Genomic DNA, 57,671 nt, shown 5'->3' on the forward strand with positions numbered 1-57,671 from the left:
AGTCCTTTTTTCGAGTCCTGAATCAACGTATTAAACTCTGCTTTCAGTTCGCGTTGTTTCTCTGCTAAACTTTGTTGCTCTTTTTCTGTAGAATTCATAGATTCCTCCTTAAATTCGGCTTTCAGTATGTATAACGATTGATGGGACTCAAATTATACGGATTAGTTAAAAAAAACGGAATAAATGACCAGAGCGAGCACAATCCGATAGATTGCGAATGGGATCAGTTTGATTTTACCGATGACGCTCAGGAAAAATTGAATCGATAGCAAGGCGAAAATGAACGCACTTACGAAACCGACGATAAAGAACGGCAATGCGTCCATCGTGAAGTACTGCCAGTTTTTCACCAAGGATAAGAGACTTGCTCCAGCCATGATTGGCACCGCCATGATAAAGGTAAAATCAGCGGCAGCCCTGTGGCTCATACCGACAAGTACTCCGCCTGAAATCGTCGAGCCTGAGCGCGAAAAACCGGGCCATAACGAAAAGCACTGGATTAGCCCCACTGTAAAAGCTTGCTTGTACGTAATTTGGTCGACCGTCTCTGTGGTCGTGCTCTTCCCTCCCGACCAATCTGCAAAAATCATCAGAAATGCTCCGAGGACAAGTCCGATCAATACCGTTTCTGTGGAAAACAAATGCTCATCTATGAAGTCTTCGAAAAGAACCCCTAAAACACCTGCCGGAAGTAATCCTACGATAACCTGGGACAGTTTCAAACGTTCTCCCTTAGGCGCACTGTTTGTCTCCTTTTTCAATCCGATTAGATTCAGCAGTCTTTTCCAGAAGACGACTACGACGGCAAGGATCGATCCTAGCTGGATGACGACTTTGAACGTGTTCGCGACGTATTTGGTGAGAAAATCTTTCGACTGCAGCCACATGTCATCCACAATGATCATGTGCCCTGTCGATGAAATCGGCGCAAACTCTGTCAGCCCTTCTACCATCCCTAACAACAATGCTTTTAAGAAAAGTATAAGATCCATTCTTAATCCCCTGTCCCCGATCTCAATTTTTCTAGCTATCCTACTCTATTTTTCTATCAAAGGAAATATGATTTTTCACAGTTTGAGAATGCGTTCACAAACAACATGTTTGTCTGGGAGGTCTTTGAAGGAGTATAATTCTGTCGTTAGTAGAAGATCGATTGCACTTTGCAATTCAACATATACACATCTTAGAAAGGATGCTGCTCCATGTCATCTCAATCGTATAGTAGAGTGTTGATTGCAGCCTTGTTGTTAGCGGGATCCTTTATTACGATCCTGAATCAAACATTGATGATCACTGCCATACCTCCGATCATGGAAGAAATGAACATCACTGCGAATACCGGGCAGTGGTTGACGACTGTCTTCATGCTGGTCAACGGCATCATGATACCCGTCAGCGCTTTCTTGATCGAACGTTTCACAACGAGACAATTGTTCATGGCAGCAATGGGGATTTTCACTGTAGGAACGGTCATCGGTGGAGTGGCCCCCAACTTCAGTTTTTTACTATTAGGAAGGATCGTCCAATCCGCCGGTGCTGGTGTGATGCTGCCATTGATGCAAACCGTATTCCTGATGATCTTCCCGGTCAATAAGCGTGGCGCTGCAATGGGGTATATCGGACTGGTCATCTCGTTTGCACCAGCCATCGGTCCTGCTTTATCGGGGTGGGTCACAGCCAATTACAGCTGGCGCTTATTGTTCTGGCTCATCTTACCGCTCGCGATCATGATCATCATCGTTGCGCATTTCATTTTGAAAAACGTAACAGAGCTGTCTTATCCGAAAGTCGATCCTGTTTCGATCATCCTTTCTTCTATCGGATTCGGGGGACTGCTTTACGGATTCACGAGTGCAGGTAATTACGGATGGGATAGTGCGAGAACGATCGTCGTTCTGGTCATCGGAATCGTAGCGTTATCCATCTTCACTGTACGACAATTACGCATGCACCATCCGATGCTTGAGTTCAGAGTGTTTAAATATAAGACGTTTACCATAACGACGGTCATTGCGATGATCCTTTTCCTTGGACTGATTGGTGCGGAAACGCTGATCCCCCTTTATATGCAAAACATGAGGGATTTTACCGCATTTGAGTCAGGCCTAGTTCTTTTACCGGGGGCGGTCATAACCGGATTTATGTCCCCGATTACAGGTCGGATATTCGACCGGATCGGCGCGCGGTTGTTATCGATTGTAGGCTTGACCATCATAACGGGTGCCACATTGGCTTTTTCCTTTCTCGATACGACAACGACCATCTGGACCCTTACCATTCTGTACGCAATCCGGATGTTCGGGCTGTCCATGGTGATGATGCCGGTTACGACAGCCGGACTGAATCAGTTGCCACGGCATTTGATCCCACATGGTACCGCAATGAGCAATACGATGCGGCAGATTGCAGCATCTGTCGGGACGGCGATTCTGGTCACTGTCATGACCTCGACGGCACTATCTGCGCAACAACAGCCGTCAATTCCTAGCCCGGATATCCATGGTGTGAATGTTGCCTTCATGGTGATTACCATCCTGTCATTCATCGGCTTGATCTTGTCCTTCTTCGTCAAGAAAACTTCACCGGAAGAGGATGAGGATATCCGGTCAACGGAACAACAACCGAATGAGGAACATGTTGAAAAAGTAGGAAATGCATGATTGAGTTGGGAGGACTTCGTTCGAGGTCCTCTCTTTTTTACATTTCACTGACCTTTGTCTGTTTCACCCGACGGTTTGGGACCTCGTCATCGTTTTTAAAAAATCCTGGTAGAACAGGTTGTAATTCAATTGAATCGCTATACGGATTGGGTTTCCTTTTTGCGGTTCAGGAGGATTGCGGAAATCGGCAATCGTTTGTCCCTTTGAAGGTCCAGAAGTCTGAACATCCACGGTTTTCGTTACATATTGACATACATTGGGATTCGTCAGCCCCATTAATGTAAGCACATCATGAAGAGCTGCACCTGGGATGCCTGGATGCAATTTCTGATAAGCGTTGATATAGTAACGGATGATTTTCGGAGTAAGCTCCCGGTAAACATTTCTTGCATTCTGCTGTATGAGTGCGGCCATGGCATCCGTCACATATGCATAATTCGTCACGTTGAGTGGAAACAGTGTTGTGTTCTTTGCTTTGTGAAGGATATTTCGAGCGGCAATCGGATCGCCATGAATGTTTGCTTCCGCCAGAGGTGTTACGTTTCCAGGTACGAAGAAAGCCCCTCCCATCAGGTAAAAAGAAGAGACATTCTCCATGATATCCGGTTCTAAAATCAGCGCCATCGATAATGAAGAGTTCCTCCCAAGATTGACGACTGTGAGGTCACCTTCGAACTGATTCACGATTTCAAAGATCTCCTCATAGGAGTTGAATTCAGGAGGAATTGACTCATTTGGCTGGATTGGTCCTAATCCTTCAGGTCCGTGAATCTCAGGATAGAAAACCGTGAAATCACCGTTCAACGGTCCTTCTGCCCCTCGTATGACGGGTACGTCTTGAACACCGCTAATTTCCAGAAGGTACCGAACATTTCGGACGGCTTGTTGCTTTTCGATGTTTCCATAACAAGCTACAACTCCGACTAAATTGATATCTGGATGTAAGATGGCATAAATCAGCGCTAATGAATCATCAATTCCAGGATCCCCGAACAACAACACATTTTTCACAGGATCACCCCCATGAATAGCAATCTACTCCACACTACTATATTCCATATATTGGTATACAAATACTTCATTATATTATTCCAGAAGAATCTCTATACTTTTATATCATCTAAAATCATAAGGTGTACTAAATGGCAGGTGATGGAGAATGAAAAAAGTACTGCTTTTTGCGGATTTTGGAATTGATGATACGATTGCCCTCATTTATATGTTATTTAACCCTGGAATCGAGATCTTGGGAATTGTTGCTGATTATGGGAACGTTTCTAGAGAGAAAGTGTTGAGGAATGTGAATTATATCAAATATCTCTCGGGACATGGAGATATTCCGGTTTTTGAAGGGGCAACCAGTCCATTGACTGGTATTCCACTCGTTTATTATCCTGAAGTCCATGGGAAAGAAGGTTTGGGACCAATCACCACCCCAATTATCGATTACCCTGTTCATCCACTAAATGATGTAAAGAAGATTATTAGAGAACACATTGATGATCTTACGGTTGTGAATATCGGAAGACTCTCTTCCTTGGCTACTGCTTTCATTTTTGAAGTAGAACTGATGAAACAGATCAAGGAGTATGTCATCATGGGCGGGACATTCTTTTTTCCTGGTAATGTGACATCCGTTGCGGAAGCGAATTTTTACGGTGATCCTTATGCAGCTAACCTTGTCATGCTAAATGCAAAGAACATGACGATCTTCCCATTGAATGTAACTACCTACGCCATCCTTCCCCCTGCTCAAGTGAACCAGATCAATACGTTTCATGCTTCGACTAAAGATCCTCTAGGTCTCGTCATCAAACCACTGCTCGATTTTTACTACCAATTTTATCTTGGAAAAAATCCTGGCATAACAGGAAGCCCTTTGCATGACGTCCTTCCGATTTGGTACTTATTAAACAAAAACAAAGTGAAGACAGTTAACTTACCAGTCAAAATCGTAGTAGCTCCTGGAGAAGCTTTCGGTCAGAGTATCGTGGACTTGCGCTACGAAACCTCTCCGGATTTCAACAAGCATCAGATCGCGGTCTCATTCGACTACCCAAGTTTCCTGAAGGACATCCCTTCTACCTTCATGCAAAAAAGAGTCCACTAAGTTGAACTAGCACAGGACATTCGCGTTTCTCATAGGTTAAGGTTGATGAATTGTAAAAGGAGAATGCGAATGTTCTATCACATCAAGGAACTCCAATATGATGCAAAGCCTGAACGTCCAGACCCGATCTTCGCCAAACAACTCCAAGAGATATTGGGCGGACAATATGGTGAAATTTCCGTCATGATGCAATACTTATTCCAGGGTTTCAACGGTAGAGCGGACAAAAAATACCGGGACCTTTGTCTTGATATGGGAACGGAGGAAATGGCTCACGTGGAGATGCTCGCAACCATGATCGCCCGGTTGTTGGATAACGCTCCAGTTAAAGATCAAGAAGCGGCATACAAGAGCAATCCGGTAGTAGCTGCTGCGATGGGCGGCATGAATCCTCAGCATGCAATCGTGAGCGGTTTGGGAGCGATGCCAGTCGACAGTGTCGGAAACCGGTGGACGGCATCCTATATCGGGGCGAGCGGAAATTTGATGGCGGACTTCAGAGCGAACTTGACTGCGGAGTCACAAGGACGATTACAAGCTGTGAGACTTTACGAAATGGCGACTGATCAAGGTGTCAAAGATACATTATCGTTCATGATAGCACGTGACACTGCACATCAAAACCAATGGTACGCCGCGCTTTACGAACTCGAACAACGGGAGAATGATATCGTTGTGCCCTCCACTTTCCCGAGGAAACTCGAAAAGCAGGAAGTCTCCTACACCCTTTACAACCTTTCAGAAGGTGAAGAAAGTAAGAAAGGTCGATGGGCGAGCGGTCCAAGTATGGATGGAAAAGGACAATTCAAATACTCACAACCTGTTTCGTATGGCCCGGCACCGAGCCTTACCCCAGCACCGAAGTATATCCATGATACGATGATTCCCCCTATCAAATCGTAAAAAAGAGTGAGGAGCTGACCGAGGTGACGATTTGGAACGTCATCTTTGTTGGGTCCTCATTTTATGTTACAGGGAGTAGGTCTATCATCCTAATTGATGTAATACATGCTCAGAATGACCAGAAAATGCTCTGAAATGAACAGAATATCCTCCAGAATGAACAGAATACACCCTGAAGTGAACAGAATATCCCTCAGAATGAACAGAATACACCCTGAAATGCCGAGAAACCATCAAAATAGACTGAACCGAAGCTCCAATCGCTTCAGTCCAGTCTCTTCAATCACACTTTACACGTTTACAAGTTGTCGTTTCCAATGACGGTGAGCCGCGACAGCATCAATGAATTTGTCTGCGAATACATTAACGTCATCCTCCATGACGACTCCAATTTGATCTTTATAAGTTTCAATCAACTCTTTCCCTTCATGGGTTGCACCAATCGGTTTGAAATGGCTGAAGGCTTCTTCAGCGAAATTGTATGCATGTTGTTCGAACTCTTTATCGATGTTCTTTCCTCCCACGACATAGATCGCATCAAACAGGACGGAATCAGCGGTCAAGAATGTGTGGTCGACTTCGAGCGTTTTGTCGTCCGAGCCATTCAACGTCCCCAGCTTACTGCTGATGATTTCCGGCATCGCACCTTCCGCTTTGAACTCCCGAAGAATATGCGTCACATCCACACCGTTAAATCCATCACCGACAATCACTCCGATTTTACGTGACTTTGCTGTTTTTGTCGTCTTTTCCATGCTTAACGCTGGCGAAGATTTCGTATAATCGATTTCTCCGCCTTCCGGCCGGTCTACACCGATGTTGTCAGCTACTTCCGTTACTAGTTCTGAGCTGACTTTCGCAAACATGTTGACGACTTGCTGCTGGACGGATTTACTTTCCACTTTTCCAAGCTCGAAGCTGAACGCCTTCTTGATGTGATCCTTCTCCACTTCACTCATACTGTTCCAGAAAAGCTTCGCTTGTGAGAAGAAGTCCTCGAAGCTTTCACTTCTCGCACGGATTTTATGACCTTCCACTTTTTCCTGATAATGCTTGTATCCGCCCTCTTCTTCGCTTGCTGGGCTCGGTGTGTTATCAGCTAACGAGTTTTTGTGATAGCTGACTTGACCCGTATTGATCGTCTGGCGGTGCATACCATCACGTTGGTTGTTGTGGAACGGGCAGACAGGCTTGTTGACCGGAATCTCGTGGAAATTCGGTCCTCCGAGTCGGGAAATTTGCGTATCCGTGTAAGAGAACAAACGGCCTTGCAACAATGGATCATTGGAAAAGTCGATTCCTGGTACGACGTGACCCGGGTGGAACGCCACCTGCTCATTTTCAGCAAACACGTTATCCACATTTCGGTTGAGCGTCATTTTACCGATGATTTTGACCGGTACCTCTTCTTCCGGCCACAGTTTCGTCGGATCAAGGACATCGAAATCGTATTTGAATTCGTCTTCTTCAGCAATAATTTGAACGCCTAATTCGTATTCGGGATAGTCACCGTTTTCAATGGACTCGTAAAGGTCTGCACGATGGAAGTCCGGATTTTTACCAGAGATTTTCTGTGCTTCGTCCCAGACGAGACCGTGTGTCCCAAGAATCGGTTTCCAGTGGAATTTGACGAAGTGGGCTTTCCCTTCTTCATTTACGAATCGGAATGTGTGGACGCCGAATCCTTCCATCATACGGAGACTTCTTGGAATGGCGCGGTCGGACATTGTCCACATGACCATGTGTGCGGACTCCTGGTTGTTCGCGACGAAATCCCAGAACGTATCATGAGCGGATGCAGCTTGTGGCATGCCATGGTGTGGTTCTGCTTTGACCGCATGGACAAGGTCAGGGAACTTGACTGCATCCTGGATGAAAAAGACTGGTATGTTGTTTCCGACTAGGTCGAAATTCCCTTCTTGCGTGTAAAATTTCGTTGCAAATCCACGTGCGTCACGTGCTGTATCAAATGAACCTTTGGACCCTGCGACTGTGGAAAAACGGACGAATACCGGGGTTTTCACAGATGGGTCAGCAAGGAAGTTCGCTTTCGTATATTCTTTCATGGACTCATATACTTCGAATTCGCCGTGAGCTGAGAATCCACGGGCATGGACGATTCGCTCTGGAATACGCTCATGGTCGAAGTGCGTCATTTTTTCACGGAAATGGAAGTCCTCCATCAATGTCGGTCCACGTACCCCTGCTTTGAGGGAATGTTCATCGTTGGAGACCTTTAAACCTTGGTTGGTGGTCAGATGTTTATCTTTATCATCGACACGATGTTGTTCGAGCTGTTCGTCTTTCTTGTTTTGAAACTCTTTACGATCATCACTCATGAAGAAGTCCTCCTTTATACATCCAGAAAAATTATGTAATCAACATTACATACATGTGCGATTCCCTCTTAAAAGTTGCGGCAAACGGTTTTTAGCTAATTGTACTATTTTTACTATTTAGGATCAGGTATTTCCTGATTTTTTCCATCCAAGCCGGATGTATTTCGTCTTTACTTGTAAAGGAATGTTTATGGGATGGTGGTCATTTGTTTAAAGCAATTTCGAGTAGTTTTGTACGATTCATTGCCGTTATAGTGGGGATTGTTGCGATTTCTTCTTTTCTAGGGATGACGATGTACGGGTTTGACTTCAGTTTATCAACCTACCTGGGTTATTTGAAAAATACCATCGTATCACTCTTAAATCCAGGTGAAATGAAGGTCTATAAAGATATTTACAGCTTCAAGTTTGGACAGGATTTCTACAACTGGAGTGATAAAAAGTATGCGGTGTTCCCAGTGTTCTGGGAGTATTATTTCTACTCCATGAAGATTTTCCTGGTGTCATTGATCGTTTCAATGATCGGTGGTCTTCTTTTGACGTATGTGACCTCGTTCTTTTCGAAAAGGACAGTGGGCAAGATTGCAAAAGTACTCTCCTTATTAGAAGCATTACCAGACATCTTCGTTATTTTTGTGGTGCAATTTTTCATCATCTGGTTTTTCAAGAAAACAGAAATACTCCTGTTTCCGATTGCAGGTGGATTTGAAGAGGTGTACTTCGTGCCGATCCTCGTTCTGTCGCTCTTACCGACCCTGTTCTTTTTCAAAGTGTCGTTGTTCATGACGATGGAAGAGAATGAACAATTGTACGTGGAGTTTGCGACGAGTAAAGGGCTGCAGGCCAACAGGCTTTTCCTCCGACACATTTTCCGAAATGCGATTATCGGAATCATGAGCCATTCGAAAGCGATCATCTGGATCATGCTGTCGAACCTGATCATCTTGGAAAGGCTTTTCAATATCAGTGGTCTCACGAAGTACATACTGACTTACAATCAGACCGATGTAATTGCACTTAGCCTGATTCTCTTTTACATACCCGTGTTCCTGATCCTGTTGGCGATCAAGCTCGTCATCCATCGTTCGACTGGAAAAGAGGTGGTCATATGACGTTGATGTTCCGTTTATTGAGAAATCCGATGTTCATGATTGGTTCACTGTTTATCTTTGGATTGTTCATGGCTAGTGTTGGGTATTATTTCTTTACGAATGATCATATTCCATACGTGAGGCTGCTTTATGATAAAAGTGGCGAACTCTTGAAGCATCCATATGGACCGTTGGATCATTTTCCAATGGGAACGGATCACTTTGGGAGGGATATTTTCACTCTCATGTTAATCGGGACAAAATATACACTTGGGATCGCCTTTGTCGTTGCCTTCCTAAGACTGTTTTTCTCTTCTGTAATCGGTGTGTTGCTCGGGATGTATGTACCGAAATGGAAAAAGTGGATTGCATCGGTTGTGGATGCAACGAACTATTTTCCAGCAACACTGCTTGCTTACTTCATCTTAGTTTGGGTGATGCTTTATGAAAGACGGTTTGGTGGCGAAAATCCTCAATTCTTCGATAATTACTTGTTGTTCGTCACCGTTTTTACTGCCATTGCAATTCCGACGATTTCCGTCCTAGTAATGAATGAGACAGACCGAATTATGAAAAAGGAATTCATTGAAGGCGTTAAGGTGCTAGGTGCAGGTAAATGGCAATTGGTCCGGAAACACTTGATGCCTTACCTGGTCCCTCAATTCTTCATGATTTATTTGCGAGAGCTGATTCAGGTCTTGCTGTTGCTTGCCCACCTTGGGTTGCTGAGGATTTTCTTCGGAGGGTTTGATGTGGAGAAAGACATGTATTGGGTGAATAGGGAATATTCCTTGTCCAATGAATGGTCTGGATTGCTCGGTTTTTGGTGGGAGTTCATCTGGGCTGGTCATCCGTGGATTACTGGTATTCCAGTGCTCTTTTTCACAGTGACGATTTTAGCGGCAAAGATGACCCTTATGGGGTTTGAGCAGGAGTATGGTCATGTCGTGAAAGCTCCTAAGGTGAAGAGAAAGCCTCTAGATCGGACTAACAAGGTTCCCACGAAAAAAGATTTCAAACCGATTACGGTTCATTTTGATCGGAAGAAAAGCGTGAATGAATAGAAAAACGGCAAGGGCATTCATCCCTTGCCGTTCTTTTATAGTTGGTAGAGGCTTTTCAGGTCGTTCGTTATGTAGGCTACAATCTTTTCCCTGCAATCCGGGGCTGATTCTATTAAGGCTGGCAGGAAGTACAAGGACTTAAGGAAAGTCGTGATGTTCCTACGCATATGAAAATATTCGTTGGACCAGCCATGCTCCTTCTTGTCTTGAAGTTCCGTCCAAATCGAATCCACCCATTTTTCCAATAAGGATGGGTCCATTCCTCTTTGGAACATGTAGTGGATGACCATGAGCAAACGCTCGTCCTCTTCATTCGTGTAGACGCCGTTTTCGCGAAGGATGCAGTGTTTAAGAGTATCCAACGCTTTCGGATAAAAGCTTTCCTTTTTTACAGCCGGATGTTGGACAGCAACGGCGAGTAGGTCAGCTCCGTGCGCTACTGCATGTGCCCACCCTTTTTCCTCCTCAAATCCTCTGAGGTCTTGTTCTTCTAACAGGTAGCGGACAGCATTTTCGCAAGCTTCTACCGCTTTTGCTTCTGAAAGGAACCGCCCTTTCACGTCTTCATTTAAAATGAGTGCAACGACGAGAGCTGAAAAAGACCTCGTGAAGACAGCGTCGGTCTCTTTATCACCTATACGATAAAAAAGGTGGTCGTCATCCATACAGATGTCGAGGATGTCTGCCATGAAAGGCGTTGTCAGGTGTTGTTCTGTGATGAGCTTGGCGAAGTTGGTGTAAATGAGATGATCCCTTAACTCTGGATCTTGATCACCGATGGAAGCCAGCATTCTTTGGACGAGATCCACTTTGTCCATTCTGTCGATTTCATTATCTGTCATCTCTTTCAATTCTTTCAACTGTTCCGTTAGCATGGTTTCAATTACTCCCTTCTCTTTCTTCCTTCTTCCACAATCGATACATGATTTCCTCCACAATTGAAACACTAACTACGTAGCAAGATTTGTATAGGAGGAAAAGAGATGAATAATCCAATGAACCAAGGTGGCGGCCAACAACCACAAGGGATGCAGCAACAAGGCATGCAGCCGCAACAACCTAGAATGAATCAGTTCGGTGCTCCCCAAGGCGGGGCGATGCCTCCACAAGGGAATGCACAACCTGGATTCCAGCCGAACCCTGCACCGACGCCAGCGAACATGAATCATGGCGGGCACGAGATGTTCGATAGTCACGAGGTTCTCGCTTCGATCATCAGTGTGTTGGATCAATATTTGATTTACGATCAGTACATCAAGGACCAAGAGCTTCGCACGATTTTATATCGTCAGCACGCTTTCATCAACGACCTTTACAATACAATCGTTGAAGCGTTCTCGACGGGCGAGAAGCCGTCCCACTCTACACGCGTCTATAAGATGCATCAGAACAACAATACGGTTTACGGACTCACACCGGGGCAACCGAAAAAGCCGTTCACTTCTGCAAACCAAGTGAACGACCAGGGCGTATCTGGATATATGCTCGGATTGCTGAAATCGACTGGAAGTTTGTTTGCGATGACAGCTCTTGAAATGACGAACCCGGTGTTGCGCCGCGTCATTGCTGACAGCGTACCGAATTTTATCGAGATGGCGTATGAAATCTTCTTGTATCAAAATAAGCGTCACTACTATCAAGTACCACAACTTGCGCAACAAGACATGAACCAAATGCTGAGCAGCTTCGCACCATCACAACAACCCCCGCAGTTCAGACAGTAAAAATAGGAAAAAAGAAGTCGAGTCCACGTGGACTTGACTTTTTCCTTATTGGTGAAGGTCAGGTACTTGAATATAAGCCGGTTTCAGAAATTATAATCCAGATTCGGAAGTTATAATCCAAAATCCGAAATTATAATCCAAACTCGGTAATTATAATCCAAATCCAGAATTTATAATCCAAAACGAGCGGATCTCCAATCAAAACGGCAACTGCTCCACTCGATATTCAATACCTAGCTCATCGAACCAGTCGTTCAGCCCGGTCCAGAGTGCTTCACATAGTTCATACACTTCGGCTCGGTCTCTCATATCCCCACTCATTACTTTACGCGCCAATGCTTCGTATCCTACCGGCTTCGCTTCTATCCGTAGCGATTCTTCAAAGGTCTCGGCACGAGTCGTGTAATACTGCTTGTTCGCTAGGCCAATCAGCTTTGCTGTTTGCCACGCGAAATCCCGTGCTCCGACGGGTATGTAGTCGAGATTTCCGCTCTCATAATTGTTCCTCATTTTTCCCATCGTCTCATACGGTTCCCAAATCATGAACTCCCTCATCACGTCGCGTATTGCAGTATCTGACACGGACATCGGCCGCTTCTTCACTTCTTCAAAAAAGCCGTCCCGATCGTAAACCGGCTTGATCTGAACAAAAGATCCCGCCTTCACCGGCCAGTTGTCACTCACTTCGGAAGCCCGTTCCAACAGCTCGGAGCGTTGCGACGTGTAGAGCTCCATCTTGAACTTTCCATATATGAATTCATGTCCCTCAATCTCGTAGCCATCTTCAGAAACGATGTGCATCTCGATATCGGAATATACACCTTCTTTTTCAAATCCGATAGAGCCGTAAACGCCAACTGCTACAACCTTGTCTCCATGCAGTTGAAGCATGCGATCCTTCACGTACTCGATCATTTCGAACTTCTCTTCTCTCGTTGACGGTGCTGGAAAAGACAACATCGTACTCCCCCTCTTTTTCTGATCAAAACCTATTTCGCGGAAACCCGACATATCCCTGCCCGAACGGCCAACTAGTCCTTTCTTAACAAGACGGACTATGCCCGGTATATCTTTGGTAGTAGCGGTCTGTAGTGCTAACAAATAAACCCTATAGACTGTTGTCAGTATTTGTAGCATGAAGGGGAGGGAACGCCGATATACTGGCGAAAAAGGCTAGTAATGCTAATTAAATGGGGAGGAACTATACGTGAAGAAAACAGGAATCCTTACCGCGCTGAGCGTCAGTTTGCTGGCCGGTCAAGTTCTCATAGGTTCCGGTGGAAACGCTGAGACGACCGCTGGACCGAACGTAGAGAACATCTTACATGAACATGATCATTCAGAACATTACGATGTACGGAATGTCCTCAATCAGGTCGTGCCGACGAACCTGCAGCTCGATGCTGCGAACGCACTGATCCAGGAAGTCGGTGCCGGTACGAAGATTAAGTGGAACAGCTTGTTCGGAACACCTTCTACCATTGTAAAAGAGAAAGGATACCTCACAGGGGCATCCAACAAGAATGCGGAAACCGTAGCGCGCGACTGGTTGAAAGACAACGCTGCCCTTTTCGGGTTATCTGCTTCTGAAATCGACTCGTTGAAAGTAATCCGGGACTACGCGATGAAAGACACAGGGCTTCATCCGGTGACGTTCCAACAGACGTTTGACGGCATCGAGTCCGTGTACGGTGGAAGAATCATCGTTGCGGTCAACAAGGAAGGGAAAATTTTATCCGTAACAGGAAATTCAAGCCGCTCGAAGTCGCTTAAAGGGGATTTCGTCTTATCTTCAACGGACGCTTTGAATAAAGCGATCGACCTTGAAGCGAAGAGCTTGCAATATACACCTAAATTGACAGGAACCGAAAAAGGCTGGGACGTATTTGACGGTGGCGACGTGCTTCCATCGAAACAACGCGTGAAGAAAGCGACGTTCATTACGAAGGATGGCGTCCGACCGGCATACCGCGTCCTCTTTATTGAAGAGCTGAACGAAGGCTATGAAATGGTCATCGACGCGGAAACAGGTGAAGAGCTTTACAAGCGTTCACTCGTCGACTATCTGACAGACCCTGAAGGATTGATCTTCGAAAACTATCCTGGTGCCAAACAAGGCGGAACGCAGGTCGTGAAATCGTTCAAAGGTGACCCGAATGCCTCCCCTTACGGATGGTTGACGCCAGGTACGAACTTAGGTGTGACGACGTTCGGTAACAATGCGAACTCTTACGCGAACTGGAGTAACTTCCTCGTGCCAGCGGACGAAGCGGTACGCCCTGTCGCTCCGACTGGTAAGTTCAAATACAACTTCAACAATGCATGGCAAGAGACCCAAGGTGCGACAGTGCCTCCTTCATACGCAGAGGATGTCCACAGTGCAACGACCAACCTCTTTTACCATCACAATCTGTTCCATGATTACTTCTATAATCTTGGATGGACAGAGCCGGCAGGAAACATGCAGGTATCCAATTTCGGTAAAGGCGGTCTAGAAGGCGACCCGATTCTAGGACTTGTCCAAGCAGGTGCTGTTTCTGGTGGCGCTCCTACTTATACTGGTCGTGACAATGCCTACATGCTGACGTTGCCGGATGGCATTCCAGCATGGAGCGGAATGTTCCTTTGGGAGCCGATTCCTGGCGCGTTTGAAGGCGAATATGCAGATGGTGACTATGATGCAGGAATCATCTATCATGAATACTCCCATGCCCTTTCCAACCGTTATGTAGCAGGTGGAGAAGCACTTGGTAGCCATCAATCCGGTTCCATGGGCGAAGGTTGGGGTGATTGGTTCGGTATGCATTACCTCATTAAGAATGGTAAGGAAGAGAAGCCAGTTGTCGGTGCTTATGTAACAGGCAACGAAGAGCGCGGGATCCGAAGTTATTCACTAGATGAAGCGCCTTACAACTATGGTGATGTCGGTTATGACGTCGGCGGACCGGAAGTTCACTCGGACGGAGATATCTGGGCTGCGATTTTATGGCATGTTAGAGAGAACCTCATTGCTACGTATGGTAAAAGTGAAGGCGAATCCATTGCGGAACATCTTGTGATGGATGCGATGCCGATTTCTGTTCCGGATCCATCGATGGAAGATATGAGAACAGCAATCATCGCGGCTGACTTCGAACGCTATGACGGTGCACACTATGACGCACTCTGGACAGCATTCGCTCAACGTGGTCTTGGTGCTGACGCGTTCTCGAACGGCGGAGATGACACGGATCCGATTCCTGGATTCAACCATCCGGATGGTCAGCATAACGGCCAGCTCGTCGGTAAGGTCATCAACAGCGCGACGAACAAGCCGATTGAAGACGCTCGCATTATGATTGGTGAATTTGAAGCACGTACGACTCCGGTTTCTACAACTACTGACAGTGGTGGTTTTGCAACGTACATGGTCGAAGGTACGTATGACATAACGATTCAAGCACGCGGTTACGGTTCTCGCACGATTCGTGACGTGAAGATTGAGCCAGGTAAGAAGAACAAGCTGAAGTTCAAGCTTGAGCCGAACGTCGCTTCTTCCTTCAACGGCGCTTCCATCAAAAGCGTTTCTGGTGAGTCCGACAGCAACCCGGTCAAGTTCACGATTGACGATACAGAAGCAAGTGTTTATGCGACTGATACACAAGAGAACGGATTCAAAGGATCTGAGTTCGTTGTCGATCTAGCTGGAGATAAAGCTGTTGATGTTTCTCATATCCAGGTAAGTGCGATGAAGGATGTTTCGAAGTCCCGTTTCGCTACATTGAAAAACTTCAGCGTCCAAGTATCTGAAGACGGTGAGAACTGGACGACGGTCGTACGTGAGAAGTTTGAGGAAGCGAAGCCACGTCCAACAGTCGCTGACTTGCACTATCGCGGATATGACCTGGCTGAGCCTGTGAAAGCGAAGTACTTGAAGTTCATCGCTCACGATGCGCAAGACAACTCTAAAGGTTACGTCCAAGTAGCAGATATCCAAGCATTTGCGAATAAAAAAGCGAAGGTCGAGCCAGTGTTGATTGAGCCAGAAGAGCCGTTTGTAGCAGAAGGTTCAGTAACAGCTGGTAATGCTGGAACAGGTATCGGAAGTTTGGCTGGCGTACCAGCAACTCTCGCAGTGACAGAGAACGAATTCGTCACGACGCAAAATCCTGAGCCTGCATCCCAGGGGGCAGATGGATATGTCGTCACTCTCCCTGAGCAATATGGAGATGGCATTCACAACTTCACGTTGGAAGGTGCAGAGAGCGCAGCAGATTACGATTATGATGTGTACTTCTACAACAAGAACTTTGAGTTGATCGGTGGCGTAGCAACTTCTGGGGCGAACGAATCAGGCGTCATTCCAGGTGGAACGAAATACGTCTACGTCGGTCTCTATACAGGCGCGAACGTACCATTCACCCTAACAGCAACAAGCCCATACTAAAAAAATGGATAAGGAAAAGAGGCGCAGTGATGCGCCTCTTTTTACTTAATATATAAGTGCTTTAAGGGGGATGGCCGATTTCGGATACTGCATGCAGATTGTTTCTCTTAAAAGGTTCTATCAGCCACATTTTTCTTCTTATGGAAATGTTAAAATGGTACTAATATACATTTTTCCGAATGGGGTGAAGGGAAATGAGAAGTGTATCGAGAGTGCCGATGAAGACCATTGACCCAGAAGATATGTATCGACAGATTGTTGAATACACATATGAAACGACCGTCATCCATGCAGACCTAAGAGTTTTATACATAAATCAGTTCGGTGCAGATTTCTTAAAAGCACCAAAAGATGAAATCATCGGAGCGAATGTGCTCGATATTTTTAGAGAAGGACATGATCAAGAGCTCATAGAAGACCGGATTCGGCTAAACCAGGAAGAAAACATCATCGGGGAACTCATTGATATTCAGATTTTCAAATGCGATGGTACGCTTGTAGATGTTGAACTATACTGCCACCCTGTTATGTTCGGCGAACAATTTGCAATCCATTCCACCCTCCGTGATATCACATCTCGAAAAAAGGCTGAAAAACAACTTGAAAAAATTTCAACTGAAGTTGTGGAAATATCCTCTCCCATCGTGCCGGTCTCTGAAGGCATTGCCATCATTCCGTTGATCGGTTATTTCGATCAAGAAAAGGTAGATCACCTATTAGATTTCATACCTCATAAGCTTGCAAAGCATCAACTCAAATATCTCATCATCGACTTCTCCGGAATTTATCAAATGAACAAGGACGTAGTAGCATTTCTGTTCAAAATCAATTCCATTTTGCGATTGCTCGGAATCTATCCTGTTTTGACAGGGATCAGACCAGAACTAGCCCATAAAGCCGTACAACTGGGAGAAGATATGTCCAAAATCCGGACAATCCGCAATGTAAAAGAAGCACTCAGCCAGTTACGCGTGTGATAGATTCAACTCCATATCCGCTTTAAGCTCATGTCTTCGTCTAACGAAAGATGATAGACATCCGGATTGCTCAGGTCCTTCCATTTTTCAAAGCCGTTAACGTTATCAAAATGCTGAAGAATCAAGGACATCAGGTTGCCATGAGTGACGATGACGGCATCTTTGTTATCGCTCTTTAGTTCATTAATGACCGCCATCGCTCGGTCCGTTGCCTCCTGACTAGACTCTCCACCCTCAAATTTAAGATGCATGTCTTCGTATGTTCTTGCTAAATTGACCATCCAATTTTCCATTGGTTGTGTACTTAGTGTCCGCTCAGCAAGTCGATCATCGAGTTCCATTTCGATGCCAAGCTGATCTGCAGTAGGTTGAATGGATTGCTGCGCACGTGTGAAAGGACTCGACACGATCCGTTCAACCTTTTTATTGGTGAAAAAGTCCGGCAATTCCTCTGCCTGTTTGAAACCTTCTTCCGTAAGCGGTGCCTCTGGCGGTTGCCCCTCTGCCTTACAATGCCGCACGATGTAGAGATTCATAATCGTTTGCCCCTTTCATAAACCAGCTTTTCTAAAGCATCTGTTAATTTTGTTCGTAATTTTTCATGTAGATTTTCATGATATAAGTATTGATCCTCAGTCCAGCTTTCACTCGGATAAAGCCATACAGGCTTCACTCTCCGCTCTTCTGTTTCCCAGTCGTATCTCGGAAAAATGTGTGCATGTAGGTATGTATCTGTGTTTCCATAAATGGAATAATTGATTCGGAGAGGACTGCAAACTTTTTGAATGGCATCTCCAATCAAACTCATATCTAGTAGGTAATCGCTTCTTTCTTCTAAAGTTAATGAATTGAGCGAGTCTACCTTTCTGTTTGGCAGGAGCACACAATAACCTGGTAGAAACTGAGTATCCCCTATTACCGCAAAACCACTTTTCATTTTTGCAAGTACCATGGGATTCTCCCCTTGTTTGGCAGCTTGTATTCGATCCTTTTTCCAGTCCATCATTCATTTCCCTCCTATCAAACTCGCAAGTCATCTACCTTTCATTTTACAGCAACCACCTTCTATTGAAAAAGCACAACAAAAACTCAGCCCTGGTGTCAGGGCTGAGTCTCATAAATCTAAACTTTATTTATGATAAGCGTTGTAGTAACGGGAGATTGCGACTGCGAAGTCTCCTCGTTTCACTGTTTCGTTCGGTGCGAAGGTTGCGTGTACTGTCGGCTCATGATCATATGGTCCTTGTGTCACATCGAACTTGGCGTTCAAGATGTTCAAGTCCAGTGCAAGCTGTACATACCCTTTCAACTCAGCCGGGATGTCCGCCTGGTCTTCAATCAACAAGCGCTCGTCACCGTATTGCACAGTAACATCACCTTCATGCGTTTGAGCTTGTTCTTGCAAGCCTAAGCTTTGGACAAGAGAGTATGCAACTTCCGCTTTCGAAATGGTTCCGTCCGGGTTGAACGTTCCATCAGCTGCTGGCTTCATGACCGCATCCGTCTGATACGTTTCCCCTTTGAAAGCTGCTCCAAGAGCTGCAACAGAAGCTACGAAAGGTAAATCTGCTGCTTTTACATCTGAAAAAGTCGCTCCAGACTGCTGACGGACTTCCGCACCCATCACTAAGTATTTCGCCATATCTTTACGCAACAGGTTTGCGTCAGGCTTGTATGTGCCATCTGCAAAACCGTCTATCAATCGTTCACTGACAGCCGTCTTGATTGCCGCTGCTGCTGGATGGCCTTCAATATCGCTCAAGCCTGTAAATCCACTGACCGATTTGAACGTAAGCGTTCCTTTGACATTCTCCGGTGCACCTGCTCCGTTCGGGTTCTCTTCAGCTCCACGCAAGCCACGGATCTCCGCTTTCCACGTCCCTGCCATTGGTGCGTTCACTGATACCGTGCGATCGGTATAAAGCGTGAACAACAGGCTGATGCCTGAGCTGTATTCGGTTCCGTCTGGTGCAATCAATACGAGGTTAATCGGGTTCCCTGTCTCTTCAAGGATTCCTTTGCCGTTCACTTTTGCCACCAAGCTCGATAATCCTTCTTCCACTGTGAACTCGTGCTGGTTGTCAGATACAAGCGTTGCAGGATTGTAGTCGACCGAAAATTCTTCACGGTCTGCGCTGGAATCGACTGAACTGTTGAAATCCTGGTTCAAGTTCGTCGTTGCGCCGTATTGCGTACCGAACATCGCTGTGTCCACAGCGTTATACGCGTTCACATAACCTGCTCCGACTTCCCAAGGCTCATAGCCAGGCATGTTCGTCGCTGTATCTTGTAAAATCGTCTTGATTTCATCCGGCGTCAAGTTCGGATTCGCTTCAAGCATCAATGCGACGATTCCGGCAACGTGTGGTGTTGCCATTGATGTACCGCTCATCAACGTGTAATAAGGTAAGTAAGCTGTTTCGATCTCTTCAGCATCTGCATCCAACGATAGAGATGAAACTGGTGCAATGACACGAGTTGAAATGATGTCAACGCCTGGTGCTGTAACCGTCGGGCGGTCGACCCATGTCCACTCTTTTCCGTCCATCGTGAATGTTCCGCCGACACCTTTCGTTCCGCGAGAGGAGAAGTCAGCGAGTGAGCCGTCCTTCACGCCAGCTGCGACTGAAATGACCCATGGTGCTTTTGCATATGGATTGTGCGTGTCTTCACCTGGTCCTTCATTTCCTGCTGCGAAAAGAGTTGTGATGCCTTGGTCGTAAGCTTCCTTACTTGCTACGTTCACCGGATGGTTCGGATCGAAATCACCTGAAGATCCCCAGGAGTTCGTGATCAGTCCGATGTTGTACTTTTCCTTATGCGTGATCGCGTAGTCGAATCCACCGATACCATCGAGGACGAACAATGCGCCCCCTGTTCCGTAACCGATCATGTCAGCGCCTGGTGCTGCGCCTTCATACTTGCCGCCAGACATGGCACCGGTTCCACCGACTGTTCCAGCTACGTGAGTACCGTGTCCTGAGTTTGTATCCGTATTCGGTACGTCTTCGGTGTATGTGATGGGAATGACACCAGAGACGATGCTGTTCAAGTTCGTGCTTCCGAGTACGTTTTGCACGAGATTTTTACCTAGCTCATGATCTTTATGCGTTCCGTCGACTCCGCTGTCGTTGACGACGACTCCGACACCTTTACCGGATACTGGCATGCCGCCGTTTTCCTTCGTCATCTTCGCGTCTGTACGTGCTTTGTCAACGCCTGTGAGTAGTGTAGAGTCTGCGTTGAAATACTTTACTTTTTCATTCAAGTAGAGGGATCTGACTTCCGGACTCGATGCTAGTGCATCCACCTGGGATTTCGTTGCAAGAACGCCAGCGATCGGCAATGCGTTCATCGAGACCCCCTTCTTCACCCCTACGTCTTTTAATAGATCCAGTTGAGCCGCCGTAGGTTTTCCATCCCCTTTGAAGGTGACGATGACCTGGACAGCGCCCGTCGTATTCGCTAATTTTTCAGTGAGCAATGGATCAATGCTTGCTTCAGATTGTGCATTCGCGATCGGCACACTTGTAAAAAGAAGCGGCACGATGAGCGCAATTGCCATCAATACAGAAAAAATCTTCTTCATGATCGTAAATCCTCCCCGTCAGAATATTGTAAAAGTTCTCTAACTCTATTATCCGTGTTGGCGGGGAATCTGACTATTACGCGAACGGAGTATTCTTTTTTGCATTTGTACTATAGCAGGGTCGTACAAAAGTTATAAAGGGACCTATTTTTATATAAAAACCAATATTATTCAGTAAAAAAACCGGGGCCATTCAGGCTCCCGGTTCGTCTTATGCTTATTGAACTTGGGTTGATACGCCGCGGTAAAAACGTAGTTGTGCGACCTTCAAGCCATTGTTGTCATATTCCCAATAGTAATCTTCGAACTGTTCATTGAACAGGTTATAGCGTTCAGGTTCGCCATCCCCATCCGTATCCGTATAGATATAGAAAAGCTCACCGGAAGCATTCGTCCAAGGGCTCTGACCAGCTGTACGCGTAACAACCAATTTGTCATCCGAGCAGTACGTTTCACCTGTGTCTGCATCAGTTCCACATGTATTTATGCTCGCTTCCCCACCTGGTTTACCTAGCGCACGTACATAAACCGTGTATTCGGTCGTTCCATCATTGTTCGGGTCAGGATTCGGAAGCTGGAATTCCGCATCGTCTTCATCCGTTCCGTTAGCATCCAATACTTTGAAGTCGCCTTCACGGAGCCAGATGTTCGACTCACCATACAATGGTACAAAAATTCGCGTTCCATCATTATTGTTCATCGGTGCTTTCTTATCCTTTGGAACACCTATGATCTTCAAATTGTAGAAATCGCCTTTCGGAAGTTCACTTGTCGTTTCGGCATATGATTGAACAGCAAATCCAGAGACTAGCAAAGCAACTGTCATGATTAAGCTCATTATCGTTTTCATTAAGTATCTCCCTTTTGCATTAAGTATGGTTGTAATGGCCATTACGGAAATGATCGTACCATATAGATCTGAAAAAGTTCTCCAGTTCCATCTACGACCAATAATCCATGCAAAAGGTATAAGGTTCTATCAGTTTCTTCCAGTTCATCATCCTTTTGGAACTGAACGAAAATAGCGTTAAAGACGGATTTCCTTTTCCTTTCTTAGTTGTTCCCATGACAGAATAGTTTTTTCATGAAGGTTTCATACTACGTTCAATACCGGAAAAGGGTGAGCTTATGGAACTCGATTGGATTTGGAAAGCAGTCATCATCGTCCTCGGAGGCACTTTGATACTGAAGATTGCAGGAAGGAAGTCGATTTCGCAATTGACGTTGGCTCAGACGGTCATCATGGTCGGAATCGGGCCTTTACTCATGCGACCGATCGGTAATCAAAGCATCTGGGTCACCCTAGGTATTGGGAGCACTCTTATTCTGACACTGATTTTACTGGAGTACGCTCAGATGAAATTTGATGCAATCGAAAAGTTGATTACCGGGAAGTCGATTGTATTGGTTGAAGATGGTGTTCTGAACGAGAAACATTTGAAAAAGCTCCGGTTCACAGTCGATCAGCTGGAGATGAAATTACGACAGCAGAATGTCGCGCGATTGAGTGATTTGAAGTGGGCGACGCTCGAACCGAACGGGCAGATTGGATATGAATTGAAGCCGGAAGCTCAACCTGTCACGATGAAAGATTTCGAGTTGTTGAAGAAAGACCTAGAACAGATCCTTCAAACTTTGAACCCGGGTGTGGTGGAGCAAACTCAGCAACCTGAGTCGGAGGATGACCTCTTTTCAGAAGTATCAAGGAAATCGAAAAACGAACCACCCGAACATCTACAATAGGAAAACGGCCCGTGCCATAGACACGAGCCGCTCTTTTTAACTTATGGCAATGGGACAAGCTGATTCTGGACCGCATAGATGACGGCCTGGGATCGGCTTTTCACGTTGATTTTTTTGAAAATCTTGCTGACGTGGATCTTCACCGTCTTATCGCTGATAAAAAGACGTTCGCCGATTTCTTTGTTGCTCAAGCCTTCGACCAGACAGAGCAGCACTTCCTTCTCCCGCTCGGTCAGCTCGTTTTTATCCGCAGATTCATTCTTCTGATTATAAAACCCTAACAGCTTTTTCGTCAGGGAAGGGTCGATGACGGACTCCCCTTTGGCGACTGTCCGGATCGCTTCCACGACCTGGACAGATGGTGCATCCTTCAGCAAGTATCCGTCTGCACCCTCCCGAATGGCAGCCATGAAATACTCATCCATACTATGCATCGTCAGAATCAGAACTTTGATTTCCGGATAGTCCCTCTTCAAGATGGCTGTCAGTTCCACCCCATTTTTATCAGGCAAATTGATATCGAGCAATACGACATCCGGGTTCATACCTTCAATGGATTCCAGTGCTTCGTTTCCACTGACGGCTTCCCCTACCACATTGATATCATCTTCCATTTCAAAAATATTCGACAATCCGTCCCTTAAGACTGCGTGATCATCCACTAACATGACGTTGATCATCGCCCATTCCTCCTTCCATCCCTAGCTTTGGCACAGTCAGGTTGATCTCTGTACCTTTCCCTTCTTTACTATCGATTTGTAACACCGCTTCAATTTTCTCTGCTTGTTCGTTCATGCTCAGGATGCCGAAGTGCGGATCATTCTTCGCCTTGATCATCGCATCGAGCAATGAAAATCCTACCCCATTATCGGAAACTCTCAATAGAACATGTTCTTTCTGATAGCTGAGCAGCACATCCACTTTGGAGGCTTGCGCGTGCTTGACGATGTTCTGAACACTTTCCTGGAAAATATCGAACATCACTTTTTCGACCATCGAGCTCAGGTACACTGGCCGTCCGCGTTCTTCAAACGTTATATTGAGTCCGGATTCTTTCTTGATGACGTCGATCCGTTTCGTGACCGCTTGCTTCAAGCCGACGCGTTCCGTTTCGTATGGTCGGAGTGCGTAAATGGACTCGCGGATCTCCTTCAGACTGAGGCGGAGCTTGTCCAGACTGTCGGTCACAAGCTTGTGAGCTTCCGGCGGCTTTTGGTAAAACTTCCGGTCCGCCGTCTCCAGTTTCATGACCGCCCCGGCAAGTGATTGCGCAACACCGTCGTGGATTTCACGTGCAATCCGGTTCCGCTCCTCAAGCACCGTCCTCTTTTCTTGTTCTGAGATGAGGCTTCTCGTCTTGATGACCACGGCGAGCTGATTCGCGAGTGTCGCCACAGACTGGATCTCTTCCGGTCGGAAACTGTTGCTTCGGCTTTTCGCGACGGCAAACACGCCGAGCATGTTGTCTTCGAGTATGATCGGTGCGTAAATGATCGAGCGCAATCCGTTGTGGAAGCAGGTCGGTGTGACACCAGGGTCTTTTCTTCGGTCATGGATAATGGTCAGTTCTTTGATGTGCTCGAGCTGACTAAGTTCGTCTCGGTCCTGACACGATTCCTTCTTGACCTGTCCATGTTGGAAACGAACCTTCCAGTTCCCATTTTCATTGACCCATAAAATACTAGCGTCGGCATCGACGAAACTGTTCAAGCTTGATCGGATGGATTCGATCCACTGTTTCGATGGCAGCCACCGGTTCAATTCTGTCGAGATGTGGAATAAAGCGTTCAAGCGATTCCGTTCCGTCTCCAGCCGTACGATGATTGAACTGAGCAAGGCGAGTCCGACGAGCGGCGAGAAGAAGAAGAAATACGCGAAAACATCTATGACTCCCCGGTTCTGATTCCCTAAGTAGAACATGATCCCAAGGTAAATGACGGAGATGAATGCACTGATCGACTCTGTGGTCAGCTTCTTTTTCCAAATGGCAAATGTATAAGGTTGCGGACGGATCAGCAGAACGATGTCGACCATGATGTTATTGACGATATAAAACAACGCTGTCGTGACGAGCATCGGAATGATCATCCACGGAACCAGCGCATCCCCGAGGATGAGTCTGGCAATCGCTTCACCTAATATGAAACTTAGCACTAACAGCGCTGGGTTGAAAAACAGGATCCTCAGCGGTCTTCTCTGGACAAAATTGACGATGAAGACGACGAGTCCGTAAATGAAGACCAGCCAGGGCAATCCGTAGACAAGATAGATCGTGAATACGATCGGATAGCTGAGTGAACTGTGCCCTTTCCAAACCGCCATCGGGAAAAATTCGGTTATGAACAGGAAGAGTATGAATAATAGCAAGACGACGGCGTTTTCAGGTATGGAAAGATTGAAGGTGGCAATCAGGATAGATACCCACCCAGCAATGGATATGAATGATAAATACAAGTTCGATAGTTTATCTTTTTTCTGAAGTTGTGTCTCTTGTCCCATGTCTCCCTCCCCATTCTATCGAAATTTTCTGTTAATAATAGTTTACCTTGAAACGTCGAATTAATAAAGAACTCTTATTTTCCAAGTAAAAAAGACAAAATTAAAGCCGGAACTGGTCGAATGGAAAGCCACTAACCAATTCCGGCACGTCTCCTACCGTATATGTAGGATGCGTTTGTCTTCCATTATGGCAAACATATTGCCCTGAACCAATTCCCCTAAAGATATATTTCCCTTAGTACATTGGTTGTACAGCATCGGAAAAATAACGGGAAGGATATTTTATTCATATCATAAATACATATGAAATGAGGACATTTTGTGAGGTGATGAAGTGACGGACCATCGGAAAAATGACCATGATGCAGATGAAGTGTGTGAACAACCTTTTTGCGCGCAGACGAAGGATGTCGCACCTGCTTTTACCGCAGAAGCCTATTTGAATACAGAAAAGAAGATCGTTGAAGTCGCACTCGAAGATTACCAGGGGAAATGGGTGGTCTTGTTCTTCTATGGCAGTGATTTTACATTCGTCTGACCAACCGAGTTGGCGGCGGTCGCTGCCCTTTACCCTCAATTGCAGGATTTGAATGTTGAAGTGTTAGGTATCAGTACGGATAGTGTGTATGCGCATAAGGTGTTTACAGAGGTTTCACCGATGGCGTCTAAAGTGCAATATCCATTGGTGAGTGATCGGACGCAGGAAATAAGCCGGCGTTACCGGGTGTTGAACGAAAGTGCAGGCGCTGCTTTCCGGGCGACGATCATCATTGATCCGGAAGGTAAGATCGTTTCCAAGCTCGTCAATCCACTGGAAGTCGGACGGAATGTGTTTGAGATCCTTCGACTCGTGCAGGCGATCCAGTACGGGGAAAAAACAGGAGAAGGCGTTCCGGCGAACTGGTTGCCTGGGCAACCGGGAATCAAGATGAACGCAAGGAGCATCGGAAGGATATAGGATGGCGTTTCAGATGAATTCGGGAGACCGGATTCATCTTTTTATATGTGGGAGTATTAGAGGGTGAGGCGGATGAATAGACTGTGGTAAGAACATAGACAAGTTGTCGAGGTGATGAATGTGGGTGTGTTTTTCAGTTACATATTGCTCGGGCTGTCCTTGTCCGCTCCGATCGGACCGATCAATGCGGCCCAGGTGGACAAAGGGATCAAGTTCGGGTTCCTGCACGCATGGGTCGTCGGCGTCGGTGCGATGGTGGCCGATCTCATCTTCATGATGCTCATCTATTTCGGTCTCGTTCAATTCATGGACTTGCCATTCGTGAAAACGTTTTTGTGGTCGTTCGGCTGTTTTGTGTTGATCTACACAGGTGTCGAAGGGATTCTCGGTTCGAAACAGGACCCGACGGATGGCGGACTCGTGCGGGAAAGTCCGATGAAGTCGTTTCGGACGGGCTTTTTCATGGCGTTGTCGAACCCGTTGAACATCTTGTTCTGGCTCGGGATCTACGGTTCAGTTCTTGCGAAGACCGCCGATTCCTTTGAGAATTATCAATTGTTCATCTACAGTTCTGGGATTTTTGTCGGAATCCTCATCTGGGATTTCGTGATGGCGAGTGTCGCGAGTGGATTCCGGAAGCATTTGAATACGCGCTACCTTCAAGGAATTTCAATCGTGGCTGGACTCTTCTTGATTGCATTCGGCTTTTACTTCGGCTACCAAGCGCTTAGTTTGCTGCTTTAAAGTGCCGGTCAGTGCCAGGTGCCGATTTGGAACCGTTGGTACGACTGACTTCTTAATCGGTACCTGACACCATTTTCAACCCCTTGATATGACTGGCTTCGTGATCGGTGCCAGGCACTGCAGCGGGTATTGCTCCGTTTGCGGTGCCTGGCACTTTCTGTTGTGGGACATTCACCCATCTGCGCCTCACCTAATAGTATGTGTTGTAGCTAGGAGGGATGTAGATGGCTGAGCTTTACACAAAAAGTTGGCTTGAGGAAAATCTAGCATCGATCGAGGATTGGCAGCATGATGCCTTCAAGCATTTCGGCAACATGATTGCGGATAAAGGGAACACCTATCCTTGTATCCCGGGGCGTCAGGGGTTCCTATCAGATAATCTCCGTTTCGGATTCACATCGGATCCTCGGGAGGAAGGTTCTATTGAAGACTTGGCTTTATTGTTGAAATCATACGGTGAAATTTCAAGAGATACAGGGAAATATGCTTCCCTCGTCGTCTTTTTCGAAACATCTGAAGCGCTGAAGGAAAACTATGAAGTGGCGGAATTCGAATCGCTTTTCTGGTCGGTGCTCAACCGGGTCAGTGCGATCGACGAAATCGAGTGGCCGGAGGACATACCGACCGATCCATCCCATCATGAATGGGAATTCTGCTTCCACGGGGAGCCGTATTTCGCTTTCTGTGCGACACCTGCCCACATTTTCAGGAAAAGCCGAAGCTTTCCTTGTTTCATGATGGCTTTCCAGCCCCGCTGGGTGTTCGATGAAATCAACGACTCAACCATATTTGGCCGTAAAATGAAAAAGGCAATCCGTAAACGGCTCGCCGATTATGATGAGCTGCCGATCCATCCCGACCTGAAATGGTACGGTCAGACTGACAACCACGAATGGAAGCAATACTTTTTAAGCGACGATGAGTCCAGTCCCTCCAAGTGTCCTTACACATACGTAAAAAACAAGCTCAAGAAGCTCCGTCGTTAGTGCGTGCACCTTTTACATGGCGATAGAAAGCCGTGCCCCCAATGATCAACAGGAACAGCAGGCTCACATAAAAGCCGGGTCTGCTCGTTCCATCCAATAATGTCCCACTCACCGCAAGCAGAATCAGAATCGCCCCGACATACATCTTGATCTGATCCCACATGTTCTTCTTCATCAATTTCCAGAACGACAACAGAATGAGGAACCACGTGTACAGAAGCATGAGCCCGGCAGCCGTTGTGATGTACTCATAGATTTTACCTGGGAAAATCAACGAGATGATTATGGACGCGCCTAAACCGCCAGCCGTCAAGGCTAGTGCTGGCAGCGGGACGCTCAGTCGACCTTTTTTCGCGAATAAACAAGGTGCATCTCCGTCCTTCGCCAACGTAACGATCATTGTCGTGACGGCAAAAAGCGCCGCTACCATGGTCGAAAATCCAGCGATGATGAGCATGCCATTGAAAATGTGCGGCACAAACGGCAGATTGTAATCGTTCAGTGCGGTCATGAACGGACTTTCATCCTTCGTGACGTCCTTCCATGAAACGAGCAACAGGACGAGCCCGATTGCAACGACATACATGATCGAAAGCACGATCAACATCAACCGACCTGACTTCGGTGCGTCGTTTTTATCCTTCAGCTCAGTCGCCATCAGCCCCATCACTTCAATGCCTCCGAATGTGTAAAAAGCATAGATGAGCGCTGCCCACAGACCAAGCGTTCCTTTTTCAAAAAAAACGTCCAAAACGCCACGTTCCGTCTTTCCACCTGTTACATCCAAAACGCCGAAAAGCGCGAGCAATCCGATGATGATGAACATGACGATCGCAGCGACTTTAATGATGCCGAAGAGGTTCTCCACACGCTCGAAATCGTCGACTCCCATTAAGATGATCGCAAGGCCGATTACGGCATAGATCGTGGCAAGGAGCCATAGCGGCATCCCAGGAAACCAGAACTGGGTGAAGATGGCGAGTGCGGTCAATTGACTCCCCATGATCAATGTCTCGGACGTCCAGAACACCCAGCCCGTGCCGAAGCCGGTTTCCTTGCCGAATGCTTTTTTCGCAAAGGTCCGGAACGATCCTTTTTCCGGATATTCGACCGTCATACGTGCCATTGCATCGAACACGATATACGTTCCGATCGCTGCTAAAATGAACGCGATGATCACGGCTGGTCCGCTTTTATCTATCGCAATGGAACTACCGAGGAAAAACCCTGTCCCGATGATGCATCCGACACCGATCAACGACAGCTTCCACCACGTGAGCTCCGGATGTTGCTCCTTCTTCTTCAACCGACTTCCTCCTCTCCAAACCTTTTCTATAGTTTGAGAAGAAGAAATTCCCTTTATGTATGTCTTTTTGTCGGATGAGATGGGGCTGAGGTGGAAAGGCTATAACAAGATCACTAATGAAATGGAGAGGAACTTCATGTTGAACATTACGCCGAGCTGTTGGTCTGAGACGGATACGTTGAAAACCGTCGTCCTCTGTCCTCCTGCCGTGTTGGACGTGCCGGATCAGCAGACTGCGACAGATGTCCTCTGGGAAAAACCGGTCATTCAGAACAAAGCAATTCACAACCATAACGAGCTATGTCACGCGTTGGAAGAGGCAGGCGTGGAGGTCATCAATTACTCAAAATACTTGTCCATCGATGATTTCAAGGTGAATGAACAGCTGATCAACCGGGTGTTCGTGCGCGATCTCGCTTGTGTATTCGGAAAAACCGTCATCCCTGGTGAGCCAGGGATCACAATGCGAAAGCCTGAGTACATCCATGCCCATAACCTGTTCGAACAATGGATGGGAGAACAATTTGATCTGGAAGGGAACAACGGTATGAAAGGCATGGAGTTCGGGGATGTGCTCGTGTTGAACCGAAATGCCGTGCTTGTGAATGTCGGGTTGCGAACGAGCATCTTAAGCATTGAAAAATTGAAGGGGAAGATTTTCGAAGCTGGATTCTCTGAAATCGGGGTGATTGACTTACCTCGCCGCGCCGATACGTTACATACTGATATGAACCTAAATGTTGCGGGCCCTGACTTGATATTGTCGAAGTGCTTTGTGCGGTTCATGCCTGTTTTGGTGCTTACGGAAAAAGAGCATCGCTATGAGATGTTCCACACATTCGTGAAGCACCATGGGTTTGATATCCATTGGACGTCAAAAGTGACCGATACGGTAGCGGATATCAACTTCCTGAACCTCGATCCGGAGACGATCCTCATCAGTAAACAACGACGGAAGAGCATTTTCCGCGATCATCCTAAGCTGAAAAAGCTCAATTACATTGAAATAGACGTCTCTGAGCTCGAAAAAGGCGGAGGCGGCATCCGTTGCATGACTTTGCCGCTGAAACGGGGGTAAATTGAGGGGGTTATGCTCAGCTTTTAAGAGTGGTCTTGCCAAAATTGGGTGATGTTTCTCGAAAATGGAGTGAGGTCTTGCCAAAATCCGAGATGGTCTCTCGAAAATAGAGCTTCATCTCTCGAATTTGCTCACCTGTTCAGCCAAACCAGTCTTTCTTACTATCAAAAAAACGAAGGGACTGTCGTCATGACAGTCCCTCTCCTTATTCAAATCGCTTTTTCTGTTTTTTCATCGTCCAAAGGCGTCACCGCGTCATGGATGAGTTGATCGAGTTCAGTGGCATGGCGGACCTTTTCTTCATCCGTCCAACCGAGCTCCTCTGCCATCCGTTCGATCACAGCTGACTTCCACTTCGTCACCCAGTGGATGTCGAAGAACATGGCACCTGTGCGACGGATGAAGAAATCCACCGGTTTCGCAACCATTTCCTCTTCTATTCCGTACATCAGCATCGCTGCAACCTCATTCGGTAACGATGGATCCCCATCGCTTTCTTTCATCATTTCATACACACGGTCGATGTTCGAGCCATACCGCTGCACCATCACTTTCGCGACCGCTTCGTCCAGTCCGAGCTCTTCCACCCCTTGCTTCACTTTCTTTTCCATGAACGCCGGGAACTGCTTGGAACCGCCGACTTCACCACCTGATATCGGCATATGCTTCGTTTTACAACCTGGATAAGTGCCGCCGTGACCCTCTTCCTTCAACTGCTCGCCGACCAGATTGACGATGCTTTCTGCCATTTTACGATACCCGGTCAGCTTCCCGCCAGCAATCGTAATCAAGCCTGAGTTCGAAATGAAAATTTCATCTTTCCGTGAAATTTCCGATGGATCCTTACCTTCCTCATGGATAAGCGGGCGCAATCCAGCCCAGCTCGACTCTACGTCCCCCGGCTTCACATCCAGTTCTGGGAACATGAAGTGGATGGAATTCAGAATGTAATCCCGGTCATCTACAGTCATCCGAGGATGGGCGATGTCCGATTCATATGTCGTGTCGGTCGTCCCGACGTACGTCTTGCCTTCACGAGGAATCGCAAACACCATCCGGCCGTCATCGGTATCGTAATAAACCGCCTGATTCAATGGGAATTTGCTTTGATCGAAAACGAGATGGACACCTTTCGTCAGATGCAACGTTTTCCCTTTTTTCGAGCGATCCTGCTCGCGCAGCTCATCGACCCATGGTCCCGCCGCATTAACGATCTTTTTCGCCCGTACCTGGTACGTTTCGCCTTTCAGCTCATCGCGAACGACCGCACCGACCGCTTTTCCATTCTCATAAATGAAGTCGACGACCTTGGCGTAATTCACCGCATTCACTCCGTGCTCGACTGCTTTTTTCAGGACCTCGATTGTCAGGCGCGCATCATCAGTCCGATATTCTACGTAGTAACCGCCGCCTTTCAAGCCGTCTTTTTTCAAAGTCGGAACGCGTTCCAGCGTCTCTTCCCGGCTGAGCATCGAGCGTCGTTCTTTTCTTTTTACACCGGCTAAAAAGTCATATACCCGTAAGCCGATGGACGTACTGAACCGTCCGAATGTCCCCTCTTTAAAAATAGGCAACACCATCCATTCTGGCGTCGTTACGTGAGGTCCGTTCTCATAGACGATCGCACGCTCTTTCCCGACTTCCGCCACCATCTTCACTTCAAATTGCTTCAGATAGCGAAGTCCACCGTGCACGAGTTTCGTCGATCGGCTCGACGTTCCGGCAGCGAAGTCCTGCATTTCGACAAGTGCGGTCTTCATTCCCCGGCTCGATGCATCGAGCGAAATCCCAGCTCCTGTAATGCCTCCACCGATCACCAGTACATCGTATTCTTCTGTTTGCATATGTTCTAAACGATCCGTTCGTTGTTTACCTGAAAAAGTTCCACTCATGATCTCTCTCCTCCTATATAGAAAACTTACCCGAAAATGGCTTCTGCTTATACTTTATTCGGAGCAAAAAAAAGAGACCACAACTGGAACCTATAAGCTGCGCGCTTATAAGTCCGTTGCGGTCTCTCCGTTTCTCCGACGCATGTATTAACTTGTCTTCATCTTACCACACGTTTTCTTTATTTGAAAGCCATTGTTGCGTTGACCGCTTTTTTCCAGCCCTCGTATAGGGATTCGCGGTCCTGTTCGCTCATCTCATTATTAAAGGTACGGTCCACTTTCCACTGTTTCGCGATTTCGTCGCGGTTCTCCCAATAGCCGACCGCGAGTCCAGCAAGATAAGCGGCACCGAGCGCTGTCGTTTCGTTCACGACCGGACGTTCAACCGGTACACCGAGCACGTCACTTTGGAATTGAGAAAGGAAGTTGTTCTTCACTGCGCCTCCATCGACCCGTAACGTTTTCAGTGAGATGCCTGAATCTGCTTCCATCGCGGTCAGAACGTCCTTCGTCTGATAGGCGAGTGATTCTAGTGTCGCACGGACGAAGTGTTCTTTCGACGTTCCACGCGTCAATCCGAATACCGCGCCTCGCACATCACTGTCCCAATATGGCGTACCAAGTCCTACGAAGGCAGGGACAACATAAACGCCTTCTGTCGACTCGACGCGTTCAGCGTATTTCTCACTGTCTGCGGCATCAGCGAACATTCGGAGCCCATCACGTAACCATTGAATCGCAGATCCGGCGACAAAAATACTGCCTTCAAGGGCATACTCGACTTTTCCGTCGATGCCCCAAGCAATCGTCGTGAGCAGGCCGTGCTCTGAGGTGACTGCTTTTTCCCCGGTATTCATGAGCATGAAGCAGCCTGTTCCGTACGTGTTCTTCGCCATACCTTTTTCATAGCACGCTTGTCCGAACAGCGCGGCTTGCTGGTCACCTGCAACGCCTCCGATCGGTATGGAATGCCCGAAGAAATGGTGCTCGACCGTGTGTCCGTAAACTTCTGACGATGGTTTCACTTCCGGCAGCATCGTTTTCGGTACGCCGAGGATATCTAGCAGTTCTTCGTCCCAATCGAGCTCATGGATGTTGTACATCAACGTACGGGATGCGTTCGAATAGTCTGTGACATGTGCTTTTCCACCTGTCAGTTTCCAGATGAGCCACGTGTCGATCGTACCGAACAAGAGGTCACCCGCTTCTGCTTTTTCACGAGCGCCTTCTACGTTGTCGAGGATCCATTTCACTTTTGTCCCGGAAAAATAAGCGTCGATCAAGAGGCCTGTCTTCTCACGGAACTTGTCGTTATGGCCTTGCTCTTTCAATTCTTCACAAATGCCTGCGGTCTGACGGGATTGCCAGACGATCGCATTGTAGATCGGTTTTTCTGTGTTTTTATCCCAGACGACCGTCGTTTCACGTTGGTTCGTGATACCGATACCGGCAATCTGTTCCGGTTTTATATCGGAATGGGACAACACCTGTGCGATGACCGACAAAATCGATCCCCAAATTTCGTTCGCATTGTGCTCAACCCAACCGGATTTCGGGAAATGCTGAGTGAATTCTTTTTGTGCAGTCTCGACGATTTCCCCTTCTTTATTGAATAGGATCGCGCGTGAGCTTGTCGTTCCTTGGTCTAATGATAAGATGTACTTTTCCATATTTCCACTCTCCCTTAAAACATTTATTGGTTCGATAATCCAAGCTTGGACACTTTCTTCTTCTCTTTGGCCGGCACTTCCTTCTCACTCGTCACATAAGCGACAACGAGTACACCGAGGACAAGCGCTCCGACCACCCAGAATGCTAATGTATCTGTACCCGTAAAGAACTTTTGGTAAAAGAGGGCACCGAACACACCGCCAAGTACCGGTCCGACTACAGGAATCCAGGAGTAGCCCCAATCCGATGACGCTTTCCCTGGAATCGGCAAGATGAAATGTGCGATACGCGGACCGAGGTCACGTGCCGGGTTGATCGCATACCCTGTCGTACCTCCGAGAGACATTCCGATCGCTACGATGAGGAATCCGACGATCAGTGGATTCAAGCCTTCTGTAAACTCGTTTGCACCGATTGCAAGCAGACCGAGCAACAGGACGAACGTTCCGATGACCTCACTGAGCAGGTTCGAGAATGTATGGCGGATTGCCGGGTCTGTTGAGAAAACCGCCCGTTTCAAGCCAGGGTCCTCCGTCTCTCTCCAGTGCGGCAAGTAGTGGAAATAGACGATGATGGCACCGATGAACGCACCGATCATCTGCGCTGTGATGTACATCGGCACTTTCGCCCAAGGGAATTCTCCGATGGATGCGAGTCCGAGCGTGACCGCCGGATTGATGTGCGCCCCGCTGATTCCACCGACAGCGTAAACCGCGACGGCAACCGCAAGACCCCATCCCATCGTAATGACGATCCATCCGGAATCTTGTGCCTTTGTTTTATTTAATACGACGCCTCCAACGACGCCTCCTCCTAAGATGATAAGAATCATCGTACCCATGATTTCTGCCATGAATTCTGACATTGTTCCTTCCTCCGATCACTTTTTTATAGTGTAAACCCTTTCATTTCTGACAGAGAATAATGCGTTCGGAACACAAAAAATCCACACGAATCGCCTCATCTGAAATGAGGGATAAGTGTGGATCTCCGTTTCTCCGTCACATGTTATTAACTTGCCTATCAAGTTACATGATTCGGAAAGCGCTGTCAAGGACAATTTTACAAATCCTTAACATAATGTTTCCACAGTTCACCCCTCGATGTCGTCACTGCTCTGGCACCTGCGCCTAAAGCCTGTTCGACATCCTCTATGGTCCGGATCAAGCCTCCAGCAAAAATCGGGATTCCGGTATGCTCATGTACTTCTTGAATGATGTTGGGCATGAGCCCTGGTAAAACTTCAATGTAATCCGGCTTCGTCTTCTCGAGCAGTGTATAGCTTTTGTTCAGTGCGCTCGAGTCAAGCAGGAACAGCCTCTGAATCGCAAGGACTCCTTTCTTTTTCGCCGTTAAAATGACATTCGTACGGGTGGAGATCAATCCGTCCGCCTTGATGTCCTGGCAAAGGAATTCGGCTGCATAATCGTCGTTGCTCAGCCCATGGATGAGATCGACGTGAATGAGCATCTTCTTATCGTGACGCTTCGCCATCTGCACGATGCTCTTCAGCTGACTGACATGGCTGTCGAGCAATACGAGATATTCATATGGGCTCTTCAGCAATTTCTCAAAGTCCTTCATATTTCGGACTGCAGGTAGTATCTTCTGTTGGATCGGCATGTTTCACCATCCTTCTTTCTTCAGAGTCGTGAAGACTCTACTTTCGCATAGTTCATTTATGGACGCAAAGCGAATAATCAAACTAATAATAGCCCGCGTGACAAGGGTTGAAACCTCTTTTCCATAAAATAGAACCAACATACTATTCGGTCTTCCCTCCTACGTTTAGGAGGGTCGAATTTTGGGAAGTGGGTAAGAAGGCCCTCCCCCATCCACTTCAATCATTGTAAAAAATGAGGGATAATGAACCGTGGATGACTTTTACAAAGACTCCCATAACCGTTATGAGCATGTACTAAATGTTTGTCAGTCGGTCATTACAAACGAACTAAAGATTCAAAAGAAATTCCCCGATGTTCAGCGTATTTCGAGATTGACAGGTTATACCGAAGAGAGGATTTTGGAATCTCTTGAGTTTGGAAAAGGAGACGATCAAAACGACCGGTTCCATTATTCAAAGAGACGTTACTTACGACACTAAATGGTGGCGGGAGGGGCTTGTTTTTTCCAGTATTTGCATTTTGGTGTTTGGTAGTTGGGATAGTAAGTAAGTCCCGATTTATAAAACGTTTGTCCGAATTTATAAGACTAAGCTGTGTTTTTGTGAAACACAACTGCTTTTTTCTAAAACCGAAGCTCGATTTTCGAAAACCGAAGCCATTTTTTCTAAAACACCGCTTCTCCTTGGCTGGAACGCTTCCAGGCAAGCCTCAAAAACCCATAAGGAAGCACCAGTCTCAATGGACTGGTGCTTTTTCCTATTGATCCAAATGGATGTATTCGCCAGGTCCGAGCGGCAGACCGAGCCAATACCAGACGGCGAAAAGAAGCATCCAGAAGATTGCAAAACCGATCGAGTAAGGCAGCAGGACGGAGATGAGCGTCCCGACGCCCATCTTAGGGTCGTACTTTTTCGCAAAGGTGAGCAGGATGGCAAAGTACGCTAGCATCGGTGTCACCGCGTTCGTAATCGAGTCACCAATCCGGTACGCCATCTGCGTGAATGCCGGGCTGTAGTCCATGAACATGAACATCGGTACGAACACCGGACCGAGCAAAGCCCACTTGGCAGATGAACTCGCGATGAGCAAGTTGATGAGCGCACAGAACAGGATGAACGCCAGGAGTAGCGGCAAACCTGTCATGCCCGATTCCTTCAAGAAATCCGCCCCTTTGATGGCAATGATCGTTCCGAGATTGCTCCAGTTGAAGTACGTAATCATCTGCGCTGCGATGAACGCTAGCACGATGTAATACCCCATGCCGGACATCGCCTTCGTCAAATGCTCTGCCACGTCCTTATCGGATTTGATCACCTTCGCACCGATTCCATAAAGCAACGCCGGTATGAAAAAGAAGAACAACATGATCGGCACGATGCCATTCATGAATGGGGAGTCCTCGATGAGCGACCCCGTCTCGGCGTTCCGGAACAAACCGCCTTCTGGAATCGTCAGAACACACAATAAAGCGATATAGGCGAAAACTCCGATACCAGCCCAGGTAAGCCCTCTTCGCTCGCTTTTTTTCAGTTTCGTTTCCGTGTCCACTTGCGCGTTCAGCGTATACGTACCGAGACGGGGCTCGACGATTTTCGAACAGACGAACACCGCCACTGGCACAAGGACGAAGGTCGAAGCGATCAGGAAGTAGTAGTTCATCGCTGGATTGGCTTTGTAACTTTTATCAACGATATGGGCACTCGATTCGGTAAAACCGGCGAGCAACACATCCAGCATGCTAAGGATCAAGTTCGCACTGAATCCCCCTGCCACTGAAGCGTAGCCGAGTGCGAGACCTGCGATCGGATGCCGACCCATCGTCATGAAAACGAACGCCGCGATTGGCGGTAGTACGATAAGTGCCGCGTCGGCTGCCGCATTTCCGAAAATTCCGATGACGACGATGATCGGCAGGATCAACGTTTTCGGTGAAGCGAGTACGACCTTCCGCATGAAAGCCGATACGAGCCCCGTCGATTCCGCGAGTCCGACACCGAGCATGACGACGAGTACGAGACCGAGCGGCGGGAAGGCCATGAAGTTGTTCACCATCTCGGTGAGGATCTTCACGATCCCTTTTCCGTCGATCAAGTTGACGGCGTTGACAGTTTCATTCGTTGCCGGATTGACGGCACTCCAGTTCAGCTTGCTTGCCACGTAGGATGCAAACAAGATGATTCCGGTGAAAATAACAAACAGCGTCAATACATCCGGCAGTTTGTTGCCGTAACGTTCAATCCAATCGAGGAATTTGTTGAAAATTCCTCTCCTTTTGGAATGTGCCTGTTTGTTTTCGAGTTTGTGCTGTGGAACGCTCATCATAACCACTCCCTGCTGAAAATGTCTGAATTTTTCGTATTATTGTACAGATACGTTCGCAGGAAGACAACTTGGTGTGAGCGTCGTGCTAGAATCGGGTGCTAGTTCTTTTAAGCTAAAAATGATTGTAGGAAAGGGCTGTCATTTCCAGATTGATGATGAGAACTTCCTAGATTGTGGTTGTCCGCTCATGATGCCCAGAAGGCCCAGAAACACGGCAATCTATCAGTTTATGCTAGAAGTTTAGGAATCAGAACGATTTGTGATAGAAAAAGTGAAAAACGGTATGGATGTACTAGTTTTTGAGAGCTTTGCGAGGGGTGATTTTGAGCGATCATGCATGAAATGCGGTCGATTTTAGAAAAATGGTGCTTCGTTTTAGAAAAACAGCGGGGTGTTTTAGAAAAATCAGGCACAGTTTTAGAAAATCTGTGCTCCGTCTTAGAAAAAACCACTCCGGTTTTAGAATTCAGTAAAATCTACCTACACAATTCCAATATGGATGAGGATGACGAAACGTCATCCTCTACATCTTTAAAATGCTTTTTTCGGTTTAAGAAGCACGGCAGCATAAATCGCAACGAGCAGTAGAAGCAGCACCAAAAAGCCGTTTTCGAACCCGATGTGCTCGATCGCGTAGCCGAAAGCTGGGAACCCGACCATGATCACGAAGCTTTCCACCAAACTGATCAACGAGAAAAAGGTGGAGCGCACATCGCTGCTCAACATGTTCTGGATGAAGTTCGAGAAAACTGGCTCGAATAGCGTCACCAGTTGCGCGAGTGCAAGGAAAGACAACACGATTCCGTGGCGCGGTGACACGATGAACAACACGAAAAAGAGCAGGTAGAACGCATAGCCGTATTTGACGATTGAGAAGAACGCCCACCTTTGCTCCAAACGGTATGCTAGCTTTGCCATCACTACACCCAACAATCCATCCACTGTAAAAATGACGCCGATGACAAACGAGGAGTATCCGAGCCTCGTAAAGTATTCCTGACCGTAAAATGTCAAGATGACGAGCACTGTGCTGACAGCGATGAACAGGACAATCGGCACACGTACCGGTGGATTCTCCTTCCAAACGATAAGACCACTTACAAACTGGTCCCGCCACGTTTGCAGAATCCCCTTCCGTTCGACCACCCTCATCTCCCGCTCAGGTTCGTGAAGTAGTAACACTGGAATCAACGCGAGCACCTGCATGACGATCATACCGCCATACACCCACTCCCAGCTGACTTCTGCCATCAAGCCTCCAGCGAGTTTCGCAAAACTGAGGGACAATAAGGCAAGTGCGGTCATGTTGCCGAACACTCTCGTGTAGTCCTTCTCACGGTTCACTTCCCTCAACGTATCATATGCGAGCGCTTGTTGCGCGCCCGAATGGAAGGTCAACCCTACTCCAAGCGACACGAACGCCAAACCGAAAAGGGTCAACGAATCACTGATCAACATGAATCCGGCATAGCCGATGCTCAACACGCTCCCTATGAGGATGCTGATTTTTCGCCCATAAAGGTCGGCAATCATACCGGTCGGAAGTTCGAATAAGACGATGCTCAAGTGCAGAATTGCCTCAATGATGCCGATTTCACCGAGCGACAAGCCTGAATCACTCAAGTAGATGACCCAGAGTGCGCGGTCAAAGAAAAGCTGACCGAAGAAAATGTATAAATAAATCATATTGATATTGCGATTACGAAACATATAAATCCTCCTAAACACAAAAAACCACAGGCAAATAAGCTTTACCTGTGGTTGGATGCTCCTGTTTTTTCAAAATGAAAAGAGAAAAGGCAGTCCCTTTTCTCTTCCAAATAAAATCCGATGAAAGGTAACTTATTCAATGTTGATGAAAGGGTTATGGAATTTGCCTAAAAAAGGACACACTGGTTCCGTTGAAGCGCAAAATCCCAAAAATGGTACTCATGAACGCGATAAAACGTTTCATGCAGTCCATACCCATTTCAAACATTGTGTCACCCTCCTTTTCCATTCAAGTTAATTCCATCGTAATCGAGTCAGCTTTCAATATCAATCTTTTTTAATAAAAACGTGATCGGGATGAGGATGGCTTAAAAAATCATGGTGGGAAATCGTCCATCCGTATGCTCCTGCAAAACGGAAGATCATCACATCACCTGCACGCAGCTGCTGAACGTGTTCTTTCCGGACGAGCACGTCATTCGGCGTACATAGTTCACCCGCAACCGTTACAACATCACCCATAATCCCCGGCCGTTCGAACGGGTAACGCCAATCCTCAACCGGATACACCTCGAATGGATGGCTAATCTTCCATGCGGCCGGGAGGCGTAAATGGTGCGACCCGCCTCGCAATACTGCAAAGTGCTCACCATGATTCGTTTTCACATCCAACACTTCCGCCAGATAAGATCCGCATTCTGCTGTCATGTATCGTCCAATCTCCAAGAACAGCGTGAGGTTTTCTTTTTCATAATAGTGGTGGAAACGATGTAAACCTTCTGCAAGCACCGACCAGTCAAAAGGCTGTTCCGGGTCCCAGTAATTGATGCCGATTCCGCCGCCGACATTGATGATGGGAGCATCCAACTTAAATTCTTCACGCCAGTACAAGGACTTTTCAATGCACAACTGGATGAATTTCAGATGTGCTTCTGCGTCCAGGTTGTTGGACATCGCATGGAAGTGAAACCCTTTGATGTCGATGTGTTCACAACCGAGCGCTTTTGTAATCAACGCCGGTATGTCTCGCTCATCCACTCCGAATTGTGTCGGAACACCCGACATGCGGATGTGGCTTTCGGAAACGTTCGTGCTCAGGTTCACTCGAATCAATACCGGTATGCGGACATCCATTTGTTCAGCGATATACGCCATCCGGTTCAATTCATGAAAGCTTTCTACATTCAAGTACTCTACGTTCGTCTGAAGCGCCGCACGGATCTCCTGATCTTTTTTTCCAGGTCCGCCAAAGAGCATCGGTTTTTCAGTCAACGTTCCGAGTTTCGTCATCTCGCCTTGCGAAGCGACTTCAAACCCGTCGATGATCGGTTCCAGCGTTTCGAGTATCGGCCGCTCGGGGTTGGCTTTTACCGCATAATACAACCGGCAAAACGGCGGTAAGCTCTGCTTGATTGTTTCCGCATGCTCCTTCAGGCGATCGAGGTCATAGACATACGCACAAATTGGCTCTTCGTTTCCTCGTGTGTGTAATTTATTTTCCAAATATCGTTGTACTGCATTCTTTTCGATTGTCAGCATGTGCTCTTCCTCCAACTTAAGTGTTCCATAAATCTGGTCGTTTCCAAACGATGAGTAAGGTGACAGCGAAGCATCCGAACCCCATGAACAACCCTGCCGTCATCGCTCCGAATTGTGCAGCAATGACACCGATCAATAGCGCGCCTAGTGGAATGTATGCCCTGTCCATTAATGCGATGCTCAACACCCTTCCACGTAATGCATCCGCCACTTGCATCTGAAGGGTGATCCGGCTTGTCGTACGGTACAACTGACTTGTAAAGCCGACCACCAACATGAGAACGATCGATAAAAAGTAGCTTGCGCTGAACAGGATGAAGCATCCGAGAAACAGCCCAAAGCCGAGGGCGGAGAAAATCAGGATCTTCCCCTGATGACTCGGTGGTTTTACCGATAGGACCAATGTTGCGATGATTGCTCCGACAGAGGATGCAGAAAGCAGCAGGCCAAAGCCATCCGGCCCCATCCCCATCAGTTCCTCGACGAACAAGGGGAGCATCGTCGTATAAGGGAATCCGAAAACCATCGGTGCGACAGCCATCAACAGAATCGATACGATCAAGCGGTTTTCTTTTATATACTGGAAGGTTTCTTTCAAATCCGACTTGTCCGATTTGACCGAGCGTTCAATCGGCACTCGCTTTTCTTCCTCCACACTGATGCCATTCAAGGATGCCATGATGACCAATGTCCCTAATCCGATCAGGACGAAGAGAATCGGTGCCTCCATTTTCAACAACATCCAGCCCGCTAACGCTGGTCCAACCATTCGCGCTACATTGATGACCATGGTTTGCAGTGAGATGGCATTCGGAAGTTGATCAGCTTCCACAAGATCAGACAAGAACGCGTTCCGGACAGGCACCTCGACCGTCATGAAGAGCGACCTGGCAAACACCAGCACATAAAGCCATACTATTGAAAAATCAGCATAGACCATGTACGCGAGAAAGAGCGTGCTTGCAAAAATTCCGGCGTAGCTAAACATGAGCACTTTTTTACGACTGTACCGATCGGCAAGGACACCAGCTTGCAGCCCGCACAACAAAATCGGAAGCAGCCGGCACGCGTTCAAAATACCGAGTGCAACGGGGGATTGCGTCCATTGATAGACAAGCCAGTTCAACAAGGTCAGGTCCATCCAATCGGTCGTACGTACGACGAAACTGCCAAACAGAAAATGGCGGAATGATTGGACTCTCAACGCAAATGAACGATTGGCTTGGATGAATCCAGGCAGTTTCTCAATCATCGGACGGATCCGCACAATGTAGCGGATTGGCTACCTCACTATAGCTATAGCCTTTTCCGTTCTCCAATCGCATTTTCGTCAAAGACTTATGTTTGACGATCGGCTGGTAAAGGAACGCTTCATCCTGAGAGATGTTTTCAGCGAGCCCTTTTTCAGCCGCTAAAGAACGGAGTGTCGTTGCGCAAACCTTTTTCACCCGTTTCCAGAACTCTTCCTCACGGATGCCAGAATATTGGACGAGCATGCGGATGATTTCACCGAGATGGTTTTGGAACACTGTGTAATAAAGCTTATTGTGCATTTCGTTCACGTCATTGGTAACGGAAATGGATCCAGGTGTGAACGAGATGTCCATCCCTTGATGATTCAAGCGTTCTCTGTAGATGCGAGAGCCTCCCCAATCTCGGAAAAAGAAACGGGACAATCGACCATTCTTGAAAACAGGGATGCTGTTCTGCAAGTGCCCTTCGAGCGCGATGCCGTACTTCACCATCAAAGTGAGATAACCCGGGATGACGGTCGTGATGTAGTCTTCAAAAAACGGGAAGGCTGCCCGGTTTTTCGTCAAATTGTTCTCTTCCGCATACTGGTTGATCAGCTCAGATAGGATCGTCTTCCCGGTGATCGGTGATGTCGCATATAATGCAGGTCCGGCAATGGCAAGTTCCTCGTCCTGAAGTTGATCCTCGATGCTTTCCCGCATGAGCATCGTCAAATTCCGGCTTTTCAACTCTTCATCAGATTTAAAGGCTGCACCCGCCACTTCATTCAACGGAATAAAGTTCGTTAGGTGTACCTCTTTTTCCATAAGGGATGTCATCATTTCTGTAAAAAGGGTCGAGTTCAGTGCCGTCTGAGTCGAGATGGATCGGACCGTCGAAGTCATCTGGCTGTTGACCGCAAGCTTCAACGCAGGCTTCGTGCGATCCTTCGGATATACGGTTCGGAACGAAGAAGTCGCTTCTGCTTTTAACGTGACGTTTTCAATCAAAATGATCTTACCTGTTTCCAGCTCGTCTCGGTATATGGTTTGAATCGCATTCTCATACTGCCATTCATGGACAGGGATGACGTCGAATTGTTCAGGATCGTATCCGCGTTCTGTTAATTCAATGAGACACTGTTCCAATTCCTCCGGGTAAAAATCGTCTAACAATCGCTTCGTCTCAGGAGTTGTCGAGACCACCCATTCACGCTCGACTGCCACAAACCGGACGTCGAAAGCTTGATGGAATTCCGGTGAATAGCGGAACACATCGTTCTCCGATAGACCGATTTTCGTCTTCGCACCTGGATGAAGATGATGCCCCTCCAAAACGAGCTGCTCAAAGAACAGGCTCGGTGAAAAGGATGCATCGGTCTCTCTTTTCTTCGAGAGATAATCCATTGTGCTTTCTGAACCCAGATGGCGAGCTTCTTCCTGTACTTCATCCTTCCACACATCATCAAACATGTACGCGAGCGTCAAGTTGGCAGCCCCGTTATCCAATTCCGAGATGAACGCGTCAAGATTCTCCGGTTTCTCTTCACCCTCATAAATCACCTTCAACAAATCAGAGGCAACAGAAATCGTCGTCATCTCTTCTGAACTGATGTGCAGGATGTCATCGGTCGTTTCGATCCGGTGATACGCAAACTCATTTTTAATCGGGAATACAAGGACCGAATGTTGAAGTTGAGCGATTTTATACGTCATCCCTTCAAGAAACGGATACCGCTCGATCTTATTATAAAAATGGTCGGGTAACTCCTTTTCGCCATTCATTGTGATCACAAGGGCCGAACCGATCTTTCTCAGATTGATGGCTTGTGAATATAAGCCGTTGATGTCTTCCCGGAGGATGGCGGAAGCTAATTTATGTAGAATACCCTTCCTCCCTCTCTCCAGATTTCCGAAATAGTGGGCAACATAGGCGGGTTTCTGTTTCATGACGTACTTGACACAATTGACTTCCTCTTCTAGCATGGACTCCTTGCTTGTCTTTTGTACGGCTGGCTTCTGAATCAATTGAATCGTCATTTTGGGAACACCTCATTTTTTATCAATAAAGGATTGGCAACGTCAACGTATGCATTCTCTGTGAATTTGTCTGTGAGTCTCATTTGGACGAGTGCTTTCATGCTCGATTTGTCCGATAAAATGTATGCTTCATCTCGGAGATTGTCCTTTGGAATGGAAGCATCCCTTTTCAGTGCTGCAAATACTTCCTCCACGACATTCCGGACAGGAGCCCACAAGCTGTATTCATCGAGCTCTAAGTTCCTTGCTAATGGAACGATGATTTCCCCTAGATGGTTATGGATGATCGCATGGAAGAAGATATCGAGCAGTTCTTCTCGCTTCGATGTCATGAGATTCGTGCTGTTGTTCAAGTCCTCTAATGCCATGTAAGTATTCAACCTGGATTCCATGATCCGGATGCCACCGTTATCCCGGACGATGACCCGTTTCGGCATTCCATCGCGGAATACGGCAACACAGTTCTGCATGTGGACTTCCATACTGATTCCATATTTCGTCATGAGCCCGATGACACCAGGCAGTAGTACACTCGCATATTGTTCCATATAATCCACGGCCGCTTCTGTAAGGCTAAGGTCCTTTCGTTTCGCCTGTTGCCTGATGAGCTCTTCCATCATGAGTTGTCCGGATACAGGAGACTCTGCAATCAATGCCGCTGCCGGTAGAGCTACTTCCCCTTCGGATAAGGTTTTCTCAGGATTTTCTCGTAAAATGGAAGCCATATTTTTCTGCAGGAAATACTTCTCACCTGCGTCAATGTCCTTCTTCGGTTCGAAGTGGATGCCTGCATCTTCACGCATGAAGCTTAACGTGTTTGCGATGAACGGATCTTCCGTTTGGATTTTCTGGAGCACGGATGAAATTTTCGGTCCGTTATAAGTAGATGCAGCAGACACCGTCCTAACTGCACTCGTCATCTGAACGTTCATCGCAGTCTTGATATGGTGATTGAGCTTACTTTTTAACGGTGCCAGCGATCGGAATGAAACGAGTGCTGCCGTTTCAATAGACACATGATCAAGCGGAATGATCACATCGTTTTGAATTTCCTCCTGATAATGTCGGTGAATTGTATTCTCGAGCTGCCACGGATGCACCGGTATCAGTTCATACTCCTCTTTGTTCAGTTGCTTTTTCGTAAGGGTGTTTTGGAAGGCTTGCTCCACTTTCGGATATTCTTCCATTAAAATTTGCGTCACGGAGCTCTCGATGTGAGTCAGTCGACAATACGCTTTATGGACGGCGACGGGAATGACGTTCGGCTGTCCTTCCCATTCAGGTGCATATTTCGTGATGTCTTCAGGCGATAATCCTAAACGCGTACGGGAGCATGGATGAATCGTATGTCCCTGGATGACCCATTGTTCAAAAAACCTAAGCGGACTGAAGTACGGGTCTTGTTCTGCCTTTTTCAACACATAGTCGAACGTATCATCGGCTTCCAGTTTTTTCGCTTCAGTACGGTCTTGCTTTTTACGGCATTCCGCAATTGTCAGTGCAAGCGCGAAATTGTATGTGCTGTTGGTGATTTCCTTACTAAACTGTTCCATGTTGTCGAAGGTGAGAGTGAGTCCATTGACAATCATCAACATCAACAGTTGATCCGGACTTATGAGATCGCTCTTGTTCCCTTTTCGATCGGTATAGGTGATGTGACCACCGATATCGATCTGTCCAAGGATATACTTTTTCTCAATCGGAACTTCGATTTGTTCCTCTTCACTTAATCGAATGATCGCTGTGTGTTCAGTCCAGCTGGATTTAACGATTTTTTCTCGTAAAATCGCTTGAATCAGCTGACGAAGAACCATCTTTTCTGCGGTCTTGATGTTTTCTCGGTATCGTTCTACAAGATGTGGGTATTCTTTATGCAGGTGTTGTTCAATTGCTCTATCATAGGTGTCTGAATCTAGTTGATTGTTCAGCATTGTCGCTTCCAATCACGATCCCTCCCAGGCTATATTGAATGTTATATGTGTTAGTGAAAATGATTATCAATTACGCAATACCCATATTAATTGATATTGATTCTCAATGTCAATTCGAAATTCCAAATACGATTCCTTTGGTCCAGTTATTGATCATTTCATTGCCTGAATTAGGATAAAACGGTACATCGAGGGGGCTTTTGGCCTATCTAAGTGAAGGCTTAACATAATGAAAAAAGGCTGCCATGGAGGCAGCCTTCCTTTTTACAATTAATGATCGTGGTTGTGGGACATTTTGTCTTGAAGTGCATCCGAGAGGTCCGTTGCAGGAACTTCAATCATGTCAATACTGATGTCCGCTTTCAGATCCAACGTGTTTGCAGGTGATTCATCCGGGAAGGTGACTTTCAGGATGTCCAACCCTCTCGTTGGGTCATACGCGTACACATAGTTCGTATGTTCACCATTTGCCTTACCTTCTTCATCACGGTCAGGGACCCATTGTGCTCCCCAAGTTTCTTGTATTCCAGTGAACCAGTAACCGATTTGCTTGATGTCGGACGGATCTCTTACGTCCAAAATCCTAACGCCTTGTTGATAATAACCGATCGAGACGAATCCTTCCTCATGATAGGATGAATAGTGAGCTGAACAGATGAAGCCAGCCTTCGTATTCGTATCGGTTCCTAAAATCTTCGAGTTCCATGTATCGAGCGGTTCGATCGTCCCCGATCCTGGCTCGACGTTCGTCTGTCCTTCAAACTCGTCCAAGTTTTGCAAGTGCCAAGTTTGGAAAGATCCTTCGTCATCACAAGTACCTGGGTGCAGGTAATCTTCTTCTGTCACCATGACAACTTCTCCAGCGCGGATCTGATCAGCGGTCCTTTCTGTGCTTTCACCTGTTTCCATCTCAGCTGGAGCCCGATTTTCGAATTGATCGCCGTTCGGTCTCAGCGTGTTGTGATGGATGAAATTGTTCCACGATGTTCCGTTCAGTCCTCTTTCATCCGTCGAGTTCAGTACGACCGGGTTCAACGGATCGGAGATGTCATACGCGACCGTTCCTGCAAGTCCTGTGTGCCAGGCAATTCCTGTAGAATCGATGTCCCAATCGTGTCCGACAGCGTCAACTGAGCTTGGGAACACCTTTTCTTCAAAAGCGTTTGCCGGATCTTCCAGATTAATGATTGAAAATGCCGGATTACCATTCTCATCCTCACTTCCGGAAGTGTAAGCGTACGTACATTCATCATTTGCACATGTGACGGTGTGTGTCCGGGTCGTTGTTTTCACACGGGATGCAACGTATGGATTTTCCGGGTCTGAAACATCCACGACTGCAACCTCTGTTCCGGTAGAAATGCTTTTATCGTCATAGGTGGGTGTGACGCCGGCTGGATCATAGCCGATTAAAACGAATTTCGTGCCGTTTTCCCGTTCCCCGAAGGTCATATCCTCATTTTCAAAATGAGCTTCCGGGAGTTCTCCTTTCAGCATTGGCTTTGTAGGGTCTGTGATATCATACACTGCGATGCCAGAAAGCGTATTGGCATACATGTAAGGCTCCATTTTGGAAAAAGCAGCGGAAATGATCGACAAGTGGGGCATATTGTTCACAAGCTGCACGTTGTCACTAGAAATGACTGGAACATTCGCTTCCCCCTCCAAATTGACATGCGTCGCGTCTACTGAGGAAATACCACTTCCGAGTATCAGCATGACGGCTGCAAACAGGGTGATCGCTCTTTTCATCTCGATGTCCTCCCTTTTCGTAATACACTACGGTTTCCATAAGGAGAAGCAGAGTTCCTACGTACAAAAGTTTAAAATCACCCTACTACTTGTTGTCTAATTTGATTTGTGAAAACAGGTCGAAATTCACGCACAAAAAGAAGAGGTGCAGTCGAAACCTCTTCTTTCTATCCTTCATTTTGGTTTTTTCTTAATTTGGAGGATAGAAAGGGTCTCTTTCTATCCTTCATTTTTGGCTTTTATAGTTTTGAGGGATCGAATACGTCTCTTTCTATCCTTCATTTTACCTTTTCCATAATTTCAAGGATAGAACGGCCTATTCCCCGGTCGTACTGATCTCTTCCTGCAAGATTCGGTTCTGATTGGCGAGCTCCAAGAACAACTCGATGTCCTGATTGTTTTTCAGCGTAATGACTTGCTTCTCACCTTCGTATTCAGCTAATTTCCACAGGATATCCACTCGTTTTTCAACTGGAAACTCCCATACATATCGTAAAAACGCCGCGTCCAAACGCTCTGTACAACCTTCCCCCATGTCCGGGCGGCTCTTTCCGTGGAACATGAGCCTCCTTTTAATGACCCTATAAAAGCATTTCGACCTCGGTATGTCTAGAAAAACGATCGTATCCGCGGCGTCCAAACGAATATCCATCGTCGAACCGAAATTGCCGTCGATGATCCATTGATCCTTCTGAACAAGCTCCAGTTGAATTCTACGAATCTCTTCTCTCGAAGACTCTACCCACCCAGGCTTCCAATAAAGCCGGTCCAAGTGATAGACTTCGATACCGGAAACAACGCTTAGCCTCCGGGATAATGTTGATTTACCAGCGCCTGGTGAGCCGATAATGGCAATTTTCTTCATAGGCAGAGCCTCCTTATGTTCATCCTATACAAAGTGTATTACAAGAAGTCTAGAAGAATCCTAATTTACCATTTTTAATCATGGATCAACATCTAATGGAATTTAATGTTAGTATAAGGGTAAGAAAACTGCAAATGCGATTCCTCCTGAAAGGAGCATGTTTCATGGGTTGGTTTTTCATTTATTTAGGCGGTCTCCTTGCTTTTGCCGGTATAATTGATTGGAGAAGAAGACGCAACAATAACAAAGGTGAACGTCCCATCAATTCGCACGCAAAACAAGGTGAAAGCACGAATTATGTAATGGGTGACAACGAGTACATGAACGGAGGAAGTTAAGCTGAGCGACGAACTTCGTCGGTCAGTTTTTCCTTTAAGATTTGACATAAAAGGAGTTTAACAGCAATGGAATTTACAGTGGATCAACACTACTTCTATGAAGCGATTTCCGATATTCGAAAAGGGATTTCCATATCAAGCATGATTCCAGCCACAGCAGGTTTTTGTTTAGTGGCAAAAGATAACGGTCTGACTATAATCGGGACAGACTTGGACTTGTTCATCCAGAGGGATATCCCTGCAGTGGTTGACGGGCAAACGATCGTTGAAATTACAGAGCCAGGCGAAGTCCATGTCCCGAGCAGACATTTCAGTGAAATCGTCAAGCGAATGCCTGCCAAGGTCTCAATCCAAGTAGACGACCATCGCTTTGTAAAAATCCAATCCGGTTCCATCGTGACAAGGTTGAATCAATTGAAAGTCGATGAGTTCCCTCCATTCCCGAAAGCGAACACGGATATGCGTTTGATGTTGAATCGGGATGATTTTGCGGAAATGATTCAACATACGCTCTTTGCGGTTGCAAAAAATGAGACAAGACCTGCATTGACGGGATTGCACATGGAGTTTCACGATCAAAAGCTTTCATGTGTAGCAACCAATTCAATCCGTCTAGCCATGCAATCATTACCGGTTGAAGCGGATTATGAGTTTTCGTGTATCGTGCCGAGCTCGACCTTGAAGGAGTTTATGAAGCTTCGCTCGTCGTTCTCAAAAGAAGTGGAACTTTCCATCAGTGAAAACCATGTCCTTTTCCAATCGGATCAAATCAAGCTGTATTCAAGATTGATCGAAGGAGCTTATCCAAGTACAACAGGATTGATTCCTACAGATATGAAAACTGAAATCATCATGGATACGGAACAGATGCTTGAAGGAATTGATCGATCCTATTTCCTGGCGAGCGATCAAAAGAATAACAATGTGAACCTTGCCATCAGTGAAGAGGGTCAACTGCAGATTTCTTCCACCTCATCAGAAGTGGGACAAATCAAGGAAACACAGGAAATCAAGGAAATCATCGGGGAGCCATCATTGGAAATCTCGTTTGATGGTCAGTTAATGATTGATGCACTGAAAACGTTGAAAGACGACCAGGTCTCCATCAGTTTCAACGGCTCGATGCGCCCGATCCTCATCAAGCCGGCAACCGAAGAAGATGACCAGGTTCACCTTATCTCCCCAGTGCGTTCATAAGTTTGTATAGTAGAGGCTGACTTTGGTCAGCTTCTTTTTTATGGAATTGATCTATCATTTCTGATTTTGATCTATAATTTCTCATATTTATGGGAAAACCGGAAATCTGATCTATAATTTCTCATTTTTATCGGAAATAGAACGTTTTTTATGGGAAATACATCAGATCCTGTGGTTACATCTTAAAACAAAACCGTTTTAACCACTTTCATGCCTCATTATGCATAATTTCACTCCCAACGCTCATCAAAAACAGTAAAAATCGATTATCAATTGACACGCAACCATTTAGTTGCATATAATACAAACATGGACAACGTATTTAAAGCACTGGCCGATGCCAGTCGGAGAAAATTGATGGATTCACTCTACATAAAGAATGGACAGACATTGAGTGAACTCTGTAAACACCTTGAGATGTCGAGGCAAGCTGTTACGAAGCACTTGAAACTACTAGAAGAGGCGAACCTCGTCACTGTCGTTTGGAAAGGACGCAGCAAACAGCACTATCTGAACACTGCTCCCATCAGTGAAATCTATGATCGTTGGATTGGAAAATACTACCGACATCGCTTAGAGGCACTAAATGAGCTGAAATCTAAATTAGAGGAGGAATAGGATGAGTAACCGCACGTTCGTATACTCGACGTACATCGCTTCTACCCCTGAAAAAGTGTGGGAAGCACTGACTTCCGGGGATTTTACGGAACAATACTTCTTTGGACACCGCGTCTCTTCGGATTGGAAAGAAGGTTCTGAAGTTACTTTTTTGAGGGACAAGGGTGGTGTGGATATAGAAGGTAAGGTGTTAAAGAGTGAGCCATATCAACGGTTGACATACACCTGGAGTTCACCGGAAGATCCTACCGAGCGAGATGAAACGACGGTCGTCACTTTCGACTTGAAACAAATGGAGGACACTGTAAAACTGACAGTGATCCACGAGAACCTCGTCGACTCAGACTTCGTAGAAGATATGGACACCTTCCAGGGCGTCAACAACGGATGGCCAGCCATTCTCAGCAACCTGAAAACACTTCTGGAATCCGGCAAAACGTTACCCGCTGTAAAAGTTTAATCAGAACAAGGCTACTGGCATTTCGCCGGTAGCCTTTCCTTATATATTGAAGTATTGAAGAATCAGAATGACTGTTCCAACAATTGTTTTAACGTATCCAGGTCTTGCTGTACTTGAGAAATGTCCTGGTTGAACTGCTCTTCTGACATCATCGGCTGCTGGAAAACCGTTAAGGTCACTTCACAGCCTGTACCGTTAGGAAACACACGCATCGGCACCATGATCGACTCTTCTGGCGAAGGTGTAACAAAGTGATCAAGAATGCCGAAAACATTGTGATCGACGAAACGAAAATTCATTGGACCATCCCCACCATCAACAATCCACTGGTCATTTATCTTTTTAACAGATTTGAAGAACGACCATTGAGGCAGATTTTCCGGGTTAGAAATGTACGCGTACGCTTTATTCACACTGCAATCAATGGAAATGGATAATGTTTCGGCATTGACTAGAGACATCTCGTCCCATCCTTTCGCATCCTATTTGTACACCATTATAAAACTTTATCACTCTCTTGGATGCCAGCTTCTTTCAACGCTTTCTCAAGGCTATCGAATCTTGCGATGAAAGCGACTTTACCATCTTTCACTTTCAGGACTGAGGCAGCATTCGCTTCACCTGCTGTCCTGCCTTCTTGTCCACTCCATTTCGCGTGTTGCTCATAAACCAGTACGCCTTTTCTGCCATAGATGGAGAGCGTTTCGAGTTTCAGGCCTGTTCGCTCCAGCCAATCGACCAACAGTCCTTTTCCGAAACCGGAGCCTCTCGGACCTGAAATCTCAATGGTTGGAGATGTGATTTCCAATAAGGCTTCAATTTCTAGCGCATTGCATGCATCCAGCCACTGATCGGCAATGATGATTTCTTCTTCAATGTATTTGTCTTCTTCCTCTTCCTTTTCTTTGAGGAAAGTCGCCATCTCTTCATCAAATGAATAATTGAACGTAATCGAAAAGGCATCCGATTGTGTCGACTCTACATCAAAAACGCCTTCGATCCCTTTCAAATCTCCTGTGCCTGATTGTGGAATCACTTTTTGCGTGGACGAGAGAACTCCGTTTTCAAAGGTTCCGTTATGTTCAATGACAAAACTGCCGATCCGCTCTCCGATATTGCCCGTAAATCGCTCCAGGCCATATACCGTTGCAGCGGTTTCTGTAAAATAACATTTCAATTCTTCCAGTATACCTTCTCCACGCAGGTCACCTTCATAACTCATTTCAAAATGACTTTTTGTCAGTTTAGGTCCACCTTTAATGTCACTGTAAGGGATTTCGCTCCCTCGTTTTATTTTTATGATAGATGATGCTTGTCCTTCCATAACCAACTACCTCCCCTTTATAAATGAAAAAATCATTCGATAACGACACACGATAAGAGGTAAAATCAATTCTCTGTTTTCCCCTCCCTATAGTCATTCGGAGGAAACAACAGCATTTCGGCATAACATTGGTATTTTTTTCGAAAACTTCATCGTTCTATTTGCTTATTCGATTTCTGAACGGATATTCCTTTAGAGTTCGGTAAAAATAGACGCTCAAGCCGGTACTATAAAAAAAAGTGTGACCCTCATGAGGGTCACACTCTAGGTATTTATCCTGCACAACAGGAGAGCTTAGATACGTCTTTATCAAACGATAGGCTTGCAAGCTTGATTCCTTCTGCCATGGTCAAATAAGGAACCATTGTTTCTTTGAGATCCTCTGCTGTCAGTTTGAATTTGACCGCTAGAGTTGCAGCGTAAATGATTTCACCTGCATTTTCTGCGACCACTTGTACACCAAGAATTTGTTTGGAATTCTCTTCTACCACAATTTTGAACAACCCTTGGGTTTCGTGATTGGCTAATGCTCTTGGAACAGCATCCAACGGTAACGTCGAAGTCGCAACCCTATACCCTTCCTGAATTGCTTCTTCCTCTGTGAGTCCCACTTTTGCTATCGATGGATTCGTAAATGTGACTGCTGGTACTGTTTTTAAATCCACTTTTTCTTTTTCCTTTTGTAGGATGTTCTTTGCAACAAGACCGCCCTCATAGGCAGCAACATAAACGAATTGCGGGCCAAGAATAACATCTCCAGCTGCAAAAATATGTGGCACATTGGTTTGGAGATATTCATTGATTCGTACTTCGCCGTTTTCCCCCGTTTCGACTCCCGCCTGTTTAAGTTGGAGTGCACTTGTATTCGGTTTTCTTCCTGCTGCTACAATCACCTCATCCACTTTAAGCTGTTTTTCTTCTCCGTTTCGTGTGTAATGTATGATTTTTATGCCCTTATCCTCATCGACTTTGTGATAGGTTACGCCTTTTTCAAACTGAATGCCTTTGTTACTCAAAATATCTCCTACAACGTCGGAAATTTCAGGATCGTACTCTTTCATCAGGCGTTCACCTCGCTGGAGAAGCGTAACTTCAGCCCCAAGGTTGTGAAACATTTCTCCAAGCTCCATTCCTACATATCCAGCTCCGATTACAGCAATCCGTTTCGGTATTTCCGATAATTCAAGCGCTTTTGTACTCGTCAAATAATCTACGTCCTTCAGTCCAGGAATCTCTGGAATAGATGGTGAGGCTCCTGTTGCAATCAAAAAATGTTCTGATGAGTAGGTATGGTCCGCTACAGAAATCGTGTTTTGACCCATGAATTTGGCTTCACCTTGCAGTAAATCAATGCCATATTCCTTGATCAGATCTTCGTACTTTTCTTTCCTGAGTCGTCCCACCAATTCATCTTTCTGTTTTTTCAGTTGAGCAAAGTCGGGGGCTTCAGCTTTCGTGGACAGTCCATTGAATGGCTGATTGTTGGCCAAACGTTGGATGTCTCCCGCTCTGAGCATCGTTTTCGATGGTACACATCCAATATTGACGCATGTTCCGCCGATTGTCCCCTTCTCTACCATCGCTACTTTCGCTCCTCCTTCAACTGCCTTGATCGCTGCTGAGAAAGAAGCTGCCCCAGATCCGATTACAATCAAATCATACATCGATTATCCACTCCTTTTTCGATATTTATCGTAGGCGTAAATCGTCAAACCAATGAATACAAAAAGCGCTGGTATCAACACATAGTCGAGGTAACCTGTGAATGCCCCCAGGCCAATCGCCCCAAACAGGATGACCAAAATCGGTGTCGCACAACAAATGAGCGTCAATACCGTTCCAATGATCGCCCCTGTTAATAACCTTTTCTCTTTTTTCATCAACTCAACCCTCTATTCTTCTGTCAGCCGTTCAATTACTGGACAAGTATATAAATCATCATTTTCTTCACACCGTTCATTCAAATCTTCTAATATCTTTTTCATTCGCACGAGATCCGAAATTTTCCGTTCAATCTCAATGATCTTTTCTGCTGTAAAATCAGCCATGTTTTGACAACGTTGATCATCTTGATCGACGACCCCGAGCAGTTGATCCACTTCCTGCAAGGTAAACCCAAGCTCTTGTGCCTTGCGGATGAATGTAAGCCGTTGTAAGGCACTTTCAGGATAGACCCGATAACCGGACTCATTCCTCGGTGGTTCATGCAAAATCCCAATTCGTTCATAGTAACGGATCGTCTCTTTATTCACTCCAGATAATTTTGCTAACTCACCCGTTCGAAACGCCATTTCGATCACCTCTTTATCAATCATAAACCCTGTACCATACTACAGGGTCAATCAAAAGATACCGATTTTATACTTGGAAAATCAATTTTTACGATAAAATGAAAAAGATGAAAAGACTTGAAACTTATCATTCTTCTGAGTGCTCTAATGGGTGATGGGAGGTTGAACATGACACATACAAAGCTTGTGAAAAAAGCGATCAAAGGAAACGAGGAAGCCTTTGAAACACTCATTCGAGAGCAACACGAAAAGCTTTATCGGACTGCTTTCCTCTATGTTCGAAATAAAGATGATGCACTCGACATCGTTCAAGATACGGTATGCAAGGCTTACATGTCCATTGGTCAATTGAAGCAGCCTGAATACTTCAGTACATGGCTTACAAAGATCTTGATCCGGACTGCTTACGATTTATTGAAAAAGAAAAAGAAGGTTGTTTTGAATGGTGACGACTTTTTAACCATGGTTCGCGATCAGAAAAGTCCAAAGACGGAAGATCGTCTGGACCTAGCCGAGGCAATTGGTCATTTAAGCATTCCATATCAGACAGCTATCATTCTATTTTATTACCATGATCAGTCGATCCAAACGATTGCAGAAACGATGGACAAACCTGAAGGCACGATTAAAACGTATCTGCATCGTGCTAAGCAAGAATTGAAGAAACAGTTGGAGGGGGCGAATATTTATGAACAAAGATTGGTTTGAAAAAGAGACAGAAAAAATCGAGGTCTCGAAAGATGATGTATTCCAAGCGATTTCAAATGGCATGAAGGATGGACGTCGATTGAAGAAAAGGAAAAAAGCGTTCAAGCTTAGCGCGGTGTTTTCCTCAGCCGCCGCTTCACTCGTGCTCGCATCTGGCTTTCTGTTCGCCCCAATGAACCATGCACTTGCTCAGGTCCCTTTACTTGGCTCAATTTACGAGCATCTATCGGTCGGAAGTGAACTGTTCGCAAGCGATCTCGTAACAGAATTAGATGAAAAAGCGACAAGTAAAGGTGTCGATGTGACGATTACGAACGCTTACTATGATGGGAATGTCATTGGAGTCACGTTCGAAGCAAAAGGCGACAAACTGACGATTGAAAACATGGACCTCGGTAATCGACCAGCTGCTGGATACAGTTATCATATATTCGATGGGAAAGACCGAAATCAATGGTCAGCCAGTTCGACTCAGTTAAAAGAAACGAATGACGGTACGTTCATAGGAGCCATTGAATTTTACAACGATAAAAAAGAGCTGCCAGAAGAATTCACATTGCCTCTCACCTTCACCCATATGGCCGATGTGTTCGGAAAATGGAAGTTCGAAGTGCCTGTGAAACAAATCCCGGCTGAAAAACTAGAAGTCGCTGGCACATCCACATTTGAAGACGGTGCCTATGAACTATCTGTTAATACGATTACAAAAGGTAAAGCGACGACATTGATTGAGTATCAGGTGAAAAAGCCGAAGGATGGAAAGTTAGACTACATGAACTTAACGGTTACGGATGATCAGAAGCAACGATTAATGAAATCGAATGTAAATCCAATTGAAAGGCAATTCGTTGATGGGAATTGGATTGTTACTTACCGAGAACTGTTCACAAGTAAGATTGATGAAGAGGCAGACTTTCTTATGATAGCCCCTAAACTACATCTGGATGAACAAGAAATCTTCCAATCATTGAATACTTCTGTCCCTTTTCAAGTACAGAGTGAACGCTTTGATACGTCCATTACTGTGAACGAAGTTAAAATGGATGAAGATGAATTAGTATTCAATTACACGCTTAATAACAAAGATTCGTTAAAAAAGAACACACTACAGAATTTCGCCACTCGGATAAAAATCGTACCAACAGCTGAAATAACCTTCGATGAATACGGATATATTGCAGATAAGAATGACTTGCTAGGTCATGCGACATGGGAACAAACTTCTGAAATTGTCGATAAAGAAAAAATGCAATTTCAAACACGTATTCCAATAAATAACCCAAAATCATTTGATATGAAAGATTACTCGCTTATGGTTCCATTCGGTGCCTTAACAATAAACAACGCTATCAAACTAGACCCAGTTAAAATCGAACTCAAATAGTAAAAATAAAGACGCCCTGGCTAGGGCGTCTTTATTATCTATAAGTATCTGCAAGCGTCAGTCCCATGATATGATCTGTGAACAATACGAACTCATCTAGGTAAGTTGGTATATCTGGGGAAGCGAGCGGAGTAATTTTCACATCTTTTAAATAGACACATGCATGTACATTTAATACTTCTTTTTCAGGGACAACGACATTCGGGTCTGTTTCCATCTTGCCCAATGCCGCTCCCAGGTTGGGAAATTCATCAAAACTCTCAGGTTCATGAGTACGGATGTCCGCTTCAATGAATCCTGAAGGCGTAAGGAACTTGAGCCTTTTCCCTCCATATTCCTCTTGCAGTGTAATCTGTAATTCTACAATGGTAAGCTTCTTAAAATCTATGATATTTTCTAATTCTGCTACTTTCATTTTTTCCTCCTAATGGTTTAACACCTTTTCTTCCAAAAACACTTGCATACCCATCAGCGTTTCTTTTAAAAGTTCCAGAGATTGTATCGTTTTAAAGGGTTGTTTGTCCAGGGAATGATTTGCACCCTGAAATTCCTCCAGCACGATGTTCTCTTTTTCA

The 57,671-nt window shown here is 46.1% G+C and carries 50 protein-coding genes and 1 pseudogene (2 of these 51 cut by a window edge); 19 read left to right on the forward strand and 32 right to left on the reverse strand.

Annotated features, from left to right (window positions below; translation table 11 throughout):
- Nucleotides 1-98, reverse strand: partial view of a sigma-70 family RNA polymerase sigma factor gene (locus ACXQIQ_RS07980; protein WP_439299292.1) — the start only. The gene continues 850 nt to the left of window position 1, outside the view; only the first 98 of its 948 coding nucleotides appear in the window; it begins with the start codon at nucleotides 96-98; its stop codon lies beyond the left edge, outside the window.
- A 63-nt stretch (nucleotides 99-161) separates the two neighbouring features.
- A complete protein-coding gene (locus ACXQIQ_RS07985) occupies nucleotides 162-992 on the reverse strand; it encodes an undecaprenyl-diphosphate phosphatase (RefSeq protein ID WP_439299291.1) in 831 nt (276 codons plus the stop codon).
- Nucleotides 993-1,202: 210 nt separating this feature from the next.
- On the opposite strand from ACXQIQ_RS07985, the gene ACXQIQ_RS07990 reads away from it, so the two are divergent.
- Nucleotides 1,203-2,660, forward strand: coding sequence for an MDR family MFS transporter (locus tag ACXQIQ_RS07990; RefSeq protein ID WP_439299290.1), 1,458 nt, complete (start codon nucleotides 1,203-1,205; stop codon nucleotides 2,658-2,660).
- A gap of 63 nt (nucleotides 2,661-2,723) precedes the next feature.
- Here the strand turns inward: ACXQIQ_RS07990 and ACXQIQ_RS07995 are convergent, their stop codons facing one another.
- Nucleotides 2,724-3,671 (reverse strand): nucleoside hydrolase, encoded by a 948-nt coding sequence (locus tag ACXQIQ_RS07995; RefSeq protein WP_439299289.1) that lies wholly within the window; start codon nucleotides 3,669-3,671, stop codon nucleotides 2,724-2,726.
- A 148-nt stretch (nucleotides 3,672-3,819) separates the two neighbouring features.
- Here ACXQIQ_RS07995 and ACXQIQ_RS08000 point away from each other — a divergent pair, with 148 nt between their 5' ends.
- On the forward strand, nucleotides 3,820-4,770 hold the full coding sequence (locus ACXQIQ_RS08000; RefSeq protein WP_439299288.1) for a nucleoside hydrolase: 951 nt from the start codon (nucleotides 3,820-3,822) through the stop codon (nucleotides 4,768-4,770).
- Between the two features lie 69 nt (nucleotides 4,771-4,839).
- On the forward strand, nucleotides 4,840-5,673 hold the full coding sequence (locus ACXQIQ_RS08005; protein ID WP_439299287.1) for a manganese catalase: 834 nt from the start codon (nucleotides 4,840-4,842) through the stop codon (nucleotides 5,671-5,673).
- 290 nt (nucleotides 5,674-5,963) lie between these two features.
- Here ACXQIQ_RS08005 and ACXQIQ_RS08010 read toward each other — a convergent pair whose 3' ends face one another.
- On the reverse strand, nucleotides 5,964-8,012 hold the full coding sequence (locus ACXQIQ_RS08010; RefSeq protein ID WP_439299286.1) for a catalase: 2,049 nt from the start codon (nucleotides 8,010-8,012) through the stop codon (nucleotides 5,964-5,966).
- 206 nt (nucleotides 8,013-8,218) lie between these two features.
- Here ACXQIQ_RS08010 and ACXQIQ_RS08015 point away from each other — a divergent pair, with 206 nt between their 5' ends.
- Together ACXQIQ_RS08015 and ACXQIQ_RS08020 are read left to right on the forward strand one after the other, a co-directional pair.
- Nucleotides 8,219-9,124: an ABC transporter permease subunit gene (locus ACXQIQ_RS08015; RefSeq protein ID WP_439299285.1), complete on the forward strand. Its 906-nt coding sequence runs from the start codon at nucleotides 8,219-8,221 to the stop codon at nucleotides 9,122-9,124.
- Complete coding sequence (locus ACXQIQ_RS08020) at nucleotides 9,121-10,167, forward strand: ABC transporter permease subunit (protein ID WP_439299284.1); 1,047 nt, start codon at nucleotides 9,121-9,123, stop codon at nucleotides 10,165-10,167. Before ACXQIQ_RS08015 ends, ACXQIQ_RS08020 begins: the two co-directional genes overlap by 4 nt.
- 35 nt (nucleotides 10,168-10,202) lie before the next feature.
- Here ACXQIQ_RS08020 and ACXQIQ_RS08025 read toward each other — a convergent pair whose 3' ends face one another.
- Nucleotides 10,203-11,042 (reverse strand): DUF2785 domain-containing protein, encoded by an 840-nt coding sequence (locus ACXQIQ_RS08025; protein ID WP_439299283.1) that lies wholly within the window; start codon nucleotides 11,040-11,042, stop codon nucleotides 10,203-10,205.
- Between the two features lie 222 nt (nucleotides 11,043-11,264).
- On the opposite strand from ACXQIQ_RS08025, the gene ACXQIQ_RS08030 reads away from it, so the two are divergent.
- The gene (locus ACXQIQ_RS08030) at nucleotides 11,265-11,891 is read left to right on the forward strand and encodes a spore coat protein (RefSeq protein WP_439301914.1); all 627 of its coding nucleotides are present in this window, start codon (nucleotides 11,265-11,267) and stop codon (nucleotides 11,889-11,891) included.
- 198 nt (nucleotides 11,892-12,089) lie between these two features.
- On the opposite strand, the gene ACXQIQ_RS08035 is transcribed toward ACXQIQ_RS08030, so the two are convergent.
- The gene (locus ACXQIQ_RS08035; RefSeq protein ID WP_439299282.1) at nucleotides 12,090-12,851 is read right to left on the reverse strand and encodes a kanamycin nucleotidyltransferase C-terminal domain-containing protein; all 762 of its coding nucleotides are present in this window, start codon (nucleotides 12,849-12,851) and stop codon (nucleotides 12,090-12,092) included.
- Between the two features lie 247 nt (nucleotides 12,852-13,098).
- On the opposite strand from ACXQIQ_RS08035, the gene ACXQIQ_RS08040 reads away from it, so the two are divergent.
- Together ACXQIQ_RS08040 and ACXQIQ_RS08045 are read left to right on the forward strand one after the other, a co-directional pair.
- Nucleotides 13,099-16,317 (forward strand): M36 family metallopeptidase, encoded by a 3,219-nt coding sequence (locus ACXQIQ_RS08040; protein ID WP_439299281.1) that lies wholly within the window; start codon nucleotides 13,099-13,101, stop codon nucleotides 16,315-16,317.
- Nucleotides 16,318-16,511: 194 nt separating this feature from the next.
- On the forward strand, nucleotides 16,512-17,294 hold the full coding sequence (locus ACXQIQ_RS08045) for a PAS domain S-box protein (protein WP_439299280.1): 783 nt from the start codon (nucleotides 16,512-16,514) through the stop codon (nucleotides 17,292-17,294).
- Nucleotides 17,295-17,299: 5 nt separating this feature from the next.
- On the opposite strand, the gene ACXQIQ_RS08050 is transcribed toward ACXQIQ_RS08045, so the two are convergent.
- The 4 genes from ACXQIQ_RS08050 to ACXQIQ_RS08065 form a co-directional block, all read right to left on the reverse strand.
- The gene (locus tag ACXQIQ_RS08050; protein WP_439299279.1) at nucleotides 17,300-17,830 is read right to left on the reverse strand and encodes a histidine phosphatase family protein; all 531 of its coding nucleotides are present in this window, start codon (nucleotides 17,828-17,830) and stop codon (nucleotides 17,300-17,302) included.
- Nucleotides 17,827-18,300, reverse strand: coding sequence for an HIT family protein (locus ACXQIQ_RS08055; protein WP_439299278.1), 474 nt, complete (start codon nucleotides 18,298-18,300; stop codon nucleotides 17,827-17,829). Before ACXQIQ_RS08055 ends, ACXQIQ_RS08050 begins: the two co-directional genes overlap by 4 nt.
- Nucleotides 18,301-18,423: 123 nt before the next feature.
- The gene (locus ACXQIQ_RS08060) at nucleotides 18,424-20,883 is read right to left on the reverse strand and encodes a S8 family serine peptidase (RefSeq protein ID WP_439299277.1); all 2,460 of its coding nucleotides are present in this window, start codon (nucleotides 20,881-20,883) and stop codon (nucleotides 18,424-18,426) included.
- Between the two features lie 217 nt (nucleotides 20,884-21,100).
- Nucleotides 21,101-21,733 (reverse strand): hypothetical protein, encoded by a 633-nt coding sequence (locus ACXQIQ_RS08065; RefSeq protein ID WP_439299276.1) that lies wholly within the window; start codon nucleotides 21,731-21,733, stop codon nucleotides 21,101-21,103.
- Nucleotides 21,734-22,011: 278 nt separating this feature from the next.
- On the opposite strand from ACXQIQ_RS08065, the gene ACXQIQ_RS08070 reads away from it, so the two are divergent.
- A complete protein-coding gene (locus ACXQIQ_RS08070; RefSeq protein ID WP_439299275.1) occupies nucleotides 22,012-22,626 on the forward strand; it encodes a DUF421 domain-containing protein in 615 nt (204 codons plus the stop codon).
- A gap of 41 nt (nucleotides 22,627-22,667) precedes the next feature.
- Here the strand turns inward: ACXQIQ_RS08070 and ACXQIQ_RS08075 are convergent, their stop codons facing one another.
- The gene (locus ACXQIQ_RS08075) at nucleotides 22,668-23,306 is read right to left on the reverse strand and encodes a response regulator (RefSeq protein ID WP_439299274.1); all 639 of its coding nucleotides are present in this window, start codon (nucleotides 23,304-23,306) and stop codon (nucleotides 22,668-22,670) included.
- On the reverse strand, nucleotides 23,281-25,125 hold the full coding sequence (locus ACXQIQ_RS08080; RefSeq protein WP_439299273.1) for a GAF domain-containing sensor histidine kinase: 1,845 nt from the start codon (nucleotides 25,123-25,125) through the stop codon (nucleotides 23,281-23,283). The genes ACXQIQ_RS08075 and ACXQIQ_RS08080 overlap by 26 nt, the downstream gene beginning before the upstream one ends.
- A 334-nt stretch (nucleotides 25,126-25,459) precedes the next feature.
- On the opposite strand from ACXQIQ_RS08080, the gene ACXQIQ_RS08085 reads away from it, so the two are divergent.
- From ACXQIQ_RS08085 to ACXQIQ_RS08095, 3 genes are all read left to right on the forward strand, one after another.
- Nucleotides 25,460-26,083: a peroxiredoxin gene (locus ACXQIQ_RS08085; protein ID WP_439299272.1), complete on the forward strand. Its 624-nt coding sequence runs from the start codon at nucleotides 25,460-25,462 to the stop codon at nucleotides 26,081-26,083.
- Between the two features lie 120 nt (nucleotides 26,084-26,203).
- Nucleotides 26,204-26,827, forward strand: a complete 624-nt coding sequence (locus tag ACXQIQ_RS08090; RefSeq protein ID WP_439299271.1) for a LysE family transporter — start codon at nucleotides 26,204-26,206, stop codon at nucleotides 26,825-26,827.
- 224 nt (nucleotides 26,828-27,051) lie between these two features.
- Complete coding sequence (locus tag ACXQIQ_RS08095) at nucleotides 27,052-27,813, forward strand: YqcI/YcgG family protein (protein ID WP_439299270.1); 762 nt, start codon at nucleotides 27,052-27,054, stop codon at nucleotides 27,811-27,813.
- Here ACXQIQ_RS08095 and ACXQIQ_RS08100 read toward each other — a convergent pair.
- Nucleotides 27,794-29,119, reverse strand: coding sequence for an amino acid permease (locus ACXQIQ_RS08100; RefSeq protein ID WP_439299269.1), 1,326 nt, complete (start codon nucleotides 29,117-29,119; stop codon nucleotides 27,794-27,796). The genes ACXQIQ_RS08095 and ACXQIQ_RS08100 overlap by 20 nt on opposite strands.
- Nucleotides 29,120-29,255: 136 nt before the next feature.
- On the opposite strand from ACXQIQ_RS08100, the gene ACXQIQ_RS08105 reads away from it, so the two are divergent.
- Complete coding sequence (locus ACXQIQ_RS08105) at nucleotides 29,256-30,197, forward strand: arginine deiminase family protein (protein ID WP_439299268.1); 942 nt, start codon at nucleotides 29,256-29,258, stop codon at nucleotides 30,195-30,197.
- 209 nt (nucleotides 30,198-30,406) lie between these two features.
- Here ACXQIQ_RS08105 and ACXQIQ_RS08110 read toward each other — a convergent pair whose 3' ends face one another.
- The 12 genes from ACXQIQ_RS08110 to ACXQIQ_RS08165 all read right to left on the reverse strand — a co-directional run bounded on the left by ACXQIQ_RS08110 (nucleotide 30,407) and on the right by ACXQIQ_RS08165 (nucleotide 48,776).
- Nucleotides 30,407-32,092, reverse strand: a complete 1,686-nt coding sequence (locus tag ACXQIQ_RS08110; protein ID WP_439301913.1) for a glycerol-3-phosphate dehydrogenase/oxidase — start codon at nucleotides 32,090-32,092, stop codon at nucleotides 30,407-30,409.
- Between the two features lie 176 nt (nucleotides 32,093-32,268).
- Nucleotides 32,269-33,759 carry a glycerol kinase GlpK gene (gene glpK, locus ACXQIQ_RS08115; protein ID WP_439299267.1) on the reverse strand — a complete coding sequence of 497 codons (1,491 nt, stop codon included), beginning with the start codon at nucleotides 33,757-33,759 and terminating at the stop codon, nucleotides 32,269-32,271.
- 23 nt (nucleotides 33,760-33,782) lie between these two features.
- Complete coding sequence (locus ACXQIQ_RS08120; protein WP_439299266.1) at nucleotides 33,783-34,625, reverse strand: MIP/aquaporin family protein; 843 nt, start codon at nucleotides 34,623-34,625, stop codon at nucleotides 33,783-33,785.
- Nucleotides 34,626-34,822: 197 nt separating this feature from the next.
- The gene (locus ACXQIQ_RS08125) at nucleotides 34,823-35,383 is read right to left on the reverse strand and encodes a glycerol-3-phosphate responsive antiterminator (RefSeq protein WP_439299265.1); all 561 of its coding nucleotides are present in this window, start codon (nucleotides 35,381-35,383) and stop codon (nucleotides 34,823-34,825) included.
- A gap of 758 nt (nucleotides 35,384-36,141) precedes the next feature.
- Complete coding sequence (locus ACXQIQ_RS08130; protein WP_439299263.1) at nucleotides 36,142-37,707, reverse strand: AbgT family transporter; 1,566 nt, start codon at nucleotides 37,705-37,707, stop codon at nucleotides 36,142-36,144.
- A 531-nt stretch (nucleotides 37,708-38,238) separates the two neighbouring features.
- Entirely contained in the window at nucleotides 38,239-39,417 is a 1,179-nt protein-coding gene (locus ACXQIQ_RS08135; protein WP_439299262.1) for an MFS transporter, read from the reverse strand.
- 327 nt (nucleotides 39,418-39,744) lie between these two features.
- Complete coding sequence (locus tag ACXQIQ_RS08140; protein ID WP_439299261.1) at nucleotides 39,745-40,956, reverse strand: type III PLP-dependent enzyme; 1,212 nt, start codon at nucleotides 40,954-40,956, stop codon at nucleotides 39,745-39,747.
- A gap of 16 nt (nucleotides 40,957-40,972) precedes the next feature.
- The gene (locus ACXQIQ_RS08145; protein WP_439299260.1) at nucleotides 40,973-42,208 is read right to left on the reverse strand and encodes an MFS transporter; all 1,236 of its coding nucleotides are present in this window, start codon (nucleotides 42,206-42,208) and stop codon (nucleotides 40,973-40,975) included.
- Complete coding sequence (locus ACXQIQ_RS08150) at nucleotides 42,201-44,228, reverse strand: IucA/IucC family protein (RefSeq protein WP_439299259.1); 2,028 nt, start codon at nucleotides 44,226-44,228, stop codon at nucleotides 42,201-42,203. Before ACXQIQ_RS08150 ends, ACXQIQ_RS08145 begins: the two co-directional genes overlap by 8 nt.
- On the reverse strand, nucleotides 44,225-46,171 hold the full coding sequence (locus ACXQIQ_RS08155) for an IucA/IucC family protein (RefSeq protein WP_439299258.1): 1,947 nt from the start codon (nucleotides 46,169-46,171) through the stop codon (nucleotides 44,225-44,227). The genes ACXQIQ_RS08150 and ACXQIQ_RS08155 overlap by 4 nt, the downstream gene beginning before the upstream one ends.
- A 258-nt stretch (nucleotides 46,172-46,429) precedes the next feature.
- Nucleotides 46,430-47,911 carry an LVIVD repeat-containing protein gene (locus ACXQIQ_RS08160; protein WP_439299257.1) on the reverse strand — a complete coding sequence of 494 codons (1,482 nt, stop codon included), beginning with the start codon at nucleotides 47,909-47,911 and terminating at the stop codon, nucleotides 46,430-46,432.
- Nucleotides 47,912-48,227: 316 nt separating this feature from the next.
- Nucleotides 48,228-48,776 (reverse strand): DNA topology modulation protein, encoded by a 549-nt coding sequence (locus ACXQIQ_RS08165; RefSeq protein WP_439299256.1) that lies wholly within the window; start codon nucleotides 48,774-48,776, stop codon nucleotides 48,228-48,230.
- Nucleotides 48,777-48,940: 164 nt separating this feature from the next.
- On the opposite strand from ACXQIQ_RS08165, the gene ACXQIQ_RS08170 reads away from it, so the two are divergent.
- The 4 genes from ACXQIQ_RS08170 (at nucleotide 48,941) to ACXQIQ_RS08185 (ending at nucleotide 51,389) form a co-directional block, all read left to right on the forward strand.
- Nucleotides 48,941-49,114: a hypothetical protein gene (locus ACXQIQ_RS08170; protein WP_439299255.1), complete on the forward strand. Its 174-nt coding sequence runs from the start codon at nucleotides 48,941-48,943 to the stop codon at nucleotides 49,112-49,114.
- A gap of 66 nt (nucleotides 49,115-49,180) precedes the next feature.
- On the forward strand, nucleotides 49,181-50,311 hold the full coding sequence (dnaN, locus tag ACXQIQ_RS08175) for a DNA polymerase III subunit beta (RefSeq protein WP_439299254.1): 1,131 nt from the start codon (nucleotides 49,181-49,183) through the stop codon (nucleotides 50,309-50,311).
- Between the two features lie 357 nt (nucleotides 50,312-50,668).
- Complete coding sequence (locus ACXQIQ_RS08180) at nucleotides 50,669-50,929, forward strand: ArsR/SmtB family transcription factor (RefSeq protein WP_458026001.1); 261 nt, start codon at nucleotides 50,669-50,671, stop codon at nucleotides 50,927-50,929.
- 1 nt (nucleotide 50,930) lies between these two features.
- Nucleotides 50,931-51,389 (forward strand): SRPBCC family protein, encoded by a 459-nt coding sequence (locus ACXQIQ_RS08185; RefSeq protein ID WP_439299252.1) that lies wholly within the window; start codon nucleotides 50,931-50,933, stop codon nucleotides 51,387-51,389.
- 62 nt (nucleotides 51,390-51,451) lie between these two features.
- Here ACXQIQ_RS08185 and ACXQIQ_RS08190 read toward each other — a convergent pair whose 3' ends face one another.
- The 5 genes and pseudogenes from ACXQIQ_RS08190 to merR all read right to left on the reverse strand — a co-directional run bounded on the left by ACXQIQ_RS08190 (nucleotide 51,452) and on the right by merR (nucleotide 55,004).
- Nucleotides 51,452-51,850 carry a hypothetical protein gene (locus tag ACXQIQ_RS08190; RefSeq protein ID WP_439299251.1) on the reverse strand — a complete coding sequence of 133 codons (399 nt, stop codon included), beginning with the start codon at nucleotides 51,848-51,850 and terminating at the stop codon, nucleotides 51,452-51,454.
- A 35-nt stretch (nucleotides 51,851-51,885) separates the two neighbouring features.
- Nucleotides 51,886-52,713, reverse strand: a complete 828-nt coding sequence (locus tag ACXQIQ_RS08195) for a DUF3224 domain-containing protein (protein ID WP_439299250.1) — start codon at nucleotides 52,711-52,713, stop codon at nucleotides 51,886-51,888.
- A gap of 272 nt (nucleotides 52,714-52,985) precedes the next feature.
- Nucleotides 52,986-54,374, reverse strand: a pseudogene (gene merA, locus ACXQIQ_RS08200) (mercury(II) reductase); the annotation flags it as partial.
- A 6-nt stretch (nucleotides 54,375-54,380) separates the two neighbouring features.
- Nucleotides 54,381-54,593, reverse strand: a complete 213-nt coding sequence (merF, locus tag ACXQIQ_RS08205; RefSeq protein ID WP_439299249.1) for a mercury resistance system transport protein MerF — start codon at nucleotides 54,591-54,593, stop codon at nucleotides 54,381-54,383.
- Nucleotides 54,594-54,605: 12 nt separating this feature from the next.
- On the reverse strand, nucleotides 54,606-55,004 hold the full coding sequence (gene merR, locus ACXQIQ_RS08210) for an Hg(II)-responsive transcriptional regulator (RefSeq protein WP_439299248.1): 399 nt from the start codon (nucleotides 55,002-55,004) through the stop codon (nucleotides 54,606-54,608).
- A 168-nt stretch (nucleotides 55,005-55,172) separates the two neighbouring features.
- Between merR and ACXQIQ_RS08215 the strand changes: the two genes are divergently transcribed.
- Together ACXQIQ_RS08215 and ACXQIQ_RS08220 are read left to right on the forward strand one after the other, a co-directional pair.
- Nucleotides 55,173-55,712 (forward strand): sigma-70 family RNA polymerase sigma factor, encoded by a 540-nt coding sequence (locus ACXQIQ_RS08215; RefSeq protein WP_439299247.1) that lies wholly within the window; start codon nucleotides 55,173-55,175, stop codon nucleotides 55,710-55,712.
- Entirely contained in the window at nucleotides 55,693-57,096 is a 1,404-nt protein-coding gene (locus tag ACXQIQ_RS08220) for a DUF4179 domain-containing protein (protein WP_439299246.1), read from the forward strand. Before ACXQIQ_RS08215 ends, ACXQIQ_RS08220 begins: the two co-directional genes overlap by 20 nt.
- A 34-nt stretch (nucleotides 57,097-57,130) precedes the next feature.
- Here ACXQIQ_RS08220 and ACXQIQ_RS08225 read toward each other — a convergent pair whose 3' ends face one another.
- Nucleotides 57,131-57,511, reverse strand: a complete 381-nt coding sequence (locus tag ACXQIQ_RS08225; protein WP_439299245.1) for a hypothetical protein — start codon at nucleotides 57,509-57,511, stop codon at nucleotides 57,131-57,133.
- Nucleotides 57,512-57,520: 9 nt separating this feature from the next.
- Nucleotides 57,521-57,671, reverse strand: the end of a protein-coding gene (locus tag ACXQIQ_RS08230; RefSeq protein ID WP_439299244.1) for an alpha/beta hydrolase. The gene runs 509 nt beyond the window's last position; the window shows 151 of its 660 coding nt (coding positions 510-660); its start codon lies beyond the right edge, outside the window; its stop codon occupies nucleotides 57,521-57,523.

It is taken from the genome of Pseudalkalibacillus sp. Hm43 (genome assembly GCF_054170705.1).

Coding starts and splice junctions, on each gene's coding strand:
- ACXQIQ_RS07985 (WP_439299291.1), bottom strand. CDS start 992: ATGGATCTTATACTTTTCTTAAAAGCATTGTTGTTAGGGATGGTAGAA.
- ACXQIQ_RS07990 (WP_439299290.1), top strand. CDS start 1,203: ATGTCATCTCAATCGTATAGTAGAGTGTTGATTGCAGCCTTGTTGTTA.
- ACXQIQ_RS08000 (WP_439299288.1), top strand. CDS start 3,820: ATGAAAAAAGTACTGCTTTTTGCGGATTTTGGAATTGATGATACGATT.
- ACXQIQ_RS08005 (WP_439299287.1), top strand. CDS start 4,840: ATGTTCTATCACATCAAGGAACTCCAATATGATGCAAAGCCTGAACGT.
- ACXQIQ_RS08010 (WP_439299286.1), bottom strand. CDS start 8,012: ATGAGTGATGATCGTAAAGAGTTTCAAAACAAGAAAGACGAACAGCTC.
- ACXQIQ_RS08020 (WP_439299284.1), top strand. CDS start 9,121: ATGACGTTGATGTTCCGTTTATTGAGAAATCCGATGTTCATGATTGGT.
- ACXQIQ_RS08025 (WP_439299283.1), bottom strand. CDS start 11,042: ATGCTAACGGAACAGTTGAAAGAATTGAAAGAGATGACAGATAATGAA.
- ACXQIQ_RS08030 (WP_439301914.1), top strand. CDS start 11,265: ATGCCTCCACAAGGGAATGCACAACCTGGATTCCAGCCGAACCCTGCA.
- ACXQIQ_RS08035 (WP_439299282.1), bottom strand. CDS start 12,851: ATGTTGTCTTTTCCAGCACCGTCAACGAGAGAAGAGAAGTTCGAAATG.
- ACXQIQ_RS08045 (WP_439299280.1), top strand. CDS start 16,512: ATGAGAAGTGTATCGAGAGTGCCGATGAAGACCATTGACCCAGAAGAT.
- ACXQIQ_RS08050 (WP_439299279.1), bottom strand. CDS start 17,830: ATGAATCTCTACATCGTGCGGCATTGTAAGGCAGAGGGGCAACCGCCA.
- ACXQIQ_RS08055 (WP_439299278.1), bottom strand. CDS start 18,300: ATGATGGACTGGAAAAAGGATCGAATACAAGCTGCCAAACAAGGGGAG.
- ACXQIQ_RS08060 (WP_439299277.1), bottom strand. CDS start 20,883: ATGAAGAAGATTTTTTCTGTATTGATGGCAATTGCGCTCATCGTGCCG.
- ACXQIQ_RS08065 (WP_439299276.1), bottom strand. CDS start 21,733: ATGAAAACGATAATGAGCTTAATCATGACAGTTGCTTTGCTAGTCTCT.
- ACXQIQ_RS08070 (WP_439299275.1), top strand. CDS start 22,012: ATGGAACTCGATTGGATTTGGAAAGCAGTCATCATCGTCCTCGGAGGC.
- ACXQIQ_RS08075 (WP_439299274.1), bottom strand. CDS start 23,306: ATGATCAACGTCATGTTAGTGGATGATCACGCAGTCTTAAGGGACGGA.
- ACXQIQ_RS08080 (WP_439299273.1), bottom strand. CDS start 25,125: ATGGGACAAGAGACACAACTTCAGAAAAAAGATAAACTATCGAACTTG.
- ACXQIQ_RS08095 (WP_439299270.1), top strand. CDS start 27,052: ATGGCTGAGCTTTACACAAAAAGTTGGCTTGAGGAAAATCTAGCATCG.
- ACXQIQ_RS08105 (WP_439299268.1), top strand. CDS start 29,256: ATGTTGAACATTACGCCGAGCTGTTGGTCTGAGACGGATACGTTGAAA.
- glpK (WP_439299267.1), bottom strand. CDS start 33,759: ATGGAAAAGTACATCTTATCATTAGACCAAGGAACGACAAGCTCACGC.
- ACXQIQ_RS08120 (WP_439299266.1), bottom strand. CDS start 34,625: ATGTCAGAATTCATGGCAGAAATCATGGGTACGATGATTCTTATCATC.
- ACXQIQ_RS08125 (WP_439299265.1), bottom strand. CDS start 35,383: ATGCCGATCCAACAGAAGATACTACCTGCAGTCCGAAATATGAAGGAC.
- ACXQIQ_RS08130 (WP_439299263.1), bottom strand. CDS start 37,707: ATGATGAGCGTTCCACAGCACAAACTCGAAAACAAACAGGCACATTCC.
- ACXQIQ_RS08135 (WP_439299262.1), bottom strand. CDS start 39,417: ATGTTTCGTAATCGCAATATCAATATGATTTATTTATACATTTTCTTC.
- ACXQIQ_RS08140 (WP_439299261.1), bottom strand. CDS start 40,956: ATGCTGACAATCGAAAAGAATGCAGTACAACGATATTTGGAAAATAAA.
- ACXQIQ_RS08145 (WP_439299260.1), bottom strand. CDS start 42,208: ATGATTGAGAAACTGCCTGGATTCATCCAAGCCAATCGTTCATTTGCG.
- ACXQIQ_RS08150 (WP_439299259.1), bottom strand. CDS start 44,228: ATGACGATTCAATTGATTCAGAAGCCAGCCGTACAAAAGACAAGCAAG.
- ACXQIQ_RS08160 (WP_439299257.1), bottom strand. CDS start 47,911: ATGAAAAGAGCGATCACCCTGTTTGCAGCCGTCATGCTGATACTCGGA.
- ACXQIQ_RS08165 (WP_439299256.1), bottom strand. CDS start 48,776: ATGAAGAAAATTGCCATTATCGGCTCACCAGGCGCTGGTAAATCAACA.
- ACXQIQ_RS08170 (WP_439299255.1), top strand. CDS start 48,941: ATGGGTTGGTTTTTCATTTATTTAGGCGGTCTCCTTGCTTTTGCCGGT.
- dnaN (WP_439299254.1), top strand. CDS start 49,181: ATGGAATTTACAGTGGATCAACACTACTTCTATGAAGCGATTTCCGAT.
- ACXQIQ_RS08180 (WP_458026001.1), top strand. CDS start 50,669: ATGGATTCACTCTACATAAAGAATGGACAGACATTGAGTGAACTCTGT.
- ACXQIQ_RS08185 (WP_439299252.1), top strand. CDS start 50,931: ATGAGTAACCGCACGTTCGTATACTCGACGTACATCGCTTCTACCCCT.
- ACXQIQ_RS08190 (WP_439299251.1), bottom strand. CDS start 51,850: ATGTCTCTAGTCAATGCCGAAACATTATCCATTTCCATTGATTGCAGT.
- ACXQIQ_RS08195 (WP_439299250.1), bottom strand. CDS start 52,713: ATGGAAGGACAAGCATCATCTATCATAAAAATAAAACGAGGGAGCGAA.
- merF (WP_439299249.1), bottom strand. CDS start 54,593: ATGAAAAAAGAGAAAAGGTTATTAACAGGGGCGATCATTGGAACGGTA.
- merR (WP_439299248.1), bottom strand. CDS start 55,004: ATGGCGTTTCGAACGGGTGAGTTAGCAAAATTATCTGGAGTGAATAAA.
- ACXQIQ_RS08215 (WP_439299247.1), top strand. CDS start 55,173: ATGACACATACAAAGCTTGTGAAAAAAGCGATCAAAGGAAACGAGGAA.
- ACXQIQ_RS08220 (WP_439299246.1), top strand. CDS start 55,693: ATGAACAAAGATTGGTTTGAAAAAGAGACAGAAAAAATCGAGGTCTCG.
- ACXQIQ_RS08225 (WP_439299245.1), bottom strand. CDS start 57,511: ATGAAAGTAGCAGAATTAGAAAATATCATAGATTTTAAGAAGCTTACC.